The sequence below is a fragment of the Bradyrhizobium oligotrophicum S58 genome (assembly GCF_000344805.1).
GTDB lineage: Bacteria > Pseudomonadota > Alphaproteobacteria > Rhizobiales > Xanthobacteraceae > Bradyrhizobium > Bradyrhizobium oligotrophicum.
In genome coordinates, this window is the sequence record NC_020453.1 from 4,919,367 (window position 1) to 4,977,037 (window position 57,671).

The 57,671-nt window shown below is 63.1% G+C and carries 45 protein-coding genes and 2 pseudogenes; 16 read left to right on the plus strand and 31 right to left on the minus strand.

The window, feature by feature from the left end; genetic code table 11:
• Nucleotides 1-406: 406 nt before the first annotated feature.
• Nucleotides 407-784, plus strand: a complete 378-nt coding sequence (locus tag S58_RS21185; RefSeq protein ID WP_015667420.1) for a hypothetical protein — start codon at nucleotides 407-409, stop codon at nucleotides 782-784.
• Between the two features lie 431 nt (nucleotides 785-1,215).
• Entirely contained in the window at nucleotides 1,216-1,596 is a 381-nt protein-coding gene (locus tag S58_RS21190; protein ID WP_042340842.1) for a hypothetical protein, read from the plus strand.
• Between the two features lie 219 nt (nucleotides 1,597-1,815).
• Here the strand turns inward: S58_RS21190 and S58_RS21195 are convergent, their stop codons facing one another.
• The 4 genes from S58_RS21195 to S58_RS21210 all read right to left on the minus strand — a co-directional run bounded on the left by S58_RS21195 (nucleotide 1,816) and on the right by S58_RS21210 (nucleotide 4,608).
• Nucleotides 1,816-2,247 (minus strand): hypothetical protein, encoded by a 432-nt coding sequence (locus S58_RS21195; RefSeq protein ID WP_015667422.1) that lies wholly within the window; start codon nucleotides 2,245-2,247, stop codon nucleotides 1,816-1,818.
• A 288-nt stretch (nucleotides 2,248-2,535) separates the two neighbouring features.
• Nucleotides 2,536-2,991: an RbsD/FucU family protein gene (locus S58_RS21200; RefSeq protein WP_015667423.1), complete on the minus strand. Its 456-nt coding sequence runs from the start codon at nucleotides 2,989-2,991 to the stop codon at nucleotides 2,536-2,538.
• Nucleotides 2,992-3,120: 129 nt separating this feature from the next.
• Entirely contained in the window at nucleotides 3,121-4,047 is a 927-nt protein-coding gene (locus tag S58_RS21205) for an alpha/beta fold hydrolase (protein ID WP_244440816.1), read from the minus strand.
• A gap of 222 nt (nucleotides 4,048-4,269) precedes the next feature.
• Nucleotides 4,270-4,608 carry a hypothetical protein gene (locus S58_RS21210; protein WP_042340048.1) on the minus strand — a complete coding sequence of 113 codons (339 nt, stop codon included), beginning with the start codon at nucleotides 4,606-4,608 and terminating at the stop codon, nucleotides 4,270-4,272.
• Between the two features lie 267 nt (nucleotides 4,609-4,875).
• Between S58_RS21210 and S58_RS21215 the strand changes: the two genes are divergently transcribed.
• The 3 genes from S58_RS21215 (at nucleotide 4,876) to S58_RS21225 (ending at nucleotide 6,381) form a co-directional block, all read left to right on the plus strand.
• The gene (locus S58_RS21215) at nucleotides 4,876-5,298 is read left to right on the plus strand and encodes a ferritin-like domain-containing protein (protein ID WP_015667426.1); all 423 of its coding nucleotides are present in this window, start codon (nucleotides 4,876-4,878) and stop codon (nucleotides 5,296-5,298) included.
• Nucleotides 5,299-5,384: 86 nt separating this feature from the next.
• Nucleotides 5,385-5,882: a nucleoside deaminase gene (locus tag S58_RS21220; protein ID WP_015667427.1), complete on the plus strand. Its 498-nt coding sequence runs from the start codon at nucleotides 5,385-5,387 to the stop codon at nucleotides 5,880-5,882.
• 85 nt (nucleotides 5,883-5,967) lie between these two features.
• Nucleotides 5,968-6,381: a DUF4174 domain-containing protein gene (locus S58_RS21225; RefSeq protein ID WP_015667428.1), complete on the plus strand. Its 414-nt coding sequence runs from the start codon at nucleotides 5,968-5,970 to the stop codon at nucleotides 6,379-6,381.
• A gap of 50 nt (nucleotides 6,382-6,431) precedes the next feature.
• Here S58_RS21225 and S58_RS21230 read toward each other — a convergent pair whose 3' ends face one another.
• From S58_RS21230 to S58_RS21275, 10 genes are all read right to left on the minus strand, one after another.
• Nucleotides 6,432-7,064 carry an urea amidolyase associated protein UAAP2 gene (locus S58_RS21230; RefSeq protein ID WP_015667429.1) on the minus strand — a complete coding sequence of 211 codons (633 nt, stop codon included), beginning with the start codon at nucleotides 7,062-7,064 and terminating at the stop codon, nucleotides 6,432-6,434.
• 11 nt (nucleotides 7,065-7,075) lie between these two features.
• Nucleotides 7,076-7,885: an urea amidolyase associated protein UAAP1 gene (locus tag S58_RS21235; protein WP_015667430.1), complete on the minus strand. Its 810-nt coding sequence runs from the start codon at nucleotides 7,883-7,885 to the stop codon at nucleotides 7,076-7,078.
• Entirely contained in the window at nucleotides 7,882-8,484 is a 603-nt protein-coding gene (locus S58_RS21240; RefSeq protein ID WP_015667431.1) for a DUF1989 domain-containing protein, read from the minus strand. Before S58_RS21240 ends, S58_RS21235 begins: the two co-directional genes overlap by 4 nt.
• A gap of 11 nt (nucleotides 8,485-8,495) precedes the next feature.
• Nucleotides 8,496-8,888 carry a RidA family protein gene (locus S58_RS21245; RefSeq protein ID WP_042340050.1) on the minus strand — a complete coding sequence of 131 codons (393 nt, stop codon included), beginning with the start codon at nucleotides 8,886-8,888 and terminating at the stop codon, nucleotides 8,496-8,498.
• A gap of 26 nt (nucleotides 8,889-8,914) precedes the next feature.
• Entirely contained in the window at nucleotides 8,915-9,682 is a 768-nt protein-coding gene (locus tag S58_RS21250; RefSeq protein ID WP_015667433.1) for an amino acid ABC transporter ATP-binding protein, read from the minus strand.
• A 14-nt stretch (nucleotides 9,683-9,696) separates the two neighbouring features.
• The gene (locus tag S58_RS21255) at nucleotides 9,697-10,353 is read right to left on the minus strand and encodes an amino acid ABC transporter permease (RefSeq protein WP_015667434.1); all 657 of its coding nucleotides are present in this window, start codon (nucleotides 10,351-10,353) and stop codon (nucleotides 9,697-9,699) included.
• Complete coding sequence (locus S58_RS21260) at nucleotides 10,350-10,994, minus strand: amino acid ABC transporter permease (protein WP_015667435.1); 645 nt, start codon at nucleotides 10,992-10,994, stop codon at nucleotides 10,350-10,352. Before S58_RS21260 ends, S58_RS21255 begins: the two co-directional genes overlap by 4 nt.
• 117 nt (nucleotides 10,995-11,111) lie before the next feature.
• Nucleotides 11,112-11,966, minus strand: a complete 855-nt coding sequence (locus tag S58_RS21265; RefSeq protein ID WP_015667436.1) for a transporter substrate-binding domain-containing protein — start codon at nucleotides 11,964-11,966, stop codon at nucleotides 11,112-11,114.
• A 24-nt stretch (nucleotides 11,967-11,990) separates the two neighbouring features.
• The gene (locus S58_RS21270) at nucleotides 11,991-12,824 is read right to left on the minus strand and encodes a nitroreductase family protein (protein WP_015667437.1); all 834 of its coding nucleotides are present in this window, start codon (nucleotides 12,822-12,824) and stop codon (nucleotides 11,991-11,993) included.
• 454 nt (nucleotides 12,825-13,278) lie between these two features.
• Entirely contained in the window at nucleotides 13,279-13,764 is a 486-nt protein-coding gene (locus S58_RS21275; protein ID WP_015667438.1) for a MarR family winged helix-turn-helix transcriptional regulator, read from the minus strand.
• 174 nt (nucleotides 13,765-13,938) lie between these two features.
• Between S58_RS21275 and S58_RS21280 the strand changes: the two genes are divergently transcribed.
• The 4 genes from S58_RS21280 to S58_RS21295 are packed head-to-tail and all read left to right on the plus strand — an operon-like array spanning nucleotide 13,939 to nucleotide 19,613.
• Nucleotides 13,939-15,216 carry an amidohydrolase/deacetylase family metallohydrolase gene (locus tag S58_RS21280; protein WP_015667439.1) on the plus strand — a complete coding sequence of 426 codons (1,278 nt, stop codon included), beginning with the start codon at nucleotides 13,939-13,941 and terminating at the stop codon, nucleotides 15,214-15,216.
• A gap of 1 nt (nucleotide 15,217) precedes the next feature.
• Nucleotides 15,218-17,590, plus strand: coding sequence for a xanthine dehydrogenase family protein molybdopterin-binding subunit (locus S58_RS21285; protein WP_015667440.1), 2,373 nt, complete (start codon nucleotides 15,218-15,220; stop codon nucleotides 17,588-17,590).
• Nucleotides 17,587-18,417, plus strand: coding sequence for an FAD binding domain-containing protein (locus S58_RS21290; protein WP_015667441.1), 831 nt, complete (start codon nucleotides 17,587-17,589; stop codon nucleotides 18,415-18,417). The genes S58_RS21285 and S58_RS21290 overlap by 4 nt, the downstream gene beginning before the upstream one ends.
• Nucleotides 18,414-19,613, plus strand: coding sequence for a 2Fe-2S iron-sulfur cluster-binding protein (locus S58_RS21295; RefSeq protein ID WP_015667442.1), 1,200 nt, complete (start codon nucleotides 18,414-18,416; stop codon nucleotides 19,611-19,613). Before S58_RS21290 ends, S58_RS21295 begins: the two co-directional genes overlap by 4 nt.
• 406 nt (nucleotides 19,614-20,019) lie before the next feature.
• Here S58_RS21295 and S58_RS39360 read toward each other — a convergent pair whose 3' ends face one another.
• The 4 genes and pseudogenes from S58_RS39360 to S58_RS21310 all read right to left on the minus strand — a co-directional run bounded on the left by S58_RS39360 (nucleotide 20,020) and on the right by S58_RS21310 (nucleotide 35,972).
• Complete coding sequence (locus S58_RS39360) at nucleotides 20,020-30,384, minus strand: calcium-binding protein (RefSeq protein ID WP_015667443.1); 10,365 nt, start codon at nucleotides 30,382-30,384, stop codon at nucleotides 20,020-20,022.
• Nucleotides 30,385-30,858: 474 nt separating this feature from the next.
• Nucleotides 30,859-31,836, minus strand: a pseudogene (locus S58_RS39430) (hypothetical protein); the annotation flags it as partial.
• Nucleotides 31,837-32,404: 568 nt separating this feature from the next.
• On the minus strand, nucleotides 32,405-33,859 hold the full coding sequence (locus S58_RS21305) for an HlyD family type I secretion periplasmic adaptor subunit (protein ID WP_015667444.1): 1,455 nt from the start codon (nucleotides 33,857-33,859) through the stop codon (nucleotides 32,405-32,407).
• Nucleotides 33,846-35,972, minus strand: coding sequence for a type I secretion system permease/ATPase (locus tag S58_RS21310; protein WP_015667445.1), 2,127 nt, complete (start codon nucleotides 35,970-35,972; stop codon nucleotides 33,846-33,848). Before S58_RS21310 ends, S58_RS21305 begins: the two co-directional genes overlap by 14 nt.
• Before the next feature lie 501 nt (nucleotides 35,973-36,473).
• Between S58_RS21310 and S58_RS39075 the strand changes: the two are divergent.
• The 5 genes and pseudogenes from S58_RS39075 to S58_RS21330 form a co-directional block, all read left to right on the plus strand.
• Nucleotides 36,474-36,761, plus strand: a pseudogene (locus S58_RS39075) (transcriptional regulator); the annotation flags it as partial.
• 61 nt (nucleotides 36,762-36,822) lie between these two features.
• Entirely contained in the window at nucleotides 36,823-37,164 is a 342-nt protein-coding gene (locus tag S58_RS39080; protein ID WP_015667447.1) for a helix-turn-helix domain-containing protein, read from the plus strand.
• 560 nt (nucleotides 37,165-37,724) lie between these two features.
• Nucleotides 37,725-38,657: an ABC transporter substrate-binding protein gene (locus S58_RS21320; RefSeq protein WP_144058365.1), complete on the plus strand. Its 933-nt coding sequence runs from the start codon at nucleotides 37,725-37,727 to the stop codon at nucleotides 38,655-38,657.
• Between the two features lie 213 nt (nucleotides 38,658-38,870).
• Nucleotides 38,871-39,560, plus strand: coding sequence for a GntR family transcriptional regulator (locus tag S58_RS21325; protein WP_244440818.1), 690 nt, complete (start codon nucleotides 38,871-38,873; stop codon nucleotides 39,558-39,560).
• A 166-nt stretch (nucleotides 39,561-39,726) separates the two neighbouring features.
• On the plus strand, nucleotides 39,727-40,512 hold the full coding sequence (locus S58_RS21330) for a class I SAM-dependent methyltransferase (RefSeq protein ID WP_042340055.1): 786 nt from the start codon (nucleotides 39,727-39,729) through the stop codon (nucleotides 40,510-40,512).
• Nucleotides 40,513-40,581: 69 nt separating this feature from the next.
• Here S58_RS21330 and S58_RS21335 read toward each other — a convergent pair whose 3' ends face one another.
• The 5 genes from S58_RS21335 to S58_RS21355 form a co-directional block, all read right to left on the minus strand.
• Entirely contained in the window at nucleotides 40,582-41,031 is a 450-nt protein-coding gene (locus S58_RS21335) for a hypothetical protein (protein ID WP_015667451.1), read from the minus strand.
• A 732-nt stretch (nucleotides 41,032-41,763) separates the two neighbouring features.
• The gene (locus S58_RS21340; protein ID WP_015667452.1) at nucleotides 41,764-43,143 is read right to left on the minus strand and encodes an MmgE/PrpD family protein; all 1,380 of its coding nucleotides are present in this window, start codon (nucleotides 43,141-43,143) and stop codon (nucleotides 41,764-41,766) included.
• Nucleotides 43,144-43,360: 217 nt separating this feature from the next.
• Nucleotides 43,361-44,323, minus strand: coding sequence for a DMT family transporter (locus tag S58_RS21345; RefSeq protein WP_015667453.1), 963 nt, complete (start codon nucleotides 44,321-44,323; stop codon nucleotides 43,361-43,363).
• Nucleotides 44,324-44,354: 31 nt separating this feature from the next.
• Complete coding sequence (locus S58_RS21350; protein WP_083938646.1) at nucleotides 44,355-45,458, minus strand: NAD/NADP-dependent octopine/nopaline dehydrogenase family protein; 1,104 nt, start codon at nucleotides 45,456-45,458, stop codon at nucleotides 44,355-44,357.
• Nucleotides 45,459-45,808: 350 nt separating this feature from the next.
• Nucleotides 45,809-46,711 (minus strand): sugar phosphate isomerase/epimerase family protein, encoded by a 903-nt coding sequence (locus S58_RS21355; RefSeq protein WP_244440619.1) that lies wholly within the window; start codon nucleotides 46,709-46,711, stop codon nucleotides 45,809-45,811.
• A 350-nt stretch (nucleotides 46,712-47,061) separates the two neighbouring features.
• Here S58_RS21355 and S58_RS21360 point away from each other — a divergent pair, with 350 nt between their 5' ends.
• Nucleotides 47,062-48,024 (plus strand): response regulator transcription factor, encoded by a 963-nt coding sequence (locus S58_RS21360; protein WP_015667456.1) that lies wholly within the window; start codon nucleotides 47,062-47,064, stop codon nucleotides 48,022-48,024.
• A 158-nt stretch (nucleotides 48,025-48,182) separates the two neighbouring features.
• On the opposite strand, the gene S58_RS36755 is transcribed toward S58_RS21360, so the two are convergent.
• From S58_RS36755 to S58_RS21395, 7 genes are all read right to left on the minus strand, one after another.
• Nucleotides 48,183-49,196, minus strand: coding sequence for an ABC transporter ATP-binding protein (locus S58_RS36755; RefSeq protein WP_015667457.1), 1,014 nt, complete (start codon nucleotides 49,194-49,196; stop codon nucleotides 48,183-48,185).
• A complete protein-coding gene (locus tag S58_RS21370) occupies nucleotides 49,196-50,191 on the minus strand; it encodes an ABC transporter ATP-binding protein (protein ID WP_015667458.1) in 996 nt (331 codons plus the stop codon). Before S58_RS21370 ends, S58_RS36755 begins: the two co-directional genes overlap by 1 nt.
• 5 nt (nucleotides 50,192-50,196) lie before the next feature.
• Nucleotides 50,197-51,066: an ABC transporter permease gene (locus S58_RS21375; protein WP_015667459.1), complete on the minus strand. Its 870-nt coding sequence runs from the start codon at nucleotides 51,064-51,066 to the stop codon at nucleotides 50,197-50,199.
• Nucleotides 51,063-52,001: an ABC transporter permease gene (locus S58_RS21380; protein WP_015667460.1), complete on the minus strand. Its 939-nt coding sequence runs from the start codon at nucleotides 51,999-52,001 to the stop codon at nucleotides 51,063-51,065. The genes S58_RS21375 and S58_RS21380 overlap by 4 nt, the downstream gene beginning before the upstream one ends.
• A 76-nt stretch (nucleotides 52,002-52,077) precedes the next feature.
• Nucleotides 52,078-53,475, minus strand: a complete 1,398-nt coding sequence (locus S58_RS21385; protein ID WP_244440620.1) for an FAD-dependent oxidoreductase — start codon at nucleotides 53,473-53,475, stop codon at nucleotides 52,078-52,080.
• Nucleotides 53,472-53,765, minus strand: coding sequence for a (2Fe-2S)-binding protein (locus tag S58_RS21390; protein WP_015667462.1), 294 nt, complete (start codon nucleotides 53,763-53,765; stop codon nucleotides 53,472-53,474). The genes S58_RS21385 and S58_RS21390 overlap by 4 nt, the downstream gene beginning before the upstream one ends.
• A complete protein-coding gene (locus tag S58_RS21395) occupies nucleotides 53,746-54,864 on the minus strand; it encodes an NAD(P)/FAD-dependent oxidoreductase (RefSeq protein WP_015667463.1) in 1,119 nt (372 codons plus the stop codon). Before S58_RS21395 ends, S58_RS21390 begins: the two co-directional genes overlap by 20 nt.
• 86 nt (nucleotides 54,865-54,950) lie before the next feature.
• On the opposite strand from S58_RS21395, the gene S58_RS21400 reads away from it, so the two are divergent.
• Nucleotides 54,951-55,868 (plus strand): LysR substrate-binding domain-containing protein, encoded by a 918-nt coding sequence (locus S58_RS21400; protein WP_015667464.1) that lies wholly within the window; start codon nucleotides 54,951-54,953, stop codon nucleotides 55,866-55,868.
• Here S58_RS21400 and S58_RS21405 read toward each other — a convergent pair.
• Complete coding sequence (locus tag S58_RS21405) at nucleotides 55,855-57,420, minus strand: ABC transporter substrate-binding protein (RefSeq protein WP_244440621.1); 1,566 nt, start codon at nucleotides 57,418-57,420, stop codon at nucleotides 55,855-55,857. The genes S58_RS21400 and S58_RS21405 overlap by 14 nt on opposite strands.
• Between the last annotated feature and the right edge of the window lie 251 nt (nucleotides 57,421-57,671).

A 57,671-nucleotide genomic window follows, 5' to 3' on the forward strand; every position in this document is an offset into this window, starting at 1 on the left:
TGGGGTGACGCGAGCTCATCGGATCACAGCAGCCAGTCCCATCGACATCCTTCAAACGTCTTCAGCCCATAAAATGCACCGTGATGAGTTAACTCCGGCGCCGGGTGACCAAGTCCGCAAAGCAGGCGTCATTCCCCTCCTCCGCACGCCCAGCGCCCCCCTGTTCCAATGGCATGGAAGTTTGGACAGCGCCGGAACTCCAAAGCGGACCAGCGGTTCTAGTGCGGTGGACCTGATATTCGCTTCGGGATGGCCGCTGGCTCCCCCGAGCGCGGTCAGGTTCGAGAACGCAATTGATCATCCGTTTGCCGGTCGTCGTCGGCTCTGACGTTCGTAAGCAGTTCTCGGCACAGCCGGACACCTTAAGACATCCGCCGATCACGGCGCAACTCACTGGAGGCCTGACATGTCGACCAAGAAAGCTCTGATCGGCCGCACGGCCGTTATCGCTTCATTGACCGCACTCGCGATCGGCGCCTTGACGCCCACCAGTGCCGACGCTCGAAATGCGCGCTGGCACGGGGGCGGCGGCGCTGCGGTCGGCGCGGCGCTGGCGGCGGGTGCCATCGGCACCGGTCTTGCGATCGCCGCAAGCCGCGACGCCTATGACTATTATGATGGCCCGGTCTATGGCGGCCCGGCGTATTACGCGGCGCCGTCCTACTACGGACCGAATCCGAACGCCTATGGCTACTACCGCAAAGGCGAATACCCCTATCAGATCTATGGCGGCGACAGCCCGAACGCAGTCTGCGCGCAAGGGACGACCTGGAATTGCCGCTGAGGCCGCTTCTGATTGAAACCTCGGCGCGAGACCGGGCGAGTTTTCGTAACGCTCGCCCGGCGCCATGACCCAAGCGCCAGTGACCAGTCCCACGGCCCGCCATGAGCGCGCCATGGGACCGGTCAATCGCGGCTGGCCGATATCCGTCTCTCTCACACCGTCATGCGGGCTCGTCCCTCCTGCGCGACCGAAAGCCGTTCGGCGCGGCGAAGGGCCGGCCATCTACGTCGTCGAACTGGAACGACATGGTGCCCGGGCCTCCGTACGTCCATTTGGCGGAGGCAATCTCGGATGCATCGATAGCCTCTTGCGCTATCGACTGATCGTGCCCCTGGCGGTGGAGGCTATCCTGTCGGCTTTAGACAGAGGCGATGAGCCTTACCGGGACCGAGTTTCCGCACCTGGCGCGTGACGACGCAAGGGAAGCGACGATGAGAAAGCCGAACGTGCTTGCAATTGGCCTCGATCCGCGCTTCGCCGATTACAGCGCAATGCCCCAGCTCACCGCCGAACTCGTGCGCGCCTACATCGAGGCGGAAATCAACCGTCTGCGCGACGCCGGGTTCGAGGTCGACACCTGCCTGCTTACCCCTGACGCGACGGCCGAATCAGATGTCGAGGCGGCCTTGCGGAGCAAGAGCTTCGCGTGCGTCGTGATCGGGGCGGGGCTGCGCGAACCGTCCGAGCACCTCCTGCTGTTCGAAAAGGTCCTCAATCTCGCGCATCGACTTGCGCCAGACGCATGCATTGCCTTCAACTCCACGCCCGCGGACACGGCAGAGGCTGTCCAGCGATGGATCGTTTCCCGCTGACGACAGCCTGGAGCGTGGGTTCGGCTGCGTCTATCGGTCGACCGTCCGTATCTTGGCCTCAATCGCCGCGACGCATTGCCGGCGCCAGCGCTCGGTGAACCCGAACGAGAAGATCAGGCTGAAGCTGATGTAGCGACTAGAGCAGCGGTCGAAGACCCCTTTCACGAGCGAGGATCGTAGATGTCGGCCATGCCGGTTGCCTGCCCCGCTTCGTCGCCCTTACCGATTGCAGCGCCGAACGAACGTGACATCCCTCGGATACAAATAAGTGTAGGGATCGACATGCTCGAGCGCATGGTGTCGGATCACCCAGTCGCGCACCTCGGGCGCATAGGCCTGCATCATCAGCTGGGTGAGCGGATAGCTGAAGCTGCGATCGCTGTGATGGGCGGCGTGAAACATGAAGTAGCCGCCAGGAGCGATGCAGATCTTGCTGAGGGGAACGACGCCCAGGACCGTCGTGCAGGCCGACTTGCACTGGCCATCGATCACCACGCGATCGTATTCCTGGTTGACGCGGGTGTACTGATAGATGTGCGCCGCGACGTTGCCGCCGGGACCGTGCAGATAATACACCTTCTCTGCATGGGCCGCGCTCGCCGCTGCCAGCAGGACGATCGCCACGCCGGCCGCCGTTCGCATCCAACCCATGAAATGCCTCCCCCCAGTGCGTCGGCCAGCCCGATTTGATCGACGACCGCGCCAAAGCATATCCCTGAAACGCCGGTCGCTGATATGATCATGTCCCCGATCGAGGCGACAGTCCGGTAGGCCCGCATGAGCGCAGCGACATGCGGCAGCCGGTCTCTCCCTGGGGGGGCGCTTCCGCTGACGCCCATGGGCCCCGGCGGGCGCCGCCCGGGCTACGCCTGTCGAACACGACGCGCATCCGATCGCGACCGTCCCGAAACGTGCTCCGACGTCCTTTCAACCCCGCGCCTACGCCGCATCCGGCGGGATGACGCCCTTCGAGAAGATGAAGCAGCCGTAGAACCGGCGCTCGCCGGTCGCGATCACGCAATAGGCTGACTTGGCCATCTCGTAGAACGCGTAGCGCTCGACACCGACCAGCGGCCAGGACTTGCCTTCGGCCCGGTCGATCACCGCCTGGACCTCCTGCTGCACCGGCGTCACCTCCTCCGGTTGGCCGACGACCTCCATGCGGACGGCGGCATCATCGACGAACGTGTCGAGCGGCAGCACCGACAGCACCGCCTGGATGGCCCTGGCGGCACCGATATTGTCGATGCGCAGCAGCTCGCCGAACACGGTCTGCCGCGCAATCGCATCGGCCGGAAAATTGGTGTCGCAGATCACCAGGCGGTCACCATGCCCCATCGACCGGAGCGCATAGAGCACATCGGCATTGAGCAATGGGTCGATCCCCTTGAGCATGGCCCCCTCCCTCGTTTGCATCCGCCATCAGGATTGGGGACGGCGGTCGAGGTTGATCTCTACGGCCTCGACCAGGGCGAACGCAATCCCGAGTCTCGACGCCGGAACAAACCTCGGACATCCCGCCTGTCAAAGGCTTTTGATCTTGAGCCAGGTGCGGATGGCCTGGATGAGTTCTGCCTTGCGCTCCAGCGGCAACCAATGTCCGGAGGGGATGCTGGTCACGGTCAGGTCGGCACAGGTCGCGCGCATCGGATCGCCTTGGCGATTTCCGGTGATGCTGCAGATCTGATCGAAGTCGCCGTTGACGAACAGCACCGGCTGCGACAGGCGGCCGTCATTGGGGGCCTTGCGCGCGTAGGCGATGTTGGCGTCATCGTTCAGGTACCACGCGCAGGAGGGGCGGAAACCGTGAGCCTTGAACGCCTGCACCAGCACCTCGAAGTCCGCCGGCGGCCAGAGAGCCGGGTCGGGCTCAGTCGGCGGTGCCCGGTGCGCGGCGCCGAAGCGCCCTCCGTTGCGGGTGACCACCGCGTTCGGCGAAACCTGGCCCACGCCGGCGGGATCACCCCGTCGAAAAATCGACGCCAGCGATGCTGCCTCGTCCGCATCGAGGTCGGCGACTGCCGCGTCGAAGTGCGTCGTGTAGTAGCGGTAGTAGTCCCATTGACCATCCGGATATTGGTCAGCCGGATAGATCGTCCGGTCGACCAGTGGGACGACCGTGCGCAAGGCGTGCCCTTCCGGCTGATACGCCAGCGAGGTCAGCACGACGCCGCGGCTGCGCTGGGGCTCATGCGCGGCCAACTCAGCAGCCACCACAACGCCCCAGTCGTGGCTGACCCAGATCGCAGGTTGGCCGCCAAGATGATCATGCAACTCCGCCATGTCTGCCACGACTTCCTGGATCGCGTAGGCGTCCGCGGCTGCAGGCGCGGACGAGCAGCCAAAGCCGCGCAGATCAGGAGCAACACAGCGCCAACCGTCAGCGGCGAACGCATTCATCTGGGCGCGCCACATCAAGCTGATGCTCGGCCAGCCGTGGAGGAAGATCATCAACGCCCCGTCGGCCGGCCCGCACTCGAGGTAGTGCGTTGTCTGACGAGGCGAGCTGAAAGTGCGCGACACCAGCGTAGACAATGTCGCTCCCCCTGTTGCGTCCGACAGTGGAGCGGCTGAGGACATCTCAACGAGGGTGGACCCTTCGCCGAGCGCAAATCCCGTTGCAGAACTGAGCGGTTGAAGCGGCGCTGTCATCGGCGAATAATCCAGTGAAGCTCAGCCGGTTCCCTCGCCGACCACGCGCAGATCGATCCTGCCGATCAGGTCCGAGCGCAGCGCTTCAGCGGCGGCCATCGCCGCCATTGTCTGTCGCAATGTGCTGACGTTCGATCCGAGCGAAACGATGCCGCCGAGCACCGCGGCCATTGCGCCGAGGAACGCGACCGCGGTGGACCCGAACAGGCCCAGCATCGCGCCGAGCAGCAATGCGACCCCGCCGGATATCACGATCTTCGAGGCGAGGATGATCTTTCGACACCGCTCGGCCACCTCGGCAAGCTGTTCGATCCGCGCCTCGATCCGAGAGATTTGTCCGCCCTCGTCGTCCTCATCCATCACCCGCGCCGTCCTCCACGATTATGTCCCGCCATCGGACGTCCTGAAACGGGCCTGTCCATGATCATGCCGCCTGTCGCGTGGAGCCGAGCCTACGACGCCGCCATGACCCCGGCAACCATCCGAGCCGTGGCGTGACCGTGCATCGCAGGTCCGGATGCGCGTGGGCGTGCCATCCCCGGAGCAGAAGGCCGCGGGCCGGAACAAAGCCGGCAACTCCGGATTGTCGTGGTCAAAATCTCCACACTTTTGACCGGTGAGGCGACAATGGCTGCAGACAGCCTGAAGACACTGCACACGGCCCTCATTGATGCGCGCAACGGCTATCAGGAAGCAGGAAAGGATGCCGAGACGCCGGCGCTGGCGGCGCTGTTCGCCGCGATGATCGTCCTGAAGGAGCGTGATCACACTGAGCTGCATGACGCGTTGACGCGGATGGGCGAGAAAACGGACGAGTCCGGATCGTTCATGTCCGCGGTGCATGAGACCGTCATCCGCGTGCGCTCCGCGGTGACGGGCCTCGGCACCAACGCGCTGTCATCCTTCGTCAGTGGCGAGGAGCAGATCATCAACCAATACGACGACGCGCTGAAGGACTGCGCGGGCGATCCTGCCATCACGGCCACGCTCCGCCGGCAGCGCGAGAGGTTGCTGGTGAAAATCGCCGAGATGAAGCAGCTCGCGACCTGAGCGACCGTCTCACCCCAGCCGAGCAGGATGGCGCGTGGCCTTCCCGCGCGCGGCTCTCATCGTCAGACATCCGGATATCACCCATCGTGCCGAACCTGAGAACCGACGAGCATTTCATGCAGGAGGCGATCAAGGTCGCCACGCAGGATGGCGCTGAGCCGGCGCTGTCGCCGATCGGCTGCGTGATCGTGCTGGGCTCCGACATCATCGCCGCCGAACGCAATCACGTCGCCGCCAAGAATGACGCCACGGCCCACGCCGAGATCGAGGCCATCCGCGCGGCCGGACGCGGCTTCGACGACGGCGAGCTGCGCGGCGCCACGCTCTACACCACCCTGCAGCCGTGCGGCATGTGCACGATGGCCTCGATCTGGAGCAAGATCGGCCGAATCGTCTTCGGCGCCGGCCGCGACGACGTGCACCAGATGTACTTTGAAGCCCGGCATGTCGACACGCTCAAATTCGTCGCGAACGCCTATCGCGACGACCTCACGATTCAAGGCGGCGTTCTGCGCGAGGCCTGCAGCAAACTCTATTATCGCCCCTGGGACGACGTCGCGGTCGAGGACCAGGGCAACCGCTAGGCTCGTCCCCCTCCTCCGGCGAGACCAGAGATCCAGCCCATCGCCGCCAACGTTCGGATGACAACGCCATCAGGAGGTCCGGGACATGCGACTGCGTCTGCTCACGACCGCGATCCTCCTGGGAGCCATCGCCATGCCGCCGGCAAGCTCCGCCTCGCCGCTCGAAAAGTACCGATGGAAACACCGGCTCCTCGTCGTGACCGGCCCCGACGACGCGAGCGCGCGGCGGCAACGCCGGTTCTATGACGCCGCCAAAGCCGGCATGACGGAGCGCCAGATCATCCTGCTCGAGGCGCTGGACGACGGTGTCTCCTCCCACCAGGTTCGCGCGGCCGTCGGCACCGACGGACACCGTTTCAAGGTCTATTTGATCGGCAAAGACGGCCACACCGCGTTTGCCTCGCAGACGCCGATATCAGCGGACGACCTGTTCAAGCGCGTCGATGCCATGCCGATGCGGCGGGATGAGATGCTGCGCGACAGATCGAAGGAACGTTGAGCCTGAAGCGCCAACGTAGCGACGGTTCTCTCAGGCAAAATGGAGGGCTCTCAGGCCGCAGCCGTCTCCCGGATCTCCACGCGGATCGGAGTCGGATCGAAGCCGTTGCAGGGGTTGTTGACCTGCGGACAATTCGAGATCACGAACAGCAGATCCATCTCGGCGGTCACGTCGACGTAGTTGCCCGGCGACGAGGGGCCGTCGAGCACGGTGAAATTGCCGGTGGGCTCGATCGGGACGTTCATGAAGAAGTTCAGGTTGGAGACGATGTCGCGCTTGGTGAGGCCGTGACGCGACAGCTCCAGGATGAAGTTCTCGCGGCAGGCATGCAAATAGCGCGTCGCTTCGCCGAAGCGCACGGCGTTGCTCTCGCAGGAGCAGCAGCCCGCTGACGTATCATGGCGGCCGCAGGTGTCGGCGGTGATCCGCGCCATCACCCGGCCGCGGTTGGAGATCAGCCGCGTGCCGAGCTCGAGATAGGCGGAGCCCTGGACGCGCAAGGTGTCCTGCGCGCTGTAGCGTTCGGCGGTGTCAGCGGCGGCGTAGATCAGCGCGTCCACCGCCTGCTCGCCTTCGCTGTCGATGATGCGCAGGGTCTGGCCCCTCTTCAGCACCCGCGACCAGGGTCGCTCGGCGGGAATGTCGAAGCCATAGACGAGATGGCCGGGATCGGTCGATGGCATGACCATGCTCCTCAGGCGAACAGCTGATCGGTGAAGGCGTAGGCGCGCACGGCTTCCTCCGAGGCCGTGCGGCAGACGTCGTCAACAGCGGGCGGCGGCAGCCGGTGCCGGATCAGCGTGATCGGCGCCGTCGCGGCCGGCCGCGCCGGGTCGAGCGGATGGGCGCAGTTGGAGACCGCGACGATCAGGTTCATCTCGGCGCGCAGGTCGACGAAATCGCCGGCGTGCTTGCGCGCGGCGTGCCAGACGAAACGCCCGGCCGCGTCCGTCGTCACCGGCGCAAAGAAAGTCACGCAGGGCGGGATGTCGCGCAGGCCGAGCCCGATCTTGGCGGCGGCCGAGATGAAGTTCGCCTGGGTGTTGCGCGTCACTTCGCCATAGGCCGAAAGCGTGGAGTCCGCGGTCGAGCCGCCGACCAGCAGATCATGCGCGCCGGAGGTATCCTCGATGACCGCCAGCAGCACGCGCCCCATGTCCGACAGGATCATCCGGCCCTTCGACAGCGCCGCGCTCCACTGCACCTTCACCGTGTCGGCGCAGTTGATCCGCTCGGTTGGATCCTCGCTGCGCCACGCCAGCAGCGACACGCTGGAGCGGCCGTGGTCATCGATGATGCGCAATGCCTCGCCGCGCGACAGCCGCACCGTCGTGTGCCATCCCGGCGGCACCTGCTCGGTCTGGACGACAGCGTCCGCCGCGATCGGCGCACCGTCGAGCGCCGTCGGCGCCGGCAGCTGCTTGAGCTCCTGCCCCGCTGCACGCAGCTCCTCGTAGCGGCGGCGGTTGGCGGCGGCCCGCTCAGCCTTGCTCGCTGCGCTCATGCTGATGTCACCGTGAAATGCGCCTCGACCGGCCGTCCGGCCTTGCCGTTGATCGGCAGGATGTCCTGCGGACAGGCCGAGAACGCGATCACCAGATCCATCTCCGCGCGCAAGCGCACATGGCCGCCGGGCACGGGACGCGGCGGCGCGGCGAAGCCGAGCGTGCCGTCGGCATCCCATGGAATGTTCATGAACAAATTGAGCGGGCTCGGCACCTCCGGCGGCGTCAGGCCGAGCTCGGCCATGCCGGCGAACAAATTGTCGGTGCAATTGTCGTGATGGCCCTCGTGTCCGAGAAACGCATAACGATAGCGGTCACAGGCCGCGATCAGCGTGTCGTGGATGCCGCCCGAGGTGTCCTCGATCAAGGTCAGGATCGGCCGGCGCCTGTTGGTCCGGAGCACGTCGCCCGGCCGCGGTACCAGATGCAGCGAATGCGCCCGCGTGTGCTCGTTCGACATGAACTCCGAGAGGTCGGCGCGGCTGAAGGCCCAGGTGTCGACGACCTGCTCGCCATGGGTGTTGATCACGGTGACCACCTGGCCGGCGGTGACGAAGGCCGCCTTGCCGCGCCGCGCGGGAATCTCGATTCGCTCCATTGCACTCTCCCTCACGGCTTGTAGGCGACCATGTCGATCTCGACGATGCCGCCGCGCGCCAGATCGCAGACCCCGATCGTGGTCCGTCCAGGCCGATGCGCATCGTCGAAATGGCTGGAGAAGATCGCGTTCATGGCGGCGTAGTCGCGCTTGAAATCGGTCAGGAAGATGCGGGCGAACACGACGTTCGCAAAGCTCATGCCGCAGCCCTTCAGCACGCGCGCGAGGTTGTCCATCACCTTGCGGGTCTGCGCCTCGATGCCGTCCGGGAGCGGCAGCGCGTCGTCATCAGGATCGGTTGCGAGCTGGCCGGTGACGAACAGGAACGGCCCCGCTTGCACCGCATGGCTGTAGGGCGTGACCGGCTTCGGCGCATCAGGCAGAAGATGATAGATCGGATCCATGGCGTGTCCCCTGTCCTCGTTATGCTTCATCCGGCGGCGTAGCGCTGGATGAACTGGCGCGCGCGCTCGGTGTCCGGGTTGACGAAGAAGCGCTCCGGCGGCCCGGTCTCGACGACGTGGCCGCGATCGAGAAACAGGATGCGGGTGGCGGCGTCGCGCGCAAAGCCCATCTCATGGGTCACGATCACCATCGTCCGGCCCTCGCGGGCGAGCTCGCGCATCACCACGAGCACCTCACCGACCAGCTCCGGGTCGAGCGCGCTGGTCGGCTCGTCGAACAACAGAACGTCCGGCTTCATCGCCAAGGCACGCGCGATACCGACGCGCTGCTTCTGCCCTCCGGACAGCCGCGCCGGGAACGCATCGGATTTGTCGGAGAGCCCGACCTTGGCGAGCAACGCCATCGCCTCCTCGCGCACCTTGGCGACGGGGCGCTTCTGCACCTGCACCGGCGCCTCCATCAGATTCTGCAGCACGGTCAGATGCGGCCACAGCGCGAAGTGCTGGAACACCATGCCGATCCGCGTGCGGACCCGCGACAGCTCGCGATCGGACATCACGACGCCGCCATTGTTGATGCCGATGCGCTCGCCGTTGAGATAGATCTGGCCGGCATCGGGCCGTTCCAGCCAGTTGATGCAGCGAAGCAGGGTCGACTTGCCGGAGCCGGACGCGCCGAGCACGCAGACCGTCTCGCCGCGCGTCACCGTGAAGCTGATGTCCGAGAGCACCTCGAGCGCGCCGAAGCGCTTGGAGATGCCGGCGACGTCGAGCACGGCCATGTCATCGGTCATCCCAGGCTCTCCTCTCAGCGCCGTGCCGCAGCCAGCCGGTCGATGCCGCTGACACCGGCCTCGATCACCAGGCACAGGCCCCAATAGAGAAACACGGCGGTGATGAAGGCGGCGAACGGCACGTAGTGGCGCGACTGGATCGAGCTCGCGGCATGCGTCAGCTCGGGCAGCGCGATGATGGTGAGGAAGGCGCTGTCCTTGACGATCTGGATCATCTGGTTGCCGATGACGGGACCGGCGGCGAGCAGCAGCGGCGGCAGGATGATGCGGCGGAACAATCGCGGCCCGGAGAAGCCGAAGGCGACACCGGCCTCGATCGGCTCCCGCGGCTGCGCCACCCAGGCGCCGCGCAGGATTTCTGCGAGATAGGCGGCGTGATAGACGGTCAGCGCCACCAGCCCCGAGCTCCAATTATCGAGCCGGATGCCGAACGACGGCAGCCCGTAATAGACGATGTAGGCGAACAGCAGGAACGGCACGCAGCGCATGCCATCGACGAACACGCGCACGGTGAGCGCCAGCCAGCGCCGCTTCGACATCAGGGCCGGCGTCAGCACGAAGGCGATCACGAGGCCGGCGATGGCCGACAGCGCCGAGAGAATCGTGGTGTTGCCGAGCCCGCTCAGCAGCAGATCGCGCTCGCTCCAGACGATGGCGAAATCCCGGATCATGCGGCCTCGGCTGCAAGCTGGCGCCGCTCGATGAAGCGTTGCAGCGAGACCAGCGCGAACACGATCGGCGCATACATCGCGATCGCCACCAGGAACGGGGGCAGCGGCTCGTATGTCTCGGCACCGATGCGCACCGCGGCGCGGGTGATATCGACGACGCCGACCACAGCCAGCACCGGCGTCACCTTGATCAGCAGCGACATCTCGTTGACGAGGCCGGGGAGACTGACCCGGACGATCTGCGGCAGCACGATGCGGCGGAAGCGCAAGCTCGCATGCATGCCGACGGACTGCGCGGCCTCGTACTGCTCCTTCGGGAAGTTCATCAGGGCGGCGCGCCAGACCTCGCAGTTGAACGCGGAGGTGTTCATGACCAGCGCGAGGACCGCGGCCGAGACCGGGCCGATCGCGATGCCGACATTGGGCAGCGCGAAGAATAGCAGCAGCAGCAGGGTCACGAGCGGCGTCGCGCGCAGCACCGAGACATAGACGGCGACCATGCGCGCGATCACCGGCACGTCGGCCCAGCGCAACAGCGCCAGCCCGAGGCCGATCGGCAACCCCATCAGGATGCCGACCAGCGACAGCGTCACCGTGACCACGGCGCCCTGCAGGATGGCCAGTACGTCGGCCGCGCTCATCGCCGTCCATCCATGGCGTTGCTGGACGACCGCATGCCGTCGAGGATCAACTCGCCGTCATGCGGACCGGCGCGCAGCCTTCGCCACCCGCACATCAGCTGCTCCTCGTCCGCGGCGTCAGAATTCCGGCTCGAACGTGACCGGCAGATCCGGGAAGGCCTCGCCGAACCACTTCTTCTGCAGCTCGGCGAACCGGCCGGTTTCCTTCTCCTTGGCGATGAAGCCGTTCAGGAACTCGACCAGCTCCGTGTTACCCTTGGCAACCGCCCAGGCCGGATAGGATTTGCCCGAGACGGGCTGACCGACCGCGAACACGTTCGGCTTCTCGGCGACCAGCGCCTTGATGTTGATGATCGTGTTGACGACGTAGTCGACGCGGCCGAGCGCGAGATCCTGATACGCTTCGGGATAGGACGTGTATTCGACGACCTTGCCGAGCTTGCCGCCCTCCTTCTCCAGCATGGCCTGGAGCTCGGGCAGCCTCCCGAGCAGCGCGCTGCCGGCCTGCACGCCGACCGTCTTGCCGCTGAGATCCTTGATCGCGGAGATACTCTTGTCGTCCTTGCGCTTGACGTAGTAGTGGGTCGCGTCGGCGATCGGGCTGGTGAAATCGAGCGACTTGTTGCGCTCCTTGGTGATGATTGCCGCGGTGATGGCGACATCGTATTTGCCGGTGGAGACGCCGGCCAGGATGCCGGTCCAGGGCAGGATCTGCTGCTTGATCTCGAACGGTGCGTATTTGCGCAGATCCTCGATCAGCTCGTTGTCGAAGCCGGTCGGCTTGCCGTCCTTGACGAACTCGAAGGGACGGAAATCGTCCTCGGTGGCGACGATCAGGCCGCGCTTCTTGATCTCGTCGAGGCTGCCGGCCTTGGCGCTGAACACGGCCGGCAAGGTCAGCGCGGCGGCCAATAGCGCCAGCGCGAGGCGCCGCGACGGCGCCTGAAGGCGGGAAAACGAAGGCTTGGTCATCTCGCATCTCCTCATTTGAACTGATCAGTCGAAGCTGAAGCCGTGCGCGCGCAGATAGGGTGGAAAGGCTGCGCCTTCGGCCTTGGCGGCCTGCCGCGCCTTGTCCTCGGACCAGCCGTAGAACTCGGCCTCACCGAACTCCGCATTGCCGCGCTGCTGCTCTTTCGGGATCGCATGCCGCGCATGGCGCCGCCGGTCGTAATCGTCGAGCGCCGCGGGCAGCGCATCGTCGCCGTAGCGGTCGACATGCGTGGTGATGCTGCGCGGCAGCCGCAGGCTGACATGGCCCTCCGCGGCGGGGTAGCCGAGGCACAGCCCGGCGACCGGAAACACCATGTCAGGCAGTTCCAGCACCTTGGCGACCGTGTCGATCTCGTTGCGGATGACGCTGATCGGACAGGTGCCGAGACCAGAGGATTCCGCGCACAGGATCATGGTCTGCAGCGCCAGCGCCGCGTCGACCGAGGCGTTGAAGAAACCTTCCAGGGTACCGTTCTTGACCGGCTTGCCGCGCAGTTCACCGATGCGCTGCAGCCGCCGTGCATCACCAAGAAAAACGAAGAACACCGGCGATGCTGCGATCCAGGGCATGCTCGGAAACAGCCTGCCGATCGCTACCCGCTTGTCGGCATCGCGCACGCGCATGACCGAGGCCTGCTGGAAATCCGACTTGGCCGAGGCGCTCAGCGCGCAGGCGACGAGCAGGTCGAGCAGCCCTTCTTCCGGCATCCGGTCGCTGTAGCGGCGCACCGTCTTGCGCGACAGCACGCCGCGCAGAAACGCATTGGGTTCGATGTCGCCGCCATCGGGCCCGCCGTCACCGAAACGTGTTGCGAGGGCATCGGCGTGCTCGGACATCACAGCGCCTCTCCCGCTTCGCGCGCGACGCACCACGTCGAACGAACGCCATTGGCCAGAGCAATGATCGGCGGGTCGCGCCGCAGCAGACATCGCATCGCTCACTCCACGCGCCGCGACATCGGTGTCGCCGCCCCGGATTCGTATCGCCCCGTCGCTGACGCGCAGGGCTCTTGTCGGAATGGGTCAGCAAGGGACATGCCAGTTCGTGTTCAGGCATTTCGCACGGGATGCTTGTGCACCCGCTCGCACCTCGTTCTAAGCCCCAAATGAGCAGCTACATGCGCCAGTTCCGGGCAAAACGCCGCGGCGGCGAAATGCGGTGCATACTTCGTATTTGTGGTATTTGTTCCGGTGACCGACGCCCCGGCCGGATGCGGCCCACCGACGACGCGCTGCTTTTCAGGCAGCACCATGCCCATTATCTAATCGAGACGATCGCCGTCGGCCCCGATCAACCGGGCGACCGTGTCGCATCGAGCTTTTGGCCCTGCGCCTCGACGATCGCCTGCATCATGGCAATGAACCGCTTCTGATCGGCCTTGGTGAGATCCGCAATCGTCGCGAGATGCGCCGCCCTGGCCGGCCGTTCGATCTTTCGCAGCAAGGTCGCGCCAGAACGGGTCAAACGGCAGGTCTGCGACCGCCGGTCGTGCTGTCCGACGCTACGATCGACGAGGCCGCGTGCCTGCAGCCGCTTCAACGCCCCCGTCGTGGTGGTCCGGTCGAGCGCGATGTCCTGGGCCAGCGCCGTCTGGTCCGCCGTTCCCCGTTTCGCCAGCGCCGTCAACAGGCTGTACTGCAACGGCGTGATCTCATAGGCCGCGCATTTCTCCTGGAACAGCGCGACGTGGATCTGGTGCAGCCGCCGGATCAGATAGCCCGGGCGCTCCTCGAGCGGCCACGATGTCTCTGCTCTGGGCTTGTTCCTTCCAGCCATCGAACGGCTCCCGCATAAGCGCTCATCACACTGCATCTTATTGAAGCTGTCTATGGCACGGATCTTGATGTAATGCGAAGCATGCTTCGTAAATTGGTCGGCGCATCATGCGTGCCGGCTCGTCGAGGAAGGCTTTGACCGGGACGAGCAAGTTGCCCGGAAAGGAGACCTTGCATGTCCGTGAGCGCCTCGTTCGATCTGCTGCTGCGCGGCGGCCGCGTCATTGACCCCGCCTCCGGCATCGACGGACTGAAGGATGTCGGCATCCGCAACGGCCGCATCGCCGCCGTCCAATCCGATATCCTGCCGACCAGCGCCAAGGACGTGGTCGACGTCACCGGCCAGCTCGTGCTTCCGGGACTGATCGACACCCACGCCCATGTCTATCAGTACGTCACCGGCCGCTTCGGCATGAATGCGGACATGGTCGGCGTACAATCGGGCGTCACCAGCCTGATCGACCAGGGCGGCCCGTCCTGCATGACCCTTCCCGGCTTCCGGCACTTCGTCGCCGAGCAGGCGCAATCGCGCGTCTATGCCTTCCTGTCGGCCTATCTCGTCGGCGGCCTCGAGGGCCACTACTACCCCGATCTCTACCGGCCCGACTGCGTCGACATCGACGCGACGGTAAAATCCGCCGTCGCCAACCGCGACCTCGTCCGCGGCATCAAGGCGCATGCCGAGATCGGCGGCTTCGCGCGCTGGGGCATCCGCGTCATCGAGATGGCGGCCGAGATCGGCCGCCGCGCCGAGCTTCCGGTCTATGTCCATTTCGGCCAGCTGTGGGGCCTGCCCGCGAGCGGCACCAATGGCGAAGATGTCGACACCATCCTGGAGCGCGTGATCCCGCTGCTGCGTCCGGGCGACGTGCTGGCGCACCCGTTCACGCGGCATCCCGGCGGCTTCGTCAACACCAAGGGCGAGGTGCATCCGGTGATCCAGGCCGCGCTCGACCGCGGTCTCAAGGTCGACGTCGGCCATGGCAGCCATTTCTCCTATCGGCTGGCGCGCAAGGCGATCGACGCCGGCATCGTGCCGCATACGCTCGGCGCCGACATCCACGGCTACAACACGCACGTTCCGGCCCCCGCCGGCACGCCGGACGAGCCTGCCGACGACGAGAACCATCCGTTCGCGGGCCAGGCCAAGTTTAGCCTGGTGCAGGCGATGAGCTCGCTGATCGCGCTTGGCCTGACCTTGGAGCAGGTCGTGCCGATGGTGACGTCGAACCCCGCCGCCATGCTCGGCCTGTCCGATCAGATCGGCGCGCTGCGTCCCGGCATGGCCGCCGATGTCAGCGTGCTCCGCGAGCAGCAAGGACGCTTCGTACTGCGCGACAACGAGAAGACCGAGGTGATCGCCGAGAAGCTGCTGCAGCCGGTGTTCTGCCTGCGCGCCGGCGTCCGTCACGACGCCACCGCGCCGATCCTGCCCGCAGCGGTCGCGGCCTGACGTGACGGACGCGGCGCCGACCGTCCCGGATGACCGCGCGCCGCGCGGGGTCGGCGCGCGTCTGCTGCGCAAGGAGGACGACCGTTTTCTGCGCGGCCGCGGTCAGTATGTCGCCGACATCAGGCTGCCGGGACTGAAGGACGTCGCCTTCGTTCGCAGCCCGGTGGCGCATGCCCGGATCAAGGCGATCCACGTTCCCGCTCAATACCGGGACGTCGTGTTCACGGCCGATGACCTCACCGCCATCAAGCCGATCCGCGCCGTCTCCGGCCTGCCCGGCTTCAAGATCTCCGAGCAGCCGGTGCTGGCGACAGGCAAGGTGCGCCACGTCGGCGAGCTCGTGGCGATGTGTGTCGCGCGCAGCCGCGCCGAAGCCGAGGACATCGCCGCTTCAGTCGAGCTCGAGCTGGAGCCACTGCCGGCGGTGCACGACATGCGGCTGGCGCGGGACGCCGGCAGCGCTCTGGTGCACGAGCACTGGGGCGACAACGTCTTCCTGGAAACCAATTTCGAGGTCGACATCACCACCGCGCTGGACGCGCCGATCAAGGTGACGCGCGAGATCTCGACCGCGCGCCAGTGCATGGCGCCGCTGGAGGGTCGCGGCGTCGTCGCGACCTTCGATCACCGGCTCGATCAGCTCACGCTCTACACCGGGTCGCAGATGCCGCACATCGTGCGCAACGGCCTGTCCGACTGCCTCGGCATCGAACAGGGCCGCATCCGCATCATTGCGCCGGATATCGGCGGCGGCTTCGGCCACAAGGGCATCCTGCTGCCCGAGGAGGTCTGCCTCAGCTGGCTCGCCATGCACAAGGGCATGACGGTGCGCTGGCTCGAGGACCGGCGCGAGCATCTGAGCGCGAGCGCGAATTGCCGCGAGCACGCCTATCACATCACGGTCTATGCCGATCGCGACGGCCGCCTGCGCGGCATCGACTGCGTGGCCGCAGTCGATTCCGGCGCCTACTCGTCCTATCCGTTCTCGGCCTGCCTCGAAGCGGCGCAGATCGCGAGCATCCTGCCGGGGCCCTATCGGATGCCGGCCTATCGCTGCCGCACCTACTCGGTCGCGACCAACAAATGCCCGATCCTGCCCTATCGCGGCGTCGCCCGCACCGGCGTCTGCTTCGCGCTGGAGCTGCTGCTCGACGCCGTCGCGGTCGAGGCCGGGCTCGAACCCGGCGAGGTCCGGCTGCGCAACCTGGTGCAGCCGCAGGACATGCCGTTCGACAACATCACCAACAAGCATTTCGACAGCGGCGACTATCCCGGCGCGCTGCAGCGCGCGCTGGCGGCGATCGACGTCCCCGCCGTCCGCGCGCGCCAGCAGCGCGGCGAGGCGGACCGCCGGCTGATCGGCACCGGCGTCTCGATCTATTGCGAGCAGGCGGCGCACGGCACCTCGGTCTATGCCGGCTGGGGCATTCCGATGGTGCCCGGCCATGAGCAGGCCACCGCGCGGCTGACGCCCGACGGCGGGCTCGAGCTGCGCGTCGGCGTTCATTCCCACGGCCAGGGGCTGGAGACGACACTCGCCCAGGTCGCGTGCGAGATCCTTGGCGTCGATCCCGACAAGATCCGCGTCGTGCTCGGCGACACCGCGATGACGCCCTACTCCACCGGCACCTGGGGCTCGCGGTCGATGGTGATGGCCGGCGGCGCCGTGGGCACCGCCTGCGCGCAACTCGTCGCGCGCGCCACGCGCATCGGCGCCAAGCTGCTGCAGCTCGCGCCCGAGGCGGTCATCTGGCGCGAGGGCCGCGCCTGCGGGCCGAACGGCAGCGTGAGCCTCGCCGAGATCGCCCACACCTGGTATCGTCGGCCGCAGGATCTGCCCAACGACGTCGATCCCTCCGGGCTCGAGGTCACCAGCGGCTACAAGCCGGTGCGCGACAGCGGCACCTTCTCCTACGCGGCGCATGCCGTGACGGTCGCGGTCGATCCGGATCTCGGCGAGGTCGAGCTGCTCGACTACGTCATCGTCGAGGATGGCGGCGTCCTGGTCAATCCGATGATCGTCGATGGCCAGATTCTCGGCGGCCTGGCCCAGGGCATCGGCACCGCCCTCTATGAGGAGATGCCGTTCGACGATGCGGCGCAGCCGCTCGCCACCACGCTCGCCGACTATCTGCTGCCGGGCTCGACCGAGGTGCCCGCGCCGCGCCTGTTTCACATGGAGACGCCCTCGCCCTACACGATGTTCGGCGTCAAGGGCATCGGCGAAGGCGGCGCGATCGCGCCACCGGCGGCGATCGCCAATGCCGTCAACGACGCGCTGCGGCCGCTCGGCGCTGAAATGATGCAGTCGCCGCTGTCGCCACGGCGCATCGTTGCGGCGGTGCTGGCAGCGAAACAGGCGAGCTCACCGTGAAGGCTGCATCCTTCGCCTATGAGCGTCCCGACAGCCTCAGCGCCGCGCTTGGCCTGCTCGCGGACGCCCACGGCGCGGCCAGGATCATGGCCGGCGGGCAGTCGCTCGGACCGATGCTCAATCTGCGCCTGGTGCAGCCGCAACTCATCATCGACATCGCGGGACTCGCCGAGCTTCGCACGGTCGACCGCGAGGGCGATGATCTCATCATCGGCGCCTGCCTCACCCATGCCGATCTCGAGGACGGCCGAATTCCGGATGTGTCGAATGGCGTGCTGCGGCGGGTCGCCGGCGGCATCGCCTATCGCGCCGTGCGCAACCGGGGCACCATCGGCGGTTCGCTAGGTCATGCCGACCCGGCCGCCGACTGGGTCACGACGCTCGCCGCCCTCGGCGCCGGCGTCCGGTTGGCGAGCGCCGCAGGCCGGCGTGACCTCGCGGTGTCGGAATTCATCCACGGCGCGCTGCAGACGGCGCTGCGTCCCGGCGAGCTGGTCACCGCGATCCGCCTTCCCTGCCTGCCGCCGACGACACGCTTCGGCTACGCCAAGGCCTGTCGCAAGCCTGGCGAATTCGCGCATGCGATGGCCGCCGTCCTGATCGAGCCGGACAAGGCACGCAGCCGTATCGTCATCGGCGCCATCGACACGACGCCGATCGTCGTCGACGATTCATCCCTGTTCGGCGGCGCGATCACCAATCTCACGAAGCAGTTCGATCGCGACCTCGCCGACCACCTGCTGATGCAGGCCGGCGTCGCCGATCCGGCTGCCCGGCACATCCATGTGAGCGTGCTCGCGCGGGCGATCGCGGAGGCTGCCGCATGACGACGATCCAGCTCACCATCAACGGCACCACGACCGAGGGCTCGGTCGAGCCGCGTACCCACCTCGCCGACGTCCTACGTGATCAGCTCGACCTGACTGGGACCCATCTCGGCTGTGAGCACGGCGTCTGCGGCGCCTGCACGCTGCTGCTCGACGGCGCTCCGGCCCGCTCCTGCATCACGTTCGCGGTGGCCTGCGATGGTGCTGCAGTCACGACCATCGAAGGCCTGGATGAGGATGAGATCGCAGCCGAACTACGCGCGGCCTTTGCGCGCGAGCATGCCCTGCAATGCGGCTACTGCACGCCAGGCATGATCATGTCGGCGCGAGACCTCGTGCTGCGCCTCGATCACCCGGACGAGCAGGCCATCCGTGTCGGCCTCAGCGGCAATCTGTGCCGTTGCACCGGCTATGTCGGAATCGTCCGCGCTGTCCGCGCCGTGATCGAGGCGCGGCGGCAGCGGGGCATCGCAGCCGAGGTCGGCGCCGGACGCACAGCGCTCGGCCCTGTGGGATCGCAGCCGGGCGCGATCGCGACCGCCACCTCGTCGGCGCTGCTACCAGTGACCGAGATGAAGCTCTCCCACGGCGTTGCCCCGGCCACGTTCGATCCCACCGAGGTCGTGCCCGCCAAGAGCTTCGACGCATCGTTCACGGTGAACGCCGCGCCCGAGCGCGTCTTCGCGCTGTTCGGAAACGTCAGAACCCTGGCTGCATGCTTTCCCGGCGCCACCATCACGGACCTCCCCACTCCGGATCGCATCGAAGGTGAGATCAGGGTCGCCATCGGCCCGCTGTCGGCCGTATTCCGCGGTTCTGCACAGATAGACCGCAACGAGGCGGATTTGTCAGGCCGGCTCATCGGCACGGGACGTGACCGGCAGAGCCGCACCGCGACGTCGGGGCAGATCAGTTGGCGAATGCTTCCGATCGACGAAGGACGGGCAACCCGCGTGGTGCTCACGGTCGGCTACAGTCTCTCCGGTCCGCTGGCGCAGATCGCGCGTGACGGGCTCGTACGCGATCTGGCGTCGCGCATCACGACGACATTCGCGCAAAACTGCGACAGGTACCTTGCGGGCGCGACAAATCAGGCAGCGAGCGAACGACCGCAGCGCCTGAACGCCGTCGGCTTGCTGCTCGATATCGCACTGTCACGTATGACCGCTCTCGCTCGCCGTATGCGCAGGCAATGAGACTGCCAATGCGCCCGCAGCGAGCGCCGGAGTTTGGTAACGACAGGCGCAACATGGCTACTGAGCCTGGATGTCAACGGCCCAGGAGACCTACGCTGCGCTTAGGCAGGCGACAGCAAAGCCTCCGGAATACGATTGCCGCGGCGCGATCGACCGCTCAACTTCCTGCAGCCGATCACTCTTCTCGATTGGCATCGCGCCTGTCCTCTGCAGATTGACGTCTTGTCAGAGGTCGGTGAGCCCGCGGACGTCAGAGCGCAGCAGGTTCAAATCGCGGAGGCGCAACCACCGATAACGACATCCCGGCGATAAGGGTGGAATTGGCGGCGGGCCGGTGTCAAGACACCCGGCCCGCGTGCTCGTCGCGTGGTCAATGCTTTGCGCGGTGCGCGATCATGGCCCTGCCCTACGACGCGACAGCCAGTGCGTTCTGCAGGGCGGCATCATTGAGCGCGGATGCCAACGCGGCCGGGGCAACGCCGACCCCTTGACCATCCGCCCCATAGCCGGCCATCGCTTGCACGAGCTGCGAGAGCTGCCTGTCGGCATCGAACGTCGTCGTCGCGGCCGGCGCCGGATCCTGCGCCGTGAAGGCATAGCTGGAGATCGCCGCGAGGCCGCCGACTCCGACCAGGCTCGCATCCGATGCGGTCGCCACGGTGATGGCGGAGACCGCAGGCGGATCGACATCGACCACGGTCGTCGTGGCGTCGACCGCGGCGGCATCGACGGCAACGGAGGACCCGTTGGTGACCTTGAAGATCACGCCGGAGCTGTTCGCACCGCCGCCCTGGGCTTCCCCGAGCAGATTGCCGGCGGCATCCATGATGATGGGGCCGGGAAACAGGCCGTTGAAGCCGGCGAAGCTCGTCATGGCCGACGCCGTGCTGTTGTAGCCGGAACCCGTCTTGACGACCTTGAAGATGCTGCCGCGGCCGAAGACGCTGCTCGTGCCCGCCGAGCCATACAGGTTCCCCGCGCCATCCATCACCAGCGGTCCGGCCGGAGACGAGAAGCTGGTGGGGAACGAGGCCACGAGCGTGGCCGCGCCGTAGCCGCTGCTCGTCTTCACCAGCTCGTACACGCCGCCATTGTTGTAGGCCCCGCCGGTGGTCTGAACGCCGAACAGATTGCCTTGCGGATCCATCATCAGGCCCCCCGCGCAATAGATGTCACTGGCAAGCACGACCATGCTGCCATAGCCACTGGCGGTCTTGGGGATCTCGAACACGGTGGTCGCCGACGCCCCAAACACATTGCCTGCGGAGTCGAGGATCAGCTGGCCGAAGGGAAGCTGTCCGTTGGCGTTGTTGAACGCGGCCAACACGACCGGCGTGCTGCTGTAGCCGTTGCCGGTCTTGACGATCTCGTACACGGTGCCGCGGCCGCCGGGTCCGCCAATCTGCGTCGTGCCGAGCAGGTTGCCGGCCGCGTCCTTGATCGGGCTGGACGGAGACGACCCCATCGTTGCGGAGTTGAAGGTCGCCAGGACGGTCACGCTGCTGTTCCAGCCGCTGCCATTCTTGACGAGCTCGTACACCGTGCCGCCGCTGTTGCTCGTGGCCATCGTCCCGCCAAACAGGTTTCCGGCCGAATCCATCAACAAGCTGCCCGCCGAACCGACGCCCGCGAGCGGCGTCAGCGTGCTGCTCCAGCCGGTTCCGCTCTTGGCCAGCTCGAAGATCTGGCCGCTCGTTACCGTTGTGCCGAACAGGTTGCCGGCCGCGTCGATGGTCAAGCCACCGACCGGATTTCCGTTGTCCTTGTTGAACGTGTAGATCACCCCCGGGCCGCCGTAGCTGGGCGCGACATAGCCGGTGCTGCTGTCCGACAACGTGAACGTGGTGGTCGTGCTGCTGTTCGGTGCACCTGCGGTTGGGGTGAACGTCAAGGCCCTGAGCTGGCCGGTGATCGCGGCCGCGCTGCCCGACAAGGTGTAGACGCCGTTCCCGCCGCTCACGCCCGTGCCGGACAGGGTGCCGCCGCCGCCATTCAAGGTGATGGTCAGGGTGTCCGTCGCGCCGACGTTCAGATCGTCGATCGTCACCGTGCTGAACGGATGAACCGCTGCCTCCGATGTCGTGATCTGGCCGGCGATCGTGCCGCGGATCGTCGGGAGGATGCCAGCGTAGCTGTCGACGACGGCAGCACTGCGACCCTTGTTGCCGTAGCTGTCCGCGACAGTTGCGACGATCGTATTGCCGGCCACGTTCGGCAGCGCGACGTTGAGGGAGAAGCTGCCATTGGCTTGCACCGTCGCCGTCCCCAATGTCACCCCATTGTCGGTCAGGGTGACGGTCTGACCGGTCACCACGGCCGCTCCGGCAGCCACCACCGTCCCGGAGATGCTCTGGCTCGCGCCGTAGCCGCCATGCGAGACGCCGGTGATAGCAACCGTCGGCGGTGTGCTGTAGAGGAAGTCGACCACAGCCGCGCTGGCGCCGGTATTGCCAAGACCGTCCGTCACGCTGGCGACGATGGCGTTGCTGCCCTGGTTCGGCAAGGTCACCGTCGCCGAGAAGCTGCCATCCGCCTGCACGGTGGCCGTTCCGAGCGTGACACCATTGTCCGTCAGAATGACGGTCTGCCCCACGACCTTGCCGATGCCGCCAGCGGTGACCGTGCCGGTGATGGTCTGGACCGCCACGTTGCTGGTTTCAGCTGCGCTCGTGATCGTCACCGTCGGCGCCGCGTTGTTGCGCAGGTCGATCACCGTGCCGCTGGCGTCGAATTGAAGCAGCTCGACCACGGTGCCGGAGCCAACGAACTGGTCCTTGACGGTGACCGTCTCGCCACTCGACAGGATGCGGATCAGAAGATCGGTCCCGCTTCGCGCGATGTCGACGTCGTTCGGGCTCAGCCCGACCAGTCGCACGACGTCGGTGCCGCTGTTCGTCGCCGCCTCCTGGATCACGTCGTTTCCGGAGCCGACCCGATAGAGGTACGTATCCGCGCCGCCGCCGCCATTGAGCGTATCGTTGCCGCCGCGGCCGTCGATCGTCTCGGCGTTTGCCGTTCCAGTGAACGTGTCGGCCGCGTCCGTGCCGATGAACGCGGGCTGACTCGCAACGATGCTGCCGATGGTCTGCGCGGACCAGCTCACGCCGTCGCTGAAGCTCACGGTCGCAAGCACGCCGCTGCTGAACTGCCCCTTCACGAGAACCGTCTTGCCGGTCGACACGTTCTCGATCACGAGATCAGCACCATTGCCCGACCGGCTCAGCAGTACCGAGGTCGAGGCGATGTCCTGCATCGCGAGCACGTTGTCGCTCGTATTGTCCTCGATCACGTCGTCGCCGCCGGCCGAGCTGTAGATGTAGGTGTCAGTCCCGTTGCCGCCGTTCAGATAGTCATTGCCCGGACCGCCGTCCAAAAAATCATTGCCGTCGCGGCCATAGAGGCTGTCGTTGCCGGCGCCTCCGGACAGCGTGTTGGCGTTGAAATCGCCAAAGAATGTATCGTCACCGCCATTCGCCAGCGTGGAGTGGGCAAGGAGCGCGGCACGATTCCAGATCGTGCCATCGGCAAAATGGACTTCATCCGCTCCGCTCCAGGCATCCCAGCTGTTCAACTGATTCTTGAGCAGGATCGTGTCGGTCGTACCGGAAATCGACAGCAACAGGTCGCTGCCATTGTTCGCCTGCGATACGACGACGTCGCCGACGGAGATGCCCGCGCCCAGAATCAGGGCATCGAGATCGCCGGAGCCACCGTTGTCCAGGATCGTGTCCTGGCCATCGCCGCGGTTGAACAGATAGCTGTCGTTGCCGACGCCGCCCTCCAGGTAGTCGTTGCCGGTGCCGCCGGCCAGCACATCATTGCCGTCGCGGCCATAGAGGTTATCATTGCCGGCACCGCCAAACAGAGAGTTGGCGTTGAAGTCGCCATAGAAACTGTCGTTGCCAGTGTTCGCCTGGGTCGAGAGCTGCCAGAGCGTCGCGCGATCCCACACCGTCCCGTCCGTGAAATGAACCTCGTCGGCTCCGCTATAGGCCGCCCAGCCGTTGAGCTGGTTCCTCAGGAAGACCGCATCGGTCGTTCCCGAAATGGACAGCAGAATATCACTGCCGTTGTTGGCCTGGCTGACGACCACGTTGCCGGCATTGATCCCGGCACCGAAGTTCAGAACGTCGACATCCCACGAACCGCCATTGTCGAGAATCGTGTCCTGGCCATCGCCAAGGTTGAACTGATAGGTGTCGTTGCCGACGCCGCCTTCCAGGTAGTCGTTGCCGGTGCCGCCGGCGAGGACGTCGTTGCCGTCGCGACCATAGAGACTGTCGTTGCCTGCGCCGCCGAACAGCGCGTTGGCGTTGAAATCGCCGTAGAAGCTGTCGTTGCCGGAATTCGCGGCCATCGAGAGCTGCAGCAGCGTCGCCCGATCCCACACCGTGCCGTCGGCGAAATGAACCTCGTCGACGCCGCTCCAGGCCGCCCAGCCATTGAGCTGGTTCCTCAGGAAGACCGCATCCGTCGTCCCGGAGATCGACAGCAGAATATCACTGCCGTTGTTGGCCTGACTCACGACGACGTTGCCGGCGCCGATGCCGGCGCCGAAATTCAGGACGTCGAGCTCTCCGGAGCCGCCATTGTCGAGGACGGTGTCCTGACCATCGCCGAGATCGAACAGGTAGACGTCATTGCCGTTGCCGCCCTCGAGATAGTCGTTGCCGGTGCCGCCGGCGAGGACGTCATTGCCGTCGCGACCATAGAGACTGTCGTTGCCCGCGCCGCCGGACAGAATGTTGGCGTTGAGATCACCGTAGAACGTGTCGTTGCCCGCATTGGCCAGCGTCGACTGCACGACCAGCGCCTGGCGATTCCACACCGTGCCGTCGGCAAAATGGACCTCGTCCACGCCGCTCCATGTGCCCCAACCGTTCAGCTGGTTGCGCAGCAGGATGCTGTCGGCCGTCCCTGTGATCGACAGCAGCAGATCGCTGCCATTGTTGACCTGCGTGACGACGACATCGGCCGGCCGAATGCCGGCGCCGAAATTCAGGACGTCGACATCACCCGTCCAGCCATTGTCGAGGATGGTGTCCTGTCCATCGCCAAGGTTGAACTGATAGGTGTCGTTTCCATTGCCGCCTTCGAGGTAGTCGTTGCCCGTCCCGCCGACCAGGATGTCGTTGCCGTCACGGCCGTAGATGCTGTCGTTGCCGTCGAGGCCAAGGATCATGTTCGGGTTGTTGTCGCCATTCAGCGTATCGGCCCCGGAGGTGCCCGACATCACGACCGGCACCGCATTCGCGATACCGGCGCGGTCGAGATACGTGCCATCGGCAAACTGCAGCTTCTCGAGACCCGTGCCGCCGCCGAGCAACTGATCATCGACGGTGATGACGGCCCCGGTGGCATTGACGGTGATCAGCAGATCGTTCTGATCGGCTGCGGAGCGCGACAGCGTCACCTGGCCGCGGTTGAGATCCTTGAGCAGCAGGACATCCGTATCGTACCCCGCGCCGATATCGCGGATGATGTCGCTGCCGTCGCCGGATGCGTAGTGATAGGTATCGCTGCCGCCTGCCCCGATCAGGACGTCGTCGCCGCCATTGCCTTGAATCACGTCGTCGCCATTGGTGCCGGTGATCGTGTCGGCGCCGGCCGTTCCCGTGAACCAAGCTGCGGCCTGGATCTGCGACCGGCTCCAGCTGGTGCCGTCAGCGAAGGCGAGCTGTTCGATGCCACGGTCCGTCGAGACGAAATGCGACCGAACGACCGTGGTCTCGCCGGTCGCGTTGATACGAATCACCAGGTCGGCATTGACGCGCGACAGCGTGACATCGCCAGCATTCAGCCCGACGAGCTGAACCACGTCGGTCGTCCAGCCCTCCTCGCTCTCGATGATCGTATCGTTGCCGCCTCCGGCATAGATCCGATAGGTATCGCCCCCGCCGCGACCGATCAGGATGTCGTCTCCAGCCAGTCCGTCGATCACATCGGCGGATCGCGTTCCGACGAACGTATCGTTGCCGGCCGAGATGACGTTGGTGCCGTTGCCGCCATAGGCTCGGTTCAGGATCTCCGTGGCTTGCCACACCGTCCCGTCGGAGAATTCGAAGGTCGCGACTTCCGAGTTCGAATTGAACCAGTTCAGAATCGTCAAAGTGTCGTCGGAGTCGGCCAGTCGCACCAGGATGTTCGTGCCGTCCGTCTCCAGACGCACGTCGGCCGGCGACACGTCGGCCTTGAACAGAACGCGATCGGCGCCGTCGCCGCTGTCGCTGATCGTATCGGAGCCGTAGCCACGTCCGAACACATAGGTGTCGTTGCCGCTGCCGCCCTGCAGCAGGTCGTTGCCGGCGCCGCCGTCCAGGACGTCGGCTCCGTTGAAGCCGGTGACGGTATCGGCTCCCGCGGTCTCATTCTGGGCAATCCATTTCAGGCGCAGATCGTTCTGCGTCCAGATCGTACCGTCATCGAACGCGACCCGCTCGATGCCCTGGCTGAACCAGTCTTCGAACGTCTGCTTGATCAGGATCGAGCCGCCGTCGCCCGCACCGGGCGCGCTCTCAGCGATGACCAACGTCAGGTCATTGCCGTTGCGCGCGAGCCTGACATCGGACGATTCGACGCCCTGGAGCTTCACGGTGTCGTAGCTGGAGGCGTTGCCGACCGTTCCCTCGATGATGGTGTCGTTGCCATCGCCGCGGTTGTAGACATAGGTGTCGTCGCCGCTCCCGCCCGACATCACATCGTCACCGCGCCCGCCAGTGATGACATCGTTGGTGTTGAAGCCGTCGATGACGTCGTTACCCGCAGTCGAAGACTGCGCCAGCACCTTCAGCCGCAGATCATTCTGCGTCCACACCGTGCCGTTGTCGAACAGGACCTTCTCGATACCCTGGCTGAACCAATCGTCCAGCGTCTGCTTGATCAGGATCGAGCCGCCGTCGCCAGCGCCCGGCGCGCTCTCGGCAATCACCAGCGTCAGATCGTTGCCGTTGCGGACGAAGCCGATCGCGACGGGATCGATGCCTTGCAGGCGCAAGGTGTCGAAGGTCGAGTTGTTGCCGGCCGGCCCGTCGATGATGGTGTCGTTGCCATCGCCGCGGGCATAGATATAGGTGTCGTCGCCGGCGCCGCCGTTCAGCGTATCGTTGCCGCGCCCGCCGATCAGGATGTCATTAGTGTTGAAGCCATTGATGACGTCGTCGCCCGGCGTGAACGCCTGGGACAGCGCCGTCGTACGCAAATAGTTCTGATCCCAGGTCGTGCCGTCGTCGAACACGATGTTTTCGACGCCCTGGCTGAACCAGTCGCCGAGTTCGTCCTTGAGCAGGATCGAGCCGCCGTCATTGGCGCCGGTCACGCTTTCGTTGATGACGAGCGTGAGGTCGTTGCCGTTACGGCTGAACGAGATGCTCGCCGGGCTGATGCCCTTCAACCTCAGCGTATCGATCGTGCTGTAGTTGCCGCTCGTGACCTCGGTGATGACGTCGTGGCCGTCGCCGCGGTTGTAGATGTAGGTGTCGTCGCCGGCGCCGCCAGCCAGCGCATCGTCGCCCTTGCCCCCCGTGATGACGTCATTGGTGTTGTAGCCGACGATGATGTCGTTGCCATCGGTCGATACTTGGGCCAGCAGCTTCAGCCGCAGATCGTTCCGGGTCCACACCGTGCCGTCGTCGAACTTGACCTGCTCGATGCCGCGCGCGAACCAGTCGTCGAGCTCGTCCTTGAGCAGGACCGAGCCGGCGTCGCCGGCCCCAGCTGCGCTCTCGGCGAACACCAGCCGCAAATCGTTGCCGTCGCGGACCAGACTCACGTCGGCGGCGCTGACGCCCTTCAGCACCAGCGTGTCGAACGCGGAGGTCTGCGCATCGGGACCATCGATGATGGTGTCGTTGCCGTCGCCGCGGGCATAGATGTAGGTATCGTCCTCCCGGCCACCGTCGATGACGTCGTCACCCTTGCCGCCGCGCAGCGTGTCGGCATAGGAAAAGCCATAGATGACGTCGTTGCCGTCTGTGCCGGCACTGGCGTCCATGCTCTGGATCACGTCCTCCCAGCCGACATAGCTGCCGTCGGCAAAGGTGAAGTATTCGATGCGGTCGACCATGGTGTTCAGCAGGCCGTAGCCGACGCCGAACTGTCCCTTGACGGTCACGGCGTCGTCGGTGCCGTTGATCGCGATGGTCAGGTCGTCGGAATTGCCATCCCGCTGGAACGACAGATCGTCGAGCGTGATGCCCTCGCCGAAGCGGAGGAAGTCGGGCAATTCTCCCCAGATCCAGCCCTGCTTGTCCTCGATCGTGTCATGGCCGTCACCGCGGCCGAAGATGTAGGTGTCGCCGCCGTCGCCGCCCGACATGTAGTCGGTGCCGAGGCCGCCATTGAGCACGTCGGCGTCAGGCGTTCCCATCAGCGTGTCATCGGTGGCGTAGGACGGCATGCCCACGGCATTGGCGAGGTCGAGCTTGCCCCAGGTCGTGCCGTCGGCGAACTTGATCACCTCGATCGACTTGTCGAAATCCTGATAGGCCGTGACCAGGCCCGGCCGGCGCCCGGCGAACTCGTCGATGACCCGGATCTGGTTGTCGGTGCCGTTCTGGGTGATGACGAGATCGAGCCCGTCGCGCTTGAAGGTGAGATCGGAGACGTTGAGGTGGGCGAACCAGATCGCATCCTCCTGGTTGTCGCCGAGCCCTTGCCAGACGTCCTGAATGACGTCGTGGCCGAAATTGGTGCCGACCACATAGGCGTCGCGGCCGCCCTGCCCCTGCACGACCTGGTCGGAGGCGTTGAGATAGAAGATGTCGTCTGTCGTGTCGCCGCCGGTCAGATTGCCGTTGCCGATCACCAGCTCCGAGGCCGGAATATCGAACAGCTTGTCCGCGACCGCCTGCAGTGACAGGTTGACCGGATCGTTCTCATAGGCATTGACGATGTTGGCGAACAGATAGGCGTCGGTGATCTGCCGTCCCTGGTCGTCACGCTGGAAGTCCGGCAGCATCATGCCGATGAGGTCCTTCCAGCGCTCCAGATAGGTGCCGGCGGCCGTCGGATCGGCTGGCGTGTGCTGGAAGATCTGCTCCAGCATCGGCGCAAACTGCTGATCGGTGGTCGGCTTGAAGGTGTCGGTCGCGACATCGTAGGTGATGCCAGCGAAGAACGGCTTCAGTTCGCCCTGCATCGCAACCCGGATCGCGAGCCTGTTCAGCTCGTTCCAGCCAGCGGTCACCGCGTCGGCAACGCGCTGGATAACATCCGCGCTTGGATTGGTGGCAACGCCGAAGCCGAGCCGCTCGCCAGTGAAGCGCTCGAGGAAGGCGATGTCTGCTGCCGTCAACGTCTGCCAGCTGCCCTGCTGGGGCACGCTGTTCAGGATCTGCTCGAGCGTCGGCCGCGCGAGAATGATCGTCTTCTGCATCTCGTCTTTGGCATACACCGGCTGACCGCTGGCATAGACGTAATAGGTTCCCGCGTCGTCCGTCTTCTTGATGATGAAATCGTATACTTGGGCGCCCTTTTCATTGGTGGCACCAACGAAATGAAAATCCTCTGTCGCCTCGGTGCCCGGTGTCCCCACCGGCACCGGAACAGCCGCCTGCCACGCATAGAGGATCGGACGAACCGCCTCACGCAACGCCGAGAGCGACACAGTTGCCATTGTGGGCAGCGCCGCGTCAACCACGTTGATCAGGGTCGGTTTCAGCGTCATCGCGACGTGCAGATCGGTCAGCGTGCCAAAACCCTTGAGGTTCGGCCGGCTCGCCGCGGCATCGCTGACTGTCGAGTCGCCCAGCCATTTGGTGTTGCTGTTGTCGGTTTCGAGCTGGACGTCCGCGGCCAATCCGGTCGTGCCGTCAGCCCGGATGAACGTTCCCGTCTCCGAGATGGTATCCGCACCGTCGGTGTACGACGACGGCGTCGCCGCGGTCGAGATCGCGACGATGTTGTAATCGGCCAGCGAGTGCAGCTCGCCGGCATCGGTGATACCGTTTTCATTGGCATCGACCCAGACCTTCAACGATCCCAATGTGTCGGAGGCGTCGATCACGCCATCGCCGTTGAAATCGACAAGCCCGTCGTCGAGCGCGCTGACCTTGCCGTCGTGGTTGCCATCGAACTGTGCCAACCGCTGGAATCCGGACGCCGTATCGTTGCCGAACATTTCGCCGACATCGTCGATCCTGCCGTTTCCGTTGAGATCTCGGACCAGGAAGCCATCATCGCCGCCGATCCAGCCGACCGGCTCGGCGAAGCCGTCCTTGTCGATGTCGAAGCTCGCGCGCGACGCCTCTTGAATGGTGAAGCTGATGCCATTGCCGTCGAGATCGAGCACCAGCGGATCCTTGCGCCCGGTCGGCTTCCAGCCGAACAGCGCCTGGCCGACCTTCTCGGTGGCAAGAATCATCGACGCCGCAGTCTCGAACGCGCTCGTCCACATGTTGCTGCGGACGGTCTTGAAGGTGACCTCGATGACGTAAAGACCGGCCGTGAGATTGTATCCGGTGAGGCCGAAATTGAAGTGAGGGATGAAGGTCGAGTTGCCTTCATGGTCGATGATGATCAGATCGTCCTGTTTGTTGCGACCATACTTGTTACCATAGATATCGTATGCGTACGGGTCCTCCGACCCGCCCCAGCGGACGGCGCCAGTCAGCACATGCCTGTAAGACGTCATCCGGTCATCGGTGCTGGCATCTTCGACGAGCAGCTGACCGTTGTGGGATATCTCGATCTTATCGTTCCCCCTACCGGTCTTGACGATAGTGCCCTTGCCGTTGGACTTGAGCGTGTCGTCACCGTCACCGAGATCAATCAAGAGACCCGCGACGGATGAGCTGACGATGTCTTTACCGCCTCCGGCGTCAAATTCTTTAAGCCCTCCTCCGCCAATACTTCCAGTCACAATATCGACGTCATCCGCGTCCGACATCTGAATACGCTCGAAATTCTTTAGCTCAATGTCAATATCTTTACCGCGTATGTGCCCCTTGTCTTCGTAGATGCCCTCATAACCCCTGCCATCGAAAACGTCTTGAGTTCCATCAGGGTTGTCGCCAGCATCAATTTCCTTCAAAGTAGAGAGATCTGCACCGGATTCCAATCGCACGACATCGGCCTGTCCGGACAGGCTCAACCTCTCGATCGAATGAAGAATGTCCGTTTCTGAGCCCCGGGTAACCGAAAGGATTGAGCCTGGTCCATCTGGCGTTAAACCGTCTGGCACTACCCCTCTTTTGAGAATGAGTTCTTGTGACTTTGTCGCATCATCATACAGTGCGACATCGACACCGGCTCCGCCATCGAGATAGTCATTACCAGCGTTCCCTCTTAGAGAGTCGTCGCCAGCTCCAGCAAAAATCCAATCGTTAGCTTTCCCTCCACTCGCTAAATTCTTTGCTCCGCCGCCGAAAATCGCGTTCCGACGCGCTTCCAATCCGTCGATCGTCTCGGTATCGCTAGCAGTCTTACTTTGTGATCCGTAGATATAGATCCGCGGCAACGTGTCCGGATCAAGTCCTTGCTCAGCCGACGTCAACGACGACCGTATAGTCTGTAGATCGGAGTACGTTAGCAGCACACCTTGGCTGTCAGCGCCAGCGTTCCCGACGGTGATGCCAATAGCGACCTGCTCACCAAGCGGCCCCAGTGTCTGAAGAATGGGACCTCCGCTTGATCCCTTTCCAGGGTTATTCGTGTAGTGAACAACCCCAGTTGCATCAACTGAATTTATCGATGTAGACACCTCCAGCTGGGACCTTCCGTCGCCCCCATTTGTCCCGTAGCCGGAAACTACGATCGGGCTTGTCCAAGGTTGATCCATGAAAAATGCAACAGCTTGGCCTACCACAGCAGTTCCATTTGAGAATGGCGTACTGGATTTCACAAGAGCGATATCTTTTGCCGGCTGGGCAACATCTGCGGGAAGTATGGTGTAGCCCCGGACAAAAAAAATGTTGGGATCCGCCTGCGGATTTGTTGAATGCAGCGTCTGCGGCGGATAGGGCGAGGTTGCCAACACCGTACTCTGAGGATCTGGCACTGCCCCAGGCGTCGCCTCCATCGAGAAATCTATCAACTGGTCGGTGAAAATATTATGCCGATCTTTTAAATAGCTGAAGTTATGCGCAGCAGTGAAATACAAGTACGGAGAGAGAAGCACACCGCTGCCCAGGTATGCTTCAGCATAAGGAACGGGCGGAGGAAATGTTCCTGGTGCCGAGAAAGTCTCGGTAACGAAAAGACGAAGAATGTTTGGATTCGTTGTCATTGCGATAGTGCCACCCTGTTTCAGAAATATTGTCGCTTTGAGCACACAAAGCGCGGCTTATGATTGATGCATGCCCTAGAAGTGCAAAAGACCTGACCGCAATTCGCAGAACTCGGCGAGCATTGAATCCTCTCGCAAGTATTGCATCCATCAAACCAAGCCACGCATTGCTCCGGCGGAACGTTATACTCGTCGCAACTGTAGATTTCGAACGCTCCGCAGCTCGGACTCGTCTTCTGGCAAACGATCCGATTGTCTTTCCTTTCGCAGCTCAGGCAATCGATCTTCCATCGCGTGCACCATGGAACATCCAAAAGGTATTTCAACCTCTCTGGTAACTCCGGTACATCGCTAGGGGATCGAGAAGCTCCCTGGGCTGACGCGATCTCAGTGGTCAGTATCAGACTGAGGACCACAGACGTTAGCCGTCCGATCTTTGATAACGGAAAACACATCGCGCTTCTGTTTTTTTGATTCGAGACGACCAAGCTTCTCATCCAATCATTGCAGAATTGTAGAAGGCTCACCAAAGTTGTGACCGCGAACGAGAGCGCCTGTCATTCTACACTCATCTTTCCCTCAAGCTCTCTTGCTTGTACCTCAGCAGCGGCGACATCACGTATTCGACGATCCGCCGCGTTCCCGTCTTGATTTCCACCGTCACTGCCATCCCTGGCGCCAGCCCGACCATCTTGTCCTCGACCTGCATCTGCTTCTCCTCCAGCGAGACGCGAGCCGAGTAGATGAACTCCTGCCCGGCCGGCTCGCTGGTTTCTGCCAGCGCACCACCGGCCTTGCCGCCGGTCTGCTTGTCGGCCGGCTTCTCGCGAACGATGGAATCCTGGGAGACGCTCTGCACCTTGCCGTGGACGAGGCCGTAGCGGGTGAAGTTGAAGGTGTCGATCTTGATCTCGGCCGGCTGACCGACATTGACGAAGCCGATGTCGCGGTTGGAGATCATAGCCTCGGCTTCGAGCTGGCTGTCGGCGGGCACGATGAGCATCAGTTGTTGCGCCGGCGTGACGACGCCGCCGACGGTGTGCATCGCGAGCTGCTGCACGGTGCCGTCGATCGGGGCGCGCAGCACCTGCTCGGCGATCTTGCGCTCGGCCTTGACGAGGTCCTGCGTCAGCTCCTCGGCCTTCTTCTCGGCATCGGTGAGGTCCGACAGCACCTGGCGCTCGAAGCCGGAGCGGGTCTGTGCCAGCTGCTGCTCCAGCGCCAGCCGCGCGGCTTCGACCTCGACGAGGCGCCGCGTCTGCACGACGCGTTCGCTCTGCTGGTCGATCAGCCGCGACTGCGCATCGATAAAGGCGATCTGGTTGCCGTACTGGATCTCCTTGGCGTTGCGGCGGATGTCGGCGGTCTCCTGCAGGAACGGCAGGGTGGCGTCGATCTTGGCGATCGCGGCCTCGACCGACTGCGCCTCGGCGCGCTTCTGCGCGATCTGCTGCAGGTTGGAGGCGAGCTTCGACAGCTGCTCGGCGGCCTGGGCCTGCAAGGCGGCCCGGGTGCGCGCGACGTCGGTGGGCGCGGCCCCCTCGGGCACTGCCAGCGGCCGCAGTTCGTTCAAATCGGCAAAACTGCCGCGGAGCACGCCGAGCCTTGCGACATCCAGCCGCGCCTGCATCAGGCCCTGCGCCACACGGCGGCGCTCGGCCTCCGTCACGGTGCGGTCGAGCTCGACCAGCACGGCGCCGGCACGGACCTTGTCGCCATCCTGGACGTGGATGGCGGCGACGATGCCAGCCTCCAGCGGCTGGATCGTCTTGGTGCGCCCGGTCGGCACGATCTTGCCTTGCGCCGAGGCGATGATGTCGACATGGCCGGCGATCGACCAGCCGATAGCGATGACGAAGAACAGCATGATGGTGGCGGCGACAGCCCGGCCCGCGGGCGAGGCTGGCGTCTCCACGATCTCCAGCGCCGCCGGCAGGAACTCGCGCGCATCGTTGCGGCGGCCCCGCCGCGCGTCGAGCGAGATCGGCGCGTTGTCCTGCTTCTGTGCCTCAGCCGACGACATGGAGCCCCGCCTGGATCTGGTGCAAGCTGGCATAGCGCCCGGCCCGCTTGATCAGCTCGTCATGGGTGCCGTCCTCGACCAAGCGGCCGTTCTCGATGGTGAGGATGCGGTCGGCATTGCGCACGGCCGACAGCCGGTGCGCGATGATGAACACGGTGCGCCCGGCGCAGATCTTGCGCATGTTGCGCTGGACGATGTTCTCGCTCTCATAGTCGAGCGCCGAGGTCGCCTCGTCGAAGATGAGAATGCGCGGATTGGTGATCAGCGCACGTGCAATCGCGATGCGCTGGCGCTGGCCGCCGGAGAGGCTGGCGCCGCGCTCGCCGACCATGGTGTCGTAGCCGTCCGGCAGGCCGAGGATGAACTCGTGGGCGCCGGCGAGCTCGGCCGCCTGGATCACCTGCTCCATCGCCATGCCGGGATCGGCGAGCGCGATGTTGTCGCGGATCGAGCGGTTGAACAGCACGTTCTCCTGCAGCACCGCGCCGATCTGCCGCCGCAGCCAGGTGACGTCGGCGACCGTGAGATCGACGCCGTCGATCAGGATGCGGCCACTCTCCGGCACGTAGAGCCGCTGGATCAGCTTGGTCAGCGTCGACTTGCCCGAGCCGGAGGGGCCGACGATGCCGACCACTTGGCCTACCGGCACCTTCAGGCTGACATCGTGCAGCGCCAGGGGCCCGTCGACGCGATAGCGGAAATGCACGTGGTCGAACACCACCTCGCCGCGCACCGGCGGCAGCGCCGCGCGGCCGGGATTGAAGGCCGGCTCCGGCGTGGTGTTGAGAATGTCGCCGAGCCGGGCCACCGACAGCCGCGCCTGATGAAAATCCTGCCACAGCTGCGCCAGCCGCAGCACCGGCTGCGCCACCCGCCCGGCCAGCATGTTGAAGGCGATCAGTTCGCCGACGCTCAAGTCTCCCGCGATCACCAGATGCGCGCCGAAATACAGCGTCAGCGCGGTGACGATCTTGCTGATGAACTGCACCGACTGGCTCGCCCAGTTGCCGAGCGACAGCACATCGAAGCTGGCGCCGACATAGCCGGCGAGCTGCTCCTCCCAGCGCCGCTGCATCTGCGGCTCGATCGCCATCGCCTTCAAGGTCTGGATCGCGGTCACGGTCTCGACCAGGAAGGCCTGGTTCTCGGCGCCGCGATCGAACTTGACATCGAGCCGCTTCTTGAAGATCGGGGTGACGCCCGCCGACAGCGCGATGTAGAACGGAAACGAGCCGACCACGATCCAGGAGAGGAACGGCGAATAGTAGAACATCACCCCGAGGAAGACGAAGGTGAAGGCGAGGTCGATCACCAGGGTCAGCGCCGAGCTGGTGATGAAGTTCCTGATGTTCTCCAGCTCGCGCACCCGCGCCACCGAATCGCCCGCCCGCCGCGCCTCGAAATAGGCGATCGGCAGCGCCACCAGATGCCGGAACAGCCGCGCGCCGAGCTCGACGTCGATGCGGTTGGTGGTGTGGGAGAAGACGTAGGTTCGAAGACCCCCGAGTACGGTCTCGAAGATGGTGACGGTGACGAGTCCGAACACCAGCACGTCGAGCGTGGTGTAGCCGCGATGCGTCAGCACCTTGTCGGTGACGACCTGGAAGAACAGCGGCGTAACCAGGCCGAACAGCTGCAGGAAGAACGAGGCCAGCAGCACCTCGCCGAGCAGCCGGCGATATTTGTGCATCGCCTGCAGGAACCAGGTGATGTCGAATCGCCGCGCGAGGTCGGTGAGCGAGGCGCGGCGCGCCATCAGCACCACCATGCCGGTCCAATTGGATTCGAACTCGGCGCGCTTGAGGCTCTGCGGCCGGTGGACCAGCGGGTCCTGGATCAACGCCGCCTCCGCGGTGACCTGGCCCAATATGGCGAACGTGCCATCCGACCGCGCCACGATCGCCGGCAGCGGCAGCTTGGCAAGCCCGCCCCAACTCTGGCGGACCGCGCGCGCCTTCAGCTTCAGCTGCTTGGCGCAGCGAAGCATCTCGGTCACGCCGACCGGCTCTCCCGCAAGCTGATGTGCAATCTGCGCCGGATCGACGGCAACCTGATGGAACCGCAGCAGCAATGTCAGGCAGTCAAGCCCCGTATCCCTCTGCCCCGCGTCCATCGCCCCAGCACTACCTCAAGTCGCACAGGATTCATGTACCACGGGAAACGATTAGACAAGATCTGCCACGTTTTCATCCAGGATATTTTTGAACGCGCGAAACACCCGAACAGTTCGCGTCATGAGTGCATTCATCCGCAGGGGATCACGAGCGTCCCTTGGAGACCCCCCGCGACACGTCATGGCCGGCAGCGCGCAAGATCGACGAAGAGATCGGGTTTCACCTTCGGGTTCATTTAGCTCGAGGGTCGTGACCTTCCTTGGGCGCGGTCAGATTTTGAGAAAACAGCCGCTGGAGCGCGGTATGACTTGGTTTCTGACGTCGATCTCGTCTACCTACGTCGCCGAACTAGACCAGATGTCATCGAACCGTCTTTGCTGGACCCTAGCTCATATCTCGTCCCGCACTATCCAGCCAACGATCCACATCTTCGCGAGCTTCCAGCTCAACGCCCATATCGCCTGCAAACTCTCGCCAGGCACCAATGTTGGGCCGGATCAATGCTGGAGCTTCGCTTGCGCCCCGACGAACTCGCCCAATTGAAGAGCCTGCCGCTCTTTGCGGACATCAGCGAGGAGAACCTGAAGCAGCTGCTCGGCGCGGCTTTGCTGCGGCAATTTCCCGCCGGAGTGCGGCTCGCTCGCGAGGGAGATCAGGCCGATTTCCTGCATGTGCTGATTGGGGGGCTCGTCGAGATCTACACCGAGCAGGACGAGGCCGAGTGGGGCATCTCGTTGCTTCGTCCCGTATCGACCTTCATACTTGCTACAGTGGTGGTCGACCATGCATACCTCAATTCGGCCCGTACCCTCGTCGACTCCCGGGGTCTGCTGATCCCCCGCCCGAGATGTGCGGGCGCTGTTCGACGAAGATATCGCATTCGCACGGGTCGTTGCGAAGGAGCTCGGGTATGCCTACCGGGCGTCCGTCAAAAAGTTGAAGGGCATCATGGCGCGATCGAGCATCGAACGTCTTGCCAACTGGATCTTGGCCGACTCCCAGCGCGAGCCGGCGCACTCGAACATCGTCATTCCGTTCGACCGCGGTACGCTGGCGTCTCACATCGGCATGACACGCGAAAACCTGTCACGCAGTCTTGCTCAACTGACGAGCCATGGGGTCCGCGTCCACGGACGAGAGATCGTCATCGACCAAAAGCAGGAGAGCGCCTTGCGCGTCCAGAGCGCCTGATAGACGACCCAGGGTCTTGAGCCAGCTCTTCTCGGATGGGTCATCCACCGCAGCTGAGAGCTGAAGATGAGCTGTGTTTGGGGCGTAGCTGTCGATACGACACGGCGTGAGCCTCCCGCGAAAGCGATGGAAGATCCGACACGTGCCCTTGCCGGCGAGCCCTCCTTTCCTTCCAACTCCGCCTGCGTTTGCTTGAGGATGGACGTAACAACAACGGTACACGGCGGCGGACGTGACCGGCCAGCCTCCGGCGTCAATCCATGCTCATCAACTACCTTGACAATTTTTGGTCGCAATTTCCGACAACTATCGCCTTGCGTGCGCTCGACCCGTGCAACCTCGGCGAGCTTTTGCCTTGCTCGTGCGGATGATCGTTCGTATGATTCGAATGTGATCGGATCGTGAGAAAAGTTCACTACCGGCACACCTCCCTCAACAACGCTCGCGAGAACCGGCCAGTGTTACAGCGACGTAGTTTTCTCGGGCTTCCGCTATTGGCGTTGTGTGGCTCGGCAAACTTGGCCCGGGCCGGCAACTCCGTCGAGACGTCCAGAGTCAGAGTGACGATCGGCGGCAAGGCTTTCCTACAATACGCACCGGTGACCCTTGCCGAGCGCCTTGGCTTTTTCAAGGACGCGGGCCTCGACCCGGAGCTTCTTGACGTGAGCGGCGGATCCAAGGCGCTCCAGGCTCTCGTGGCAGGAAGCGCTGAACTCACCGCCGGCGCTTTCGACCACACGATTCAGATGCATGCAAAAGGACAAAAGATCGTTGGGGTTGTGCTGTTTGGCAGGCATCCGACATTCGCATTGGCTCTGCGAAAGGAGAGGGCTGCGGAATATCGCGACCCAAGCAGCCTGAGAGGCATGAAGATTGGGGTCACGGCGTTGGGATCCCAAACACAGTTCATGGTGGAGTACATGGCTTTGCGAGCCGGCGTCTCCCCAACCGACATTTCCTTCGTCAGCGTTGGAGGTGGAACGGGCGCCGTGGCAGCGATCCGCAACGGCGCCGTTGATGCCGTCGTGACGGGAGAGCCGGCGCTGACGACACTGACAGCCACAGGCGACGTCAAACTGGTCGCCGACACTCGCACCAACGAAGGCACAATCGGCATTTTCGGTGGCCTCTATCCGTCAGGGACGATTTACGCACGGTCGGACTTCATCGAACGCAATCCCGATACACTCCAGGCTTTTGCTCTCGCGATGGTGCGCGCCCTCCAGTGGATTGATCGCGCATCCGTCGATGAGATTGCTGATGCGCTCCCGGAGGAATGGGCCAAGCCCGATCGAAACATATTTCTTGCCTCCATCCGGGGCACACGAGACATGTTTTCCCCCGATGGCCGGTTCAGCGCCGAGAGCGCGGGCATTGCATTTCAGGTGTTGTCGACCGTCGACCCACAATTGCGTGGCGTGAAGGTCGATCTCGCCGAGACATTTACGAACAGATTCGTCGAAAAGGCTCTCCAGACGCTAGCATCGAAATAGCACCGCGGAGAGCTCGAGTCGATGAACACGCCCGCGGCACTGAGGGATCGAGGCTAGGTGGTGGCGCCCCGAGTTCCGCAGCATTCGGACGCTTCTGCTTCTGTCGTCAAGAAGACGGCGCGGAAAACGCGTCCGACAGATGAGCCCAAGCGCCCTAAAAGACGGCCCGCGATCCTTGCAAGACGTCGGCGCGACATCCCGCTTCATCATCAGGTGTTCTTGGTTCTGCAGGATGAAATTGCAGAACGCCGCTATGCACCAGGAGAAGTATTGCCGGCGGAGGCGGATCTGGCTGGGCTCTTCGGCGTCTCGCGCGTGACGATCCGGGCAGCTTTGGACACTCTCGATGAGCTCGGACTGATTGAACGCCGCCAGGGCATCGGCACGTTCGTGCGGGAGCTCTCGAAGCCAGAGCCTCTCACCGTGCCGATGATGGACCTCGCTGCCCGAAACAGGGAGATTGTGCGCACGACGCGAGCTCACGTGGTCGAGTTCGAGTTCAAGGTGGCCCCTCGTCACGTTCGCGAGCACTTCCAAGCCCAGTCAGACGACCTTTTCCAGCGAACAGTTCGCATCCGTTACATGAATGACTGGCCAATCATGCAGGTTACGACCTACATTCCGGAAGCGATCGGACGGCAATTTGGTCCTGAAGACCTGGAAGGGGGATCGCTCTATGCGATTCTGCAGCGCTTCGGCATTACATTCGCATCTGGCGAGCAGGTTGTGACGGCGGCTGCAGCCGATCCCATTGTCGCAGCACGCCTCAATGTCGCGATAGGCGCACCGCTCTTGAAGGTGGTGCGCATCCATTTCGACGGCGGCGGCCGTCCGATTCAGCACTTCGAGCTGCTGGCTCCACCTGCAACCTACGAGCTTCGTATGCCATTGAAAGATTTCTAGCCTGCCTGCAAGCGCGCCAACTCCCAAGCACATCCCGTCCAAACCGACATTTCGGTGCGCGAAGGAGAAACGCTCTCGATCTCATGGGGCCCCCGCCGTGGGCGGACCGGCCCGCACCGGGACACGTCACAAGAACCAGCCTCTGCACGGCGGCCGAACGACACAGATGACGTCCGAACCAGTTTCTCCTTCATTCCCTCGCTTTCAATCGACGGTCCCTCACTACGTGGCGGGGCGACCGAATTACGCACCCGCGCTCATCCAAGCCGTGGCGGAACACCTTCGTCTGACCAAAGACCACCGATTGATGGATCTTGGCTGTGGACCAGGGTGGCTCGGCATCGCATTTGCGCCGCTCGTCGGTGAGGTCATCGGAATAGATCCGGAGCCTGCCATGCTAGAGGCTGCTCAGGCGATCGCCAACGCGGCGGCCGTTGAGATCGAACTGATCCAAGGCAGCTCGTTCGACCTCGGTCCGCAGCTCGGCCGCTTCCGCGCCGTGGCGATTGGACGCGCCTTTCATTGGATGGATCGTGCCGATACGCTGCGAAAGCTCGACCCATTGATCGATGAGGACGGCGCAATCATGCTGTTCAATGACGTACGTTCCGATGTCCCGCAGAACGCCTGGTACAAGCGTTACGCGGAAGTCGTCGATCGCTTCACCAATAGAAGTGTCGGCTTTGCACCGGAGCGCCTACGTCACGAAACGATCCTGCTGGAGTCGCGCTTCAGTCAGCTCACCCGAATTGGTATCATTGAGCAGCGTCACGTACCTGTCGCCCGACTGATCGATCGGGCACTATCGATGTCGACCTCCTCGCCTGAACAGCTGGGGGCACTCTCGGATCAGCTCGCGCAGGAATTGACGATGGAGATGTCGCCATTCGCAACCGCCGGCGGCGTCGTAGAGGTCATCGAATCGCAAGTCCTCATTGCGCAACGCCACTGAGGCTCACGAGCTTCGCTGCCTACGCAAAAGACGATCGCACCGTGACGAAGATCGCCTGCAGCAAAGACCTCAGCTCAGATCTACGCCGGCCACTGAACAAGCGGATTCGATGAGATGCCGCACGGTCCGGGCATCCCAGTCGAGCCTCTCGGGGACCTCCGTCCAGTAATTTGAGAGCACATGTGCAGCATGTCGTGCCTTTACCCCCAGACCGACGACCGTTCTGGCCGGAATCGCCATGATGGCGCGCTCGATCGGGTCAAGCGAGCTCAAGACCGCTTCGATGCGCTCTACACCGGGCAGCACCACGGCGGCGACCTGCGATTTTGCATCGCAGGTCGTCGCGGCTGATTGCGCATCCTGCTGCTGGAGAGTTGCGAGTTCTGCGGAGAGCGCTTCAAAGCTGCGTCCCAGGGCAACCAGCACGGCGTCGGGATTGTTTTCGATGGCTTTCTCGTCAAGCATCGGACCACCTGGCTCGACGGTTGCCAAAATCCGCAGGGTTTCATCAAGAGACATCACCGAACTCCAGGCCGAAAACGGTCGGTGGAAGGTCGCCGACAGCCGGTCGGTTACAAGGGATCGACGTGCACCCACGGACGCCGTCGCCTCTCCTTCTCGACGTGAGACGATATCGCTCAGTCGTATTAACATCAATACAATACTGCTTCAGGCCCTAATCAATAGGTTCTAGACTGCCAGAGTTCCGCGACGATTCAACGTGGAGAGCTCACATGGCGAGCATCGGAAACAAAATCATCTTTGACGTCGGCTCATCCCACGAGATCAGCCGATACAGAAATGAAGGTTGCGCTCCGCTAGCCTGACCCATTCATGACACGCAAGCTTGCGCTTGGCGAGCTACCCAGATTGGTGGTCCTACGCCGTCGGCGGCATCTCTGGCTCAGAAAGCTCGTCCGACATCCGCACTGCGGCCCAGTGCTTTGCAAGCCTTTCCATCACTACTCGCCTTACGCGAGTAGCCACTGCCCACCCATACCATGACAGGCATGCGACCGAATTCAGGACCACTACCTTTATAGGTAGTGCCGCTTGCTGGTGACCTCCATCAGGAGGCCGACCCACACCGCATCGCAAGAAAGGTGCTCGTCTGCTGCAGACATCGTGTCGCCCGTGCCCCCTCGCCGGCTCTGCCGCGGACGCTCCGTTTCATCGGATGGGACAATGCGATCTGCTTGGACGTCTGTTGGCAGGAAGACTTTTTGCCGCCGTCACTTCGCCCCTCGTCGCCTAATGGGCGATCTTGAGCCGCTCGACGGGCGATGCGTCATTCGTGCTGACGAACAGCCTTGCTTCCAGCAGCGATTGCAACGGCGCAACATCTCCCCTTCGCAACGCGCCAATCGCACTTGGAATTCCAGCCGCGACACGAGCATCGACGCGGCCAGCTGCAATGGCCTGGAATTTCGACCCGATGTCATCCCAGCTCATCGGGTTCGTCGGCTCTCCCTTGGGCGCCAACACGGTCCGCTCAAAGGCGCCCGAAGCCGTGGTGATGCGAACCCTCCCGGGAACCGCCGCCGGGAACATGAGCTCAAATTCGGGATTGACGCTCATCCTGACACGCCCGGCGATCTCGATCGCTCTTTGATCCGTCAGCGACTCGTTGCTCAAGGGGAGCAAGGCCGGTGCGCCACTGGTCGCGGCGACACCGAGACAGAAGGGAAGGCTGTACTGCGCTCCCTCCAGCGTACCCGGCGCCACCTCGTTGCTCAGGGTCAACGACCTCCCAAAGGTCTCCACCTCGATGTCGACGATGACTCCCGGGTCGATGTCATTTTCTTTCAGCAATGTGAGCAGCGCATCAATCGGCGCGTGAATCCAACGGCAGCAACTGTAGGGCTTGAAATAGGTGCTGTTGATGAGCCAACTCGTTCCGAGCCCGTCGAGCAGCCGCGCCCGATCGTAACGTTCTGAACTGTCCAGAATGTCGATCGGTCCGGTGAAGCCCTGCTTGGCCAGATCGACCGCCAGGATGCCATTGGCAGCGCCCCATGGAATCCCCTCCTTGACACTGTTGCCTCTGAACCGGGTGTATGGCGTAGCCGACTGGCTCGGCGCCGTTGTGCCTGCGATTGAGATCGCGTGTGCGATCTGGCTCCGCGAGAGCCCTCGCACCCAACCCACCGCTGCGGCAACGGCTTGACCGCTCCAGAGTCCGCTGTTCACTGTCGGAACGCTTCGCAGATCCCGGGCAGCAGAGATACGAACGCCTATCTCATACCCGATAGCAATGGCGGCCAGCGCCCGTTGCCCGTCCAGGGACGGACAGCCGAGCAGCGACAATACCCCCGGAATGACCGCTGCGCCGGGATGCCCCGAAGCGGCGCGGTGGCCATCATCCAGATCGAGCGAGCACGCGCAGGCGGCATTGACGAAGGTTGCCCCCGCAGCGGTCGACCGCTCTCCCGAAAACCACATCGCTGCCGGTCCATGGCCCCAAGTCGCGTTCGCAATTCGGCGCACGGCCACCGCATTCGGCGTCTCATGGCCGGCTATCGCGGCCGTCATCAAATCGAGCGCGCATTTCGCCGCACTGATCCGGGCGTCTTCTGGAACTTTGCTCGCGCTGACCCATTCGGCCAGCAGCTCGGCAGCGGTGTATGTCATGCGGCCTCCAGGGATCATCAATATGTATGCTGGATCGGACGAGGTGAGGTAGCGCAGCCGTCCGACCCATGATGGGCAGACTGAACTCTATCGAAGTGGCCCGAAGCTGGCCTCTGAGCATCTTCCTCGCGAATGGCAGCAGGAAGTCAAAGTCGAATTTTGCGAGCACCTATTCGTCGGGGTTATGGGGTCGAGCCAGATCCCGCGCTGCTCCCCTTCAGTCGGTTTTAGCACGGACCGCCGCAGTGTGGTGCCACTTGCCGGGCAAGCGAAGCTTTGACGAAACTCCAGTCAGCTGCTCGTACATGGCAATGAAGAGATTTGAGGCGATCACGACGGCAATCCCGGCCAGCTCGATCGGGACCGGCATCTCGCGCCAGACGATGAGACCGAGCAGAAAGGCAAAGACGAAGGTGGCGTATTCGAACGGTGCAACGACGCTCGCCGGCGCCATATGGTAGGCCTTGGTGAGCAGAATCTGGGCAGCGCCGCCCAGAACACCAATAGCGACGAGGATCGGCAAGTCGGTCGTGCTCGGCCAGACCGCAGAGAACGGCAGCGTCGCAGCGCTCACCAGCGTGCCCGACAGGGAAAAGTAGAACACAATGGCCATGCTCGTCTCGGTGTCCCGCATCTTGCGGATGGAGATCAATGCGAGGGCCGTAGCCACCGCACCGGCCAGCGCGAACAAGACTCCCGAGGAGAGCCCTCTTCCATCGGGATGGGCCATCAGCAGCACGCCGCCAAATCCGAAAACGACGGCAACAAGACGATGAAGGCGAATGCTCTCCCCGAGCAAGGGAATGGCAAACAGCGTAATGAACAATGGTGCTGCGTAGCCGAGCGCCGTCGCGGTCGCGAGCGGCAGCATCCCGACCGCGGTGAAGCTGAAAAAGAGAGAGCAAAGACCGGCGACGGAGCGGCGGAGATGAGCCCCCGGCCGCTCGGTGCGAAGCAGGCGATACCCCCCGAGACGCCGGACAAGCCAGAGAATCGGCAGCAGAGCGAAGAAACTCCGAACGAACACGATCTGTCCAACGGGGTACTCGCCGCCCAACTTCTTGATCAAGGCGAACATGACGGCGAGCACCGCTGCCGAGAGCACCTTATAGCCGATCGCCGGCAGGTGAGACGAAGCCGAGCTGTCTGGCACGTCCTGCCGGCTGCTGATGATCGTCATGGAAGCCTCCTCGTCGAGAAGCGGCCCAGATCTAGGCGATACGGCGAAGCTCATCGCCCCATGGCGCAAGCCGTGCGCTGAATGTCTCGATCACCTGCCCCTTGGAGGCCGCGTCCAGTCCCAGCCTGCGCAGATTTCGGCCTGTCTCCAGATAATCCGTCTCGTTGACGATGGAGGCGAGATCGATGATCGACTTGATCGCGGTGGAATGGAGACCCACTTTGACGCCGAGCTCGAACCAGGGAACCAGAACGTATGGAACGTCCTGAACAATAAACCTGTCGCGCAGGTGCTGAGGGGCCATCTTCGTGGTGTTGTGTTCGACCGTCTGTTTCGCGAACTCGCCGAAGCTGGCAAAGCTTCTGTCGTAGTAGCTGTTCATGATCGCCACGACAGACTGCGGCCTGAAGCCAAATTCCCTGGCGATCGCCATTCGCTCCCTGTCGACCTGGTCGATGACGCGGGCGACCGACGCCGACATGCCTTCACGATAGAAATAGAAGTCGCCCTTTCGCGTCTCGATCCATCCGGCGTTCATCAGCGCCGGCGTCGGATGGATCACCCCGGTAATGCAAGACATTCCGATCTCGAGAACATTGCTGCGCCACTCCAGCGGCATCGAGAAGATTGCGCCGATCTCGTCGCGCAACGCTTCACCGACGTCCACCGGCATCGCCGCGATCGGCATGATGCTCTTGACGCCCATCACCATCACCTTGCCATCCTGCATTCTCGAGGCGTATGGCGCCGTGGCGGTTTCGAGGATGTACCGCGCATTGATTTGTCTGCGCGCCATCAGAGCAAAGAAGTTGCCCGTGATCGAAATGACGACATGCTTGCTGAGGTCGAACTTTGCAAGTTCGCTCAGGACGGCCTCGTGGCCATATGACGGGACAGTGATGACGATGAACCGGGAGAACCGGACAACGTCGGCCATGTCCGAGCTGACATCCGGATGGAAGCGACCTTCGATCTTGAGGCCTGCTTCAAGATACCCGTTGCGTTCGATCGTCTCCGCGTGCCGGCGATGCTCGGGATGCGCGTACAACAATACATTCGCTCCTCGACTGGCAAGATCGGCCGCGAACGCACACCCGCAATTCCCGGCACCAATGATCGAAACCGACGTCTGCATGTCGCTGCTCCATTACACAACCTAACGTAGATCGCAGTATTCTTGGAGCCGCGCGATCTGGTCAACATAATAATCCAGTAAACATACAGACGCATCTCGCTAACATAGGCTGCTTGACTACTAATAATGAGTTGTTGAGAAATGCAAAAGTGCGCGACTTGACGTGCTTGCGCAGTCAACAGATCGACCTGATCTTGAGCACTGCTATTTCGCGCGCCGGATTAGCCACCGCCACCTGGCCAAGGGCAGCCGCCAGGATCATGCTTCGTCTTAAGCGAGCCCTGGGCGCGCCGAATTCATGCAGAGCGGTTCACAGTCAGCAGGGATTTCGTCTCGGCGTAGCTCCGAGCTCACCGCGTATGCGCCAGCTGTTGTCGGCTCTCGCTCGCCTCGACCATCCCTGGAGCAAGACTGAGATGATCTGACCTACCGAAGCTCCACCAGGTCGCCGCCATGGCACCGTACTGGGCGAGCACTGCTGCGCGAGAGTTACCAGGGGCCGATTGAAGAATAAGATCGCCCCGATAGCCAGCGCGTTTCAGCTGATTCAGCGCGTCGGCGAGGCTGGTCCGCTGACGGGAAGGCGAAGCGCGGTCTACGTCCAAATTCCAGTCCTTGAGGCGGACGTTCACGATCCGGTTGCCGCAAGCGGCGAGGTCCTGATGCGCATCAGCGCGGATCGACGGTCGACATCCAACTGTGTAGGTGATGCCGAACCGGTCTGCCGGGTATGGCTCGATCAGCGAGACCAAGCACCGCGGATCGAGATCGGACTCAAGGGAGAGGACCACGCCGCAAGCCTCGAGGAGCGGCGCAAGCCGATCCAGTCCGGATCGAAGTGCCACCGCCTCGCGAGAGGAAAGCTGTTGCCAACCGTTCGTGAGTGGCATCACGAGAAGCTTGATTTCGATCTCGGCACACGCCTCGATCACAGCACCGAGCAGGTCGAGCCGCGCCCGATGCTCGCGGCCGGTGACCATGTAAAACGGGAATTGCATCATGAAATCGGCGGACAGCGAGGGAATGCAGATGCCGCATTCGCCGCTGAGCCGCCGCATCTGATCTCGTCCAGTGGTCGACATCACGGGATTCATCAGGATCGGCTCTTCACCGATCCGCCACTCGATCAGTTCGAATCCGACCTTTTGGGCGACCGAGAATTCCTCGCGCCAGCAATCCGTGAGAAAGCCCCGCCCTCTCTTGTCAGCCCGCTCCATGAGGTCGCCCTGCATAAATCCGATACGGCTGACCATCTGCGCCTCTCCGAAAATCATACCATGGAACCTTCGACTGGACGCGCCAAGCTTGATGACTTGCGACCGGGTGTGGCACGGAGAGCTGCGCCACAAAGATAGGGCGACCGACCACGCTCTGCCACTACCAACCCTGGTAGAGATCCGCGATCCGGAGCGCAGGCTTCCTATTCCGCAGCGGCGACCACCATTTACGGAAATGCATCACCATCCATTCACTGATCCGTGCCCGCCCTCAGGTTGCCGACGGTAGCCGTACACGTCCAGTCCCCTATCCGGCTTGGTAGCTGCCCCGCGCACCGGAAGCTGCTCTACTGCCTCTGACGCGCGGACGCATGATGGAGATGGGAATGATGCACAGAGCAGTCCTGGCTGACAGCGACGAGGTGGCCGAGGAGTCCTGCAGTGTCGCAAACTCAGCTAAAAATCAGGACAAAGGCTTTGCAGTCGCGACCGGCTGGACGACGGAGTCGGGCGTCGACCACCCCGCGGCGGGATGCGACCAGATATCTGCGCCTGCGTCTGCAGCCTCCGACGCAGGCAGGTCCATGTCTACGCCTACGAGACCGCGCATCCTAATGGTTGGCGACAGGGGATTCACGAGCCTCCTCAAATACATTCTCGAAAGCAACGGTTTCGACTGCATGCTGACCGACACCCTGACAGATGCGATCGCCTCCGCCACCGCCGTGCGGCCCGGCTTGATCGCCCTGGACGACGTATCCTGCGGGGATCGGGTAGCCTGCGCGCTCGAACAGCTGCACCGGGACCCCGCAACGCAATTTGTGCCGACGCTGATCATGGCAAGCGTATCGCCCCACCTCGAGGAGACCTGCGTCCATACGGATCGGACAAGCTATATATTGAAGCCGTTTCTTCCGGACATCTTCATCGACCGGCTGCATGGTATTCTGCGCGAATCGGCTTGTTCCAGTCTCAAAGTGCTTCGATTTGCCGACATCGTCATGGAGTCCGACGCGCATCGCGTCTCCCGAGGAGCGCGCTCCGTTCGCCTCTGCCCCGTCGAATATCGGATCTTGCAACACCTCCTCGAATGCCCCCGAAAGGTCTTTTCTCGGGAGCAGATTCTTTGCAGCATACGAGCACATACTCAGGAGAACGCGGTGCGCTCAATCGATGTTCACATCAGCCGTATTCGCAAGGCTCTTTGTGAACGTGGCGAGCCGAACTATATCCGCACGGTGCGAGGGTTGGGCTATTCGCTTGACTTTGCCCCGGACGGACCTGCCACCTACGTGCCACGACCCGATCTGGTCAACGACGCGCGAAAGCAACACCGATCGGATCGATAAGCCCCGGTCGGCACTGATCAATGAAGAGGCTCTCGCGCTGACCTCTCAGCCAAGCCCCCGCTCGATCGACTTCGATCCAAGGGATCGGGCAACCGGATCATGATCACGATGAGCTCACCAATGAATTCCCTTGGCGAATTCCCTTGGCGGGACTTCAGTCATCGCGCGCCGATGCGCAGGCTCCCCCACGCGATATCGCTTGTTTCAGGGAAGTGACATGCCCGGGATCGGCCGTCTCCCGACATTTCAAGCTCCGGCTTTTCGACGGAACATGGACCTTCCGCTCGCCCGCAACGCGGATGAAAGCCACAGCCCGGAGGCGGATTGGCTGCAGAAGGAACCTCTCCCACGATCTGGATCAGAGGCCGGCGTGCCCTTGGGTCTGGCACTGGATAGCTGTCGCGCAAAAGCCTGGTATACGGATGCAACGGACGGTCGAAAACATCGGCCGTCGGCCCCTCTTCGACGATGCGCCCAAGATACATGACGCAGACCCGGTCGCAGAAATGGCGGACCACTCCGAGATCATGCGAAACGAACAAGAACGACAGGCCGCGGCGTTCGCGGAGTCCCTCCAGCAGTCGAAGAATTTGCGCCTGGACCGAAACATCGAGAGCAGAAACGGCCTCGTCCGCGACAACCAGTTCGGGATCCAGCACCAGCGCCCGTGCAATGCCAATCCGTTGCCGCTGGCCGCCGGAGAATTCATGCGGATAGCGTTCCAGTGCGTCTCGCGGCAACCCGACCTCGACCATGGCAGCTTCCGCCTTCTCGCGGATCTCCTTGGATGAGTGACGCAGATGAACCCGAAGGGGTTCTTCCAGAGTCTGCCGAATTGTTCGGCGCGGGTTGAGCGAAGAATATGGATCCTGAAAGACGATCTGCATCCGGCGCCGCAACGCACGCAAGGCGGCACCCTTTGCGGCCAGGACATCGATGCCGTCGAATGAGATTGATCCGCTATCGGGCTCGATGAGCCGAAGGATGGCACGCGCGACCGTTGACTTGCCACAGCCGGACTCGCCCACGAGGCCAAGGGAAGTCCCCTTTGGAACGCGGAAAGACACATCATCGACCGCCCGGACGCTTCTGGCGCCCGAACGTCCGTTTCTCACGAATGTCTTCGAAAGATTGCGTACGACAAAGTCGCCGCTTCCCAGGGACGTCGTCATCAATGCACTCCTCCGACCGGCCTGACGGGACAGCGCACCAGATGTCCGGGATCACCTGATGATACGAGCTCGGGGTGCAGTTCGGTACAGCTGCGGTCCTTGAAGGGACAGCGGGGCGCATAGGCGCAGCCTGTTGGAACAGCGGACAAGCCGGGAACGCTGCCGGGGATTGGCTCCAGGCTCTCGTTGCCCCGGTCAGCTCGCGGCATGGCGCGCAGCAGCGCCGCCGTATAAGGATGCATGGGCTTTGCGAACAGCGCGTCGACAGCCGCAAGCTCTACAATCTCGCCCGCATACATCACGGCAACACGGTCGGCGATCTGCGCAACCACGCCAAGATTATGCGTGATGAACAGCATCGACATTCCGTAGGCCTGTTTGAGCTCTTCGAGTTGGGTCAGCACCTGCGCCTGGATCGTCACATCGAGTGCCGTCGTCGGCTCATCGGCCAGAAGAACCCTCGGATGGCAGGCGAGTGCCATGGCAATCATGACGCGTTGGCGCATCCCTCCCGAAAATTGATGCGGATACTCATCCAGCCGGCTCTTCGGCGACGGAATCTTGACCTCTGTCAAGAGCCGAAGCGCCTCAGCCTTGGCCTTCATACGCGATCCTCCACGATGAATGAGGATCGCCTCCGCGATCTGGTCTCCCACCGTCATGGTCGGATTGAGGCTCGTCATCGGCTCCTGGAAGATCATCGCAATCGAATTTCCCCGGATGGAGCTCATGTCCCGTTCGGACAATGTCACCAGATCCTGGCCCTCGAACAGCACCTCTCCGCCCTGGATGCGAGCACCGGCACGTGGAAGCAATCGTAGGATAGACAGGGCCGTGACGCTCTTGCCACTGCCCGACTCGCCCACGACCGCGAGCGTCTCATTGGGCATCAGTGAGACCGAGACGTTCCGGACGGCCGGATACCAGCGGCCGCCGATTCGGAATTCGGTCTGTAGATTGCGCAGGTCGAGAGCTGGCCTGGGAAACGACGTCATGCCTGCTATTCTCCCCGCAGCTTTGGATCGATTGCATCTCGCAGAGCGTCTCCCAGGAGATTGAGGGCGAGCACGGTCAACAAGATCGCAAGGCTCGGGAAGACCGCGAGCCACCAGGAGTCAAGGATGTTGTCGAACCCTTCGCGGATCATGCTCCCCCAGGTCGGTGTCGGTGGCGGAACTCCTAGCCCGATAAAGCTCAGGGATGCTTCCGTGCGAATCGCGGACGCCATCCACAACGAGCTCATCACCACCACATCCGAGATGAGGTTGGGGAGAATATGAACCCCCATGATCCGGACGGGTCCGAACCCAAGCGCTCGACCGGCGATCACGAAGTCCTGCTGCTTCAAAGCAATCGTTGGCGCACGGGCAACTCGCGCAAACGGTGCGATCTCCGTGATTGCTATTGCAATGATCAGGTTCTGAAGGCTGGCGCCGAGCATCGCTGCAATCATCAGGCCGAGCAGGAGAGCTGGAAACGAGAGCATCACATCGAGCACGCCCATCACGACCTGATCCAGCGCTCCTCCGACATAACCCGCAACGATTCCGATCGTACAGCCGATCGTCATCGCAATCAGGATGGCGACAAAACCGACCATGAGAGAGATGCGGGCGCCATAGATCAGACGGGACAGGACATCTCGACCATAATTGTCCGTTCCGAACAGGAACTCCGCTGACGGCGGCTCGAGCCTGGCAACAATATTCTGCTCCAGCGGGTCATGAGGCGCGATCAGCGGCGCGAGCACCGCCACCATGATGATGACCGCAAGGAGCAGCGCACCTAGCCAGAACAGGGGATTTCTGGAGAAGGCCACCCACAATCGACTGGGCTGCGCCACTGCAACCGATGCAACCTCGATCGTCATTTGTACTTCACCCGCGGATCGATAAGCCCATAGGTAATGTCCGTCAGCGTATTCACGACGATGACGCAGATGGCAAAGATGATCATCAGCCCCTCAAGCAGCGTATAGTCGCGAGAGTTGAGTGCCCCGAAGATCAGCTTGCCGAGGCCCGGCCGGTTGAAGATGATCTCCGTCAGCACCGAATTTCCGATCAACGTACCGAAGTAGAGGCCAACAACGGTCACCACCGGAATGAGGCCATTGCGCAGAGCGTGTCGCATGACCAGCCGCGTGGGAGTTACCCCCTTCGCGCGCGCTGTGCGGATGTAATCCTCGCCAAGAACTCCCAGCATGGATGACCGCGTGACACGCACGACATAGGCCATCAGGATCAAGCCGAGATTCAGCGCAGGCAAGGCAAGGCTTCGCAACCGTTCGAACGGATCGGTGCTGTCGGACGTGAGAACCGGGAACCACCCCAGATGGATTGCGAATACGATGAGCAAAAGGATGCCTGACACAAACGCTGGGAACGAGAGTCCGACCAACGAGACCAGCCGCGAAACGTAGTCGATCCAGCTGTTGCGGCCGAGCGCCGCGAGAATTCCAAGCGGCAGACCCAGGACGATTCCAATCACGATGGCCGCCAAGGTAAGTTGGATCGTGGAGGGCAACACCAGCAGGACCTCCTGAACGACCGTCCGGCCGCTGCTCAGCGATTGCCCGAGATTTCCGGTAAGCACCTCTCCGAGGAAGTGAAGGTATTGGACCAGGATCGGCTGATCGAGCCCGAGCCGGGCTCGCATCGCCCGAAGCGAGGCTTCGGTTGCCTGGTCGCCGAGGATGACGGATGCCGCATCACCTGGAACGAGACGCACCAGCACGAAGATTGCTGTCAGCATCACCAGCAAGGTGGGGATCGCCAGGAGCAGCCGTTTAAAGGTAAAGCTGATCATTCGATTACCCGGCACATTCGCGAACAGAAGCCGGGATGTCCGAGCTGAACGTTTCTCTGCGGACAAGCACAGTGCCTCACAACACCTCCTCCTTTTGATCGAGTGTGGCCAGTTCTCCAAGGGTCACGGGCTTGAGCGGAGGCCTGACGCGATAAAAGCCGATCTCCCTTGCAGGACAATTCTGGATCTCCGCGAGGATGCGGGTGACGGTATAACCGCATTGCCGCCCCTGGCACGGGCCCATTCCTGCACGCGTGAAGGCCTTGATCTGGTTCGGGCCGGAGCCGCCGATCTGCGCCATCGCACGGACCTCTCCTGCGGTGACCTCCTCGCAGCGACATATGACGGTCTCATCGGACGGACTGAAAATCCTGCCGCGGGGCCTGAACATGGTGTCAAGAAAGGGCCGCAACGCAAGTTCGCGAGCCAGGCTCTTTTGAACGCGCAATGCGTCCTTGATCACGATCTGCTCGTCCACATAGCCGAGCTTGACTGCCAGCCTTTGTGCTGCGAGCGCCCCACGAAATTGCGCGGCCTTCGCACCAGCAATGCCCGCGCCGTCCCCGGCAATGAAGACGCCGGCTTTGGTTGTTTCACCCCATTGATCGAGAACCGGCACGTAGCAATCCTGCTCGTCACGCCATTCGACCGCGCAGCCCAACCCCAGCGGCGCGTGAACATTCGGCACGACGCCCTCATGCACAAACAGATTATCCGCGGAAACGGTCTTCTCCCGTCCGTCGGCCGTTCGATAGCTGATGGATTCGATCCGGTCCGATCCGTGCGCCTGCAGGTCAATGACATGACGGATGACGGGCACGCGCCGGTATCGAAGAGCGGCCATCCACGCAAGCCCCTTGAGGAGCGCCCCACTGGCACGCAGGGCATTCGGCAGATGCCGGAGCGCCGCCCAATGACTCCCGGCCGGTGTCGTGTCCAGATAGCCGGCGATCTGACCTCCGGCGTTGAGCAACTGAACGAGATAGAGAAGCGGCAACGGGCCGCAACCAGCGACCCAGACTGGCTTGGAGGGGATCTGCCCGGCGGCCTTCAAGAGGACCTGAGCGGCACCCACCGTGAGGACTCCCGGGAGTGTCCAGCCTGGGAAGGGAGCAGGCCTTTCCTGGGCGCCGGTTGCAAGGATGATGGCACGCGCCTCGATCGTCCGGGCTTTGCCATCATGGGTCACGAAGGCACGAAAGCCGGGTTCGATCTGCCAAAGCTGTGTACGGGGCTCGTACCGCGCTCCGCTGGCGCGGAATGCGTCGGTCGTCGCCTTTCCGTCCTGATAAGTCCGTCCAAGGATGGCCCCCCTTGGTGTCGCGGCTTGAGTTTCGACCGAGCGCCAGATCTGCCCGCCAGGCGAAGTCTGATCGTCCACAACCAGAACGTCAATTCCATAGCGGCGAGCCGTGATGGCCGCTGTCATGCCTGCAGGGCCAGCCCCTACGATGAGAACATCGGTGGTGCTCATGAGGGCAAGCACCGCTTGCGCTGCTGGCGCTCAACCTTCATCCCCTCCTGCACCGGAGTCATGCAGGTCTGAACCGAGGCAACTCCATCCACCTGAGCGAGACAGTCGAAGCAGACGCCGATCATGCAATAAGGAGCTCGCCTGCTCCCCTTCACCGGCGTGGGACGCGACCAGACGACAGCCTGCCGGAGCAGGACAGCTGCCAGGCTTTCGCCCGGCTCCGCCGCGACAGGCTTGCCTTCGACATAGATCGTCACGGCCTCAGCGGACTCATGCAGCTTTCGGAACATCAAAACGACTCTGGTGAAAGATATCGAGCGAACCCGGCAATTGCCCGGCCAAGATCGCATCGGCCAGAACGGTGGAATGCAGAGCCGCGAGCGTGACGCCTGAATGGCACAACGCCACGAAGGCTCCCCGATGCTTCTGCGACTGAGCGTAGACGGGGCACCCATCAGGAGTCATGATGCGCAACCCGGCCCACTGCCGGACCAGTTTCGCCTCGGCAAGCCCCGGCACGATGCGAAGCGTCCGCCGGCTGAGATCTGCCGCCGCGGTCGCGGTCGCCGAGCTGTCAAAGCCGGTCTCCTCATGGGTTGCCCCGATCATGACCGTACCTTCCCGGGTTTGACGCAAGCCACTCGTCGGGAGAGGCAGAAATGGTTCAAGGCGCTCGGTCACCAGGATCTGCCCTCGCTGAGGCCGCAGCGGGATTTCAAGACCCACTTGCCGCGCGAGCGCCTGAGAGCCGAGACCCGCGGCGATGAGCACGCGCGGCGCACTGACGATCTCGTTTCCGAACGCCACGGTAAAGCCCGCCTCGCTGGGCGCGATCTGCCGCACCGCAGCGTTTCGACGCAGATCTCCGCCCAGACGCAGAATTCCGGCATGAAGAGCCGCAAGGAGCTGAAGCGGATTGGCATGCCCGTCCCGCTGGCCGAAGCTGGCGCCGGTCACGTCAGGTCCCAATCGAACGTTCGGAAGCAGCCTCGTCAGTTCAGAGCGATCGAGCATCCGCCAATCCGCCTCCGCTCCGCCGAGCTGATTGTGCAACCGCTGAAGATCCGAGCGGCGCTTCTCGAACGCGTCGTCTCCGAGGCAGAACGCCAAACCGCCATTCTGCTCGTATTGAAGATCCAAGCCGGCCAAATCAGTGAGTTCCGATGCAAAGTCGGACCACATGTCGACGCTACGGCGTGACAGCTGCTGATAGGCCGGCATGTTCTGGCCTTTGCCCTGCAGCCAAACAAGGCCGAAATTAGCCCGTGCCGCGCGATGGTCGCGATCGTCACCGTCGAGCACGAGCACCCGGCATTGTCTCCGCGCAAGCCCATAAGCAATCGAAGCACCGACCGTGCCAGCACCGATAACTATTATCTCAGGATGCATCAGATTTCCTCTTGCCCAATATGACGACAAAAAGGGATATTTGGTCAAAGTCGAAAATCTCTGGCTGTATTCTTCAGGGTTATGGGATGGCTCGTCAGATCAACCTGAGACAGGTTGAGGCGTTCAAGGCGGTGATCGAGAGCGGCTCGATCAGCCGAGCCGCTTTGATTCTCAACATCTCCCAGCCCGCGATGAGCAAACTGATCGCTCATCTCGAAGAGGATACCGGACTCAGCCTGTTCGATCGCGTCAAAGGCCGCCTTGCTCCGACAGAGCGCGGCATGCGGCTTTACAAGGAGATTGATCGTATCTTCTCGGGTGTGCGCCAGGTGGAGAATGCCGTCGAGGCCATCCGCCGCGAAGAGCAGGGGCAGCTTCTCGTCGGAGTCATGCCGGCCTTGTCGCGCGCGTTCATCCAGCAGGCGACGATGGGGTTTCTGCAACAGCATCCCAACGTGTTCTGCTCGGTCAAGTCACGCAGCTCGGAATGGATTGTGGACTGGCTGGTGACACGAAAGCTCGATGTCGGGCTTGTCAGCTCGCGGATCGACAATCCCTACGTGATCGCCGAACCGCTGACCCAGCAGCCGCTCGTCTGCATCATGCCGACCGATCATCCCCTGGCCATGAAGAACGTTGTGGAGCCGGATGATCTCGACAACATTCCGTTCGTGTCTTTCGATCCCGAGAGCCAGGCAGGTCAGTGCATTGCGACGATGTTCGACGCCTACAACGTCAGACCCCATACCGTGCTCGTCGCCAATGTCTCACCGACCCTTTGCGAGTTCGTGGCAGCCGGTCTCGGCGTCTCGCTGGTGCACCCTTTGATGTTCAGCGGGCTTCAGGACCGTCTGGCCATCAGACGCTTTGAGCCCGCTTTGTCTTACGATTTCCAGCTCTGTCGAATGCGCGATAGCCGCAATGCAAGCCTTGTCGACGCCTTCCTCCAGCAAGCGCGCTCGACGGCGGCACGGCTTGCCCAGGAGTCCCTCAGCGCGGCATAAGCGTTGTCGCTTCGGTAATCGGTGGAGCGAGGTTCATTGCTCCCTTGAGCTCATAGCCATAGTTGACGCGCTTGCTGTGGCCCCAGACCTGCTGCAGCTCAAACAGCGGAACAGAACAGACGGCGTCATGGATCTTGCGCTGGGCCTCTTTCCACAGCTCCTGCTGCCGCTCCACACTGCCTTCCACCCGTGCCGCCTGTATGTCGGCATCCGCAACCTCGCAATGGGAGAAATTGGCAACCGCCGTCGGCTTCCCGATGCTCGAGCTCGAGTGATAGAACTCGGTCAGATAAGTGTCGGCGACCGGAAACCTGGCGGCGCCGTAAAACACCAGGGCGCTGGCATTGCCGCGAATCTGGCTCTGATACGTCGCGTGATCGACAACGCTCATATCGAGCTTGATACCGGCCTTTGCGAGCTGGCGCTGAATGATCTCCATTGTCGGCAGGATAGCCGAGATATTGGACACCACGACCTTGAGCGTCAGACCATTGGGGTAGCCCGCTTCGGCCAAAAGCGTCTTGGCCTGCACCGGATCGTAAGCGTAAGCCCCCGATGAACAGTCCTCTCCAATATAGCCTGGAGGCACGACCGAGCAGCCTTTCAGACTGACGGTCTTACCGACAAACTGCACGAGATCATCGAGATTGACCGCAGCGGCGATGGCTTGTCGGACCTTCAGGTTGTCGAGCGGCGGAATACTGCTGTTGATGTGAAGCGTCCGAAACTCTCCTGGACGGAAGACATCAACGACCATGTTGCTGCGCTGGCGGGTCGTATCGACCCAGCGTTGCTCGCGCCGGCCTTGGATGACGTCGAGCTCTCCGGACGAAAAGGCGAGCTCGCGGGCGCTGTCGGAGGGGATCGTACGGTACATGATATTGCTGATCTGCGGCCGGCCGCGGAAATAGCGCTCGTTTGCGACCAGCTTCACATACCGCTGAGTCTCATGCTCTGAAAACGCAAACGGACCCGTACCGACGGGGTTGGAACCAAACTTGTCCCCGAGCTCCTCGACTGCTCTTTTGCAGACAATGTTTCCACCGTGATAGTTGGACAAGCGGCCGAGGAAATTCGGATCCGGATACTTCAGGGTCATACGAACGGTGGACTCGTCGACCTTGGCGATGCTCTCCACTGCAGAGAAGTCCGCAGCGAAACTCGATCGGCTGGGGTCTGCGGCACGTGTCAGCGAGTAGACGACATCATCTGCGGTGAGGCTGCCCCAGTCGCCGTGAAACTTGACACCCTTTCGGATGAAGAAGGTCCAGATTCGTCCGTCCGGGGACGTTTCCCAGCGCTCGGCGAGATCGGGTTCAAGATCCTTCGGATCGGCGCTCCCTGGCTTGAAACGAACCAGGCCGTTGAATATCAGGCCGATCAGCGGCTTGTCGGTGCTGGTCGTCGCACGATGGGGATCAAGCGTGGTGATGTCTGATCCGCCGGCCCCCATTTGCAGGGTCGCCCCCGGCAGGTCTTCCGCGGCAGACACATCACCGGTCGCGTTCACGATGACGGCGATGCAGAAGGCCAATATATAGACGTACTTCATATAGACGCACTTCATCCGGTGCCTCGCCCGTTGCCCACGCGTCAGGCTGGAAGAGTCCTGCATCTCTGTCAAAGTCCGAAATCAAGGAGACCTATTCTTAGGCGTTATGGGCAACGGCGGAACTCAACCGTACCAGGGGCTTACGCGGAAGCGACCGCAGAGCGAGCGAATCGTATCCTCGGAGCGCATCGCCTCCGTCCGAAACGGTCCCCGTGGGAGCGTGAGCATAGCTCCATCACAGACGGCCAGCG

Bases quoted from the DNA above. Each gene is read 5' to 3' on its own strand.
- S58_RS21230 (WP_015667429.1), bottom strand. From the start codon at position 7,064: ATGCCATCGACCGATCCCGGCCATCTCGTCTATGGCTTCGACATTCCC.
- S58_RS21360 (WP_015667456.1), top strand. From the start codon at position 47,062: ATGATGCACAGAGCAGTCCTGGCTGACAGCGACGAGGTGGCCGAGGAG.
- S58_RS21240 (WP_015667431.1), bottom strand. From the start codon at position 8,484: ATGGAGCGAATCGAGATTCCCGCGCGGCGCGGCAAGGCGGCCTTCGTC.
- S58_RS21340 (WP_015667452.1), bottom strand. From the start codon at position 43,143: ATGACATACACCGCTGCCGAGCTGCTGGCCGAATGGGTCAGCGCGAGC.
- S58_RS21310 (WP_015667445.1), bottom strand. From the start codon at position 35,972: ATGGACGCGGGGCAGAGGGATACGGGGCTTGACTGCCTGACATTGCTG.
- S58_RS21195 (WP_015667422.1), bottom strand. From the start codon at position 2,247: ATGGGTTGGATGCGAACGGCGGCCGGCGTGGCGATCGTCCTGCTGGCA.
- S58_RS21350 (WP_083938646.1), bottom strand. From the start codon at position 45,458: ATGCAGACGTCGGTTTCGATCATTGGTGCCGGGAATTGCGGGTGTGCG.
- S58_RS21335 (WP_015667451.1), bottom strand. From the start codon at position 41,031: ATGTCTCTTGATGAAACCCTGCGGATTTTGGCAACCGTCGAGCCAGGT.
- S58_RS21330 (WP_042340055.1), top strand. From the start codon at position 39,727: ATGACGTCCGAACCAGTTTCTCCTTCATTCCCTCGCTTTCAATCGACG.
- S58_RS21305 (WP_015667444.1), bottom strand. From the start codon at position 33,859: ATGTCGTCGGCTGAGGCACAGAAGCAGGACAACGCGCCGATCTCGCTC.
- S58_RS21395 (WP_015667463.1), bottom strand. From the start codon at position 54,864: ATGCATCCTGAGATAATAGTTATCGGTGCTGGCACGGTCGGTGCTTCG.
- S58_RS21245 (WP_042340050.1), bottom strand. From the start codon at position 8,888: ATGGATCCGATCTATCATCTTCTGCCTGATGCGCCGAAGCCGGTCACG.
- S58_RS21390 (WP_015667462.1), bottom strand. From the start codon at position 53,765: ATGTTCCGAAAGCTGCATGAGTCCGCTGAGGCCGTGACGATCTATGTC.
- S58_RS21405 (WP_244440621.1), bottom strand. From the start codon at position 57,420: ATGAAGTACGTCTATATATTGGCCTTCTGCATCGCCGTCATCGTGAAC.
- S58_RS21345 (WP_015667453.1), bottom strand. From the start codon at position 44,323: ATGACGATCATCAGCAGCCGGCAGGACGTGCCAGACAGCTCGGCTTCG.
- S58_RS21190 (WP_042340842.1), top strand. From the start codon at position 1,216: ATGAGAAAGCCGAACGTGCTTGCAATTGGCCTCGATCCGCGCTTCGCC.
- S58_RS21295 (WP_015667442.1), top strand. From the start codon at position 18,414: ATGACGACGATCCAGCTCACCATCAACGGCACCACGACCGAGGGCTCG.
- S58_RS21270 (WP_015667437.1), bottom strand. From the start codon at position 12,824: ATGTCCGAGCACGCCGATGCCCTCGCAACACGTTTCGGTGACGGCGGG.
- S58_RS21280 (WP_015667439.1), top strand. From the start codon at position 13,939: ATGTCCGTGAGCGCCTCGTTCGATCTGCTGCTGCGCGGCGGCCGCGTC.
- S58_RS21380 (WP_015667460.1), bottom strand. From the start codon at position 52,001: ATGATCAGCTTTACCTTTAAACGGCTGCTCCTGGCGATCCCCACCTTG.
- S58_RS21355 (WP_244440619.1), bottom strand. From the start codon at position 46,711: ATGGTCAGCCGTATCGGATTTATGCAGGGCGACCTCATGGAGCGGGCT.
- S58_RS36755 (WP_015667457.1), bottom strand. From the start codon at position 49,196: ATGACGACGTCCCTGGGAAGCGGCGACTTTGTCGTACGCAATCTTTCG.
- S58_RS21255 (WP_015667434.1), bottom strand. From the start codon at position 10,353: ATGATCCGGGATTTCGCCATCGTCTGGAGCGAGCGCGATCTGCTGCTG.
- S58_RS21385 (WP_244440620.1), bottom strand. From the start codon at position 53,475: ATGAGCACCACCGATGTTCTCATCGTAGGGGCTGGCCCTGCAGGCATG.
- S58_RS21225 (WP_015667428.1), top strand. From the start codon at position 5,968: ATGCGACTGCGTCTGCTCACGACCGCGATCCTCCTGGGAGCCATCGCC.
- S58_RS21400 (WP_015667464.1), top strand. From the start codon at position 54,951: ATGGCTCGTCAGATCAACCTGAGACAGGTTGAGGCGTTCAAGGCGGTG.
- S58_RS21370 (WP_015667458.1), bottom strand. From the start codon at position 50,191: ATGACGTCGTTTCCCAGGCCAGCTCTCGACCTGCGCAATCTACAGACC.
- S58_RS21205 (WP_244440816.1), bottom strand. From the start codon at position 4,047: ATGATCTTCCTCCACGGCTGGCCGAGCATCAGCTTGATGTGGCGCGCC.
- S58_RS21200 (WP_015667423.1), bottom strand. From the start codon at position 2,991: ATGCTCAAGGGGATCGACCCATTGCTCAATGCCGATGTGCTCTATGCG.
- S58_RS21215 (WP_015667426.1), top strand. From the start codon at position 4,876: ATGGCTGCAGACAGCCTGAAGACACTGCACACGGCCCTCATTGATGCG.
- S58_RS21235 (WP_015667430.1), bottom strand. From the start codon at position 7,885: ATGAGCGCAGCGAGCAAGGCTGAGCGGGCCGCCGCCAACCGCCGCCGC.
- S58_RS21265 (WP_015667436.1), bottom strand. From the start codon at position 11,966: ATGACCAAGCCTTCGTTTTCCCGCCTTCAGGCGCCGTCGCGGCGCCTC.
- S58_RS21275 (WP_015667438.1), bottom strand. From the start codon at position 13,764: ATGGCTGGAAGGAACAAGCCCAGAGCAGAGACATCGTGGCCGCTCGAG.
- S58_RS21250 (WP_015667433.1), bottom strand. From the start codon at position 9,682: ATGACCGATGACATGGCCGTGCTCGACGTCGCCGGCATCTCCAAGCGC.
- S58_RS21210 (WP_042340048.1), bottom strand. From the start codon at position 4,608: ATGGATGAGGACGACGAGGGCGGACAAATCTCTCGGATCGAGGCGCGG.
- S58_RS21375 (WP_015667459.1), bottom strand. From the start codon at position 51,066: ATGACGATCGAGGTTGCATCGGTTGCAGTGGCGCAGCCCAGTCGATTG.
- S58_RS21260 (WP_015667435.1), bottom strand. From the start codon at position 10,994: ATGAGCGCGGCCGACGTACTGGCCATCCTGCAGGGCGCCGTGGTCACG.
- S58_RS21185 (WP_015667420.1), top strand. From the start codon at position 407: ATGTCGACCAAGAAAGCTCTGATCGGCCGCACGGCCGTTATCGCTTCA.